Below are 55,590 nucleotides of genomic sequence, written 5' to 3' on the forward strand. Positions count from 1 at the left end.
TTCGCGGCCAGCCAGCGCATCGCGGGCAGCATAGGCCGCCTGCAGCGGTGCAAAGCCCTGGCGCGCAAAGGCCGCAATGGCGGCCACCAGCGGCGGCACCACGGCCTGCAAGGCCTGGGGCGCATCCCAGCGGCCGTCCAGCATCTGCAGGCTGCCGGGCACGGTCGACAGGCCCTGCGCATCCGGTGCGCGCACATTGATGCCAATGCCGATGACCACATAGCGCTCGGCCTGCTGCTGCCCATCGCCCGCATGGCTGCGGGCCGAGACAAAGCTGGCGGTCTCCACCAGGATGCCGGCGAGCTTGTGGTCGCCGGTGAGCCAGAGGTCATTGGGCCATTTGAGGCCAATGGCTGGGCTGCTGGAAGCGGGCAGTGGCAGCTGGGGCTGCAGGCTTTGCGCCACCGACAGGCCTACGGCCAGCGACAGGCCCGACCAGTCGGCCGGCGCCAACGGCAAGCCCAGCGACATCAGCAGCGAGTCGCCGACCTCGCTGCGCCAGGGCTTGCCCATGCGGCCGCGCCCTGCCGTCTGCTGCTCGGCCACCAGCAAGATGGGCTCTTGCCGACCCGCACGGGCGCGGCGCATCAGCTCGGTATTGGTGGAATCGATGCTGGGCAGCACCTCGATGGTGAAGCCTGGCAGCAGCGGCTCGACTGCCTCCCAAATGGCCTCTGCGGGCCAGCGAATGGGGGTATGCGGTGTATCGCTCATGCGCCCGCCTTGGCCTTGTGGCCCTTGCTCTTTTTGTCGGCCTTGGCTTTTTTGTCGCTCTTTTGCTTGTCTTTTCCCGCCTTGCCCAGGCCCTGGTCGCTCGCCTTGGTCTTTGGCTTTGCAGGCTTGTCGGCCTTGGCGGCCTTGTCGGCGGGAGCCGCCTTGGCCTTGCGCTTTTTGGGCAGCACCGGCTCGGGCAAATCCGATGCGGGCACCTTGGGCTTCCAGCCGCGCTTGGGCGCCAGCATCGTGCCCCGGCATTCGGCTGCGCCGCAGCGGCAGGCGTAGTCGGCCTTGAGCTTGGCGGTGTAGCGCTCTTCGATGATCAGGCCGTAGTCGTAGCCCAGCTCCTCACCGGCATGGATATTGCGCAGCGCGCTGATAAAGATGCGGTCGTCCACCTCTTCGGCAAAGCAGTTGGGCTCGCAGCTGTGGTTGATCCAGCGGGCCGAGTTACCGCCGTCGCCGCCGTCGATGACACGGTCGCCATCGATCTGGAAAAAGAAAGTGTGGTTCGGATGCGCCGGGTCATGCGGGTGGCGGCGCTGGCTTTCTTCGTAGCTGATGACCTTGCCCGCATATTCGACAATGACTTCGCCTTCTGCGATATCCTGCAACGCAAAAACGCCCCTGCCGTGCACGCCCGAACGCCGTACCTGGATACGACGACCTGTTGAAAAATGGGGAACATGGTTCGGCATGGGATTTTTTCTGCTACTTTAAAAAATAAGCACATGCGCATGTGCGCATGCGTACATGCAGGCGGCCGCGCACATGCGCGTAAAGCGTGCATTGTAAGAGCGTGCCCAAAGAGCCAGCAAACTACCGTGCTGGCAGACCCCAGTTTGATGAGAGTGAATCCATGTCCAAGACCCTGGTCATTGCAGAAAAGCCGTCCGTTGCACAAGACATCGTCCGTGCGCTGACGCCGGTGGCAGGCCAATTTGCCAAACACGACGACTACTTTGAAGCCGATACCTTCATCGTGACGAGCGCGGTGGGTCACCTTGTGGAGATCCAGGCGCCCGAAGAATTCGATGTCAAGCGTGGCAAGTGGAGCTTTGCGCATCTGCCGGTGATCCCGCCCTACTTTGAATTGAAGCCGGTCGACAAGACCAAGACGCGGCTGAACGCCGTCGTCAAGCTGGCCAAGCGCAAAGACGTGACCGCACTGATCAACGCCTGTGACGCGGGCCGCGAGGGCGAGCTGATCTTCCGCCTGATCGAGCAGTACGCCGGTGGCGCCAAGGGTGGCCTGGGCAAGCCGATCCAGCGCCTGTGGCTGCAGTCGATGACGCCCCAAGCCATCCGCGACGGCTTCAACAAACTGCGCTCGGATAACCAGATGCTGGGCCTGGCCGATGCCGCCCGCAGCCGCTCCGAAGCCGACTGGCTGGTGGGCATCAACGGCACGCGGGCGATGACCGCGTTCAACTCGCGCGACGGTGGCTTCTTCCTCACCACCGTGGGCCGGGTGCAGACGCCCACCCTGTCGCTGGTCGTCGAGCGCGAAGAAAAAATCCGCAAGTTCGTCAGCCGCAACTACTGGGAAATCCACGGCGAGTTCAACGCCCAGGCCGGCGCCTACCCGGCCAAGTGGTTCAACCCGGCCTGGAAGAAAAGCGAGGACGTAGAGGCCCGCGCCGACCGGGTCTGGAGCCAGCAAGAGGCCCAGGCCATTGCTGACGCCGTGCGCGGCAAAGCCGCCACCGTGACCGAAGAGTCCAGGCCCACCACCCAGGCATCGCCCCTGCTGTTTGACCTGACCAGCCTGCAGCGCGAGGCCAACAGCAAGTTCGGCTTCTCGGCCAAGACCACCTTGGCCCTGGCCCAGGCCCTGTATGAGCGCCACAAGGCGCTGACCTACCCGCGTACCGATTCGCGCGCGCTGCCCGAAGACTACCTGCCCGTGGCGCAGCAGACTTTCGAGATGCTGGCCCACAGCAATATGCAGCAGCTCGCGCCGTTTGCGCAGCAGGCCATTGGCTCCAATTACATCCGCGCCAACAAGCGCATTTTTGACAACAGCAAGGTCTCGGACCACTTTGCCATCATCCCGACCACGCAGGCGCCCGGTGCCTTGAGCGAGGCCGAGCACAAGCTCTACACCTTGGTGGTGCGCCGCTTCATGGCGGTGTTCTTCCCCAGCGCCGAGCACCAGGTCACCACGCGCGTCAGCCAGATCGACCAACACCACTTCAAGACCGAAGGCAAGGTGCTGGTCAAGCCCGGTTGGCTGGCCATCTACGGCAAGGAAGCGGCCCACGAAGTGGAAGACGCCAAGGAAGGCGACAAGGGCCAGAACCTGGTGCCGGTGCAGCCCGGCGAGAAGCCCACCGCTGACCCGGTGGACCCCAAGGGCCTGAAGACCAAGCCACCCGCCCGCTACTCGGAAGCGACCCTGCTGGGCGCGATGGAAAGTGCCGGCAAGCAGATCGACGACGAAGAGCTGCGCGAAGCCATGCAGGAAAAAGGCCTGGGCACGCCTGCCACGCGCGCGGCCATCATCGAAGGCCTGTTGACCGAAAAGTACATGCTGCGCGAAGGCCGCGAGCTGATCCCCACGGCCAAGGCCTTCCAGCTGATGACCTTGCTGCGCGGGCTGCAGGTGGAAGAACTCTCGCGCGCCGACCTGACTGGCGAGTGGGAGTACAAGCTCGCGCAGATGGAAAAGGGCCAGCTCTCGCGTGAAGCCTTCATGGCCGAGATCCAGACCATGACCGAGCGCCTGGTCAAAAAAGCCAAGGAATACGACCGCGACACCATCCCGGGTGACTACGCCACCTTGACGGCCCCCTGCCCCAACTGCGGCGGCGTGGTCAAGGAAAACTACCGCCGCTACACCTGCACGGGCGTGGGCGGCGCGGGTGAGGGCTGCGGCTTCTCGTTCACCAAATCGCCTGCGGGCCGCACCTTCGAGGCCGGCGAGGCCGACCAGCTGCTGCGCGAGCGCAAGATCGGCCCGCTCGATGGCTTCCGCTCCAAGGCCGGCTGGCCCTTTGCCGCCGAGGTGGCCATCGTGCGCGACGAGGACAACAACAACTACAAGTTCGAGTTCCTGTTCGACGACAACAAATCGGACGAGGAATCGGGCGAGCTGGTGGACTTTGGCAGCCAGAACACCCTGGGTGCCTGCCCCAAGTGCGGCGCGCCCGTGTTCGAGCACGGCGCCAACTATGTCTGCAGCAAGGCCGTGCCCACGGCCCAGCAAGCCACGCCCAGCTGCGATTTCAAGAGCGGCCAGATCATCTTGCAGCAGCCCATTGAGCGCGAGCAAATGGCCAAGTTGCTGGCCACCGGCAAGACCGACCTGCTCGACAAGTTTGTCTCCAACCGCACGCGCCGCAGCTTCAAGGCCTTCCTGGCCTGGGACAAGGAAGCCGGCAAGGTGAACTTCGAGTTCGAACCGCGCGACAGCAAGTTCCCGCCGCGCAAGGGCGCTGCGACAAAGACGGCGACCAAAACGGCTACCAAAACCGCCAGCAAGACCGGCGCCAAGGCCGTGAAGGCCACCAAGACGGCGACCAAAACCGCCACCAAAACAGCGACCAAGACGGCTGCTAAAACGCCGCGCAAAGTGGCAGCCACCTTGACCCCGAGCCCCGCGCTGGCCGCCGTGATTGGTGGCGAAGCCACCTCGCGCCCCGAGGTCATCAAAAAGCTCTGGGACTACATCAAGGCCAACGGCCTGCAAGACGCCAAGGACAAGCGCGCCATCAACGCCGATGCCAAACTGCAGCCGCTGTTTGGCAAGGACCAGATCAGCATGTTCGAGATCGCCGGCATCGTTGGCAAGCATGTGAGCTGATGCCTTGATGCGCCTCCACGCCAACGCCCTTGAGGCCTGCCAGCAGCCCTGACCATGGAAAAGGGCGAGCCACTGCAACTGCTGGCCCTGGCCTTGGGCGTGTACCTGCTGCTGGAGGCCAGCTTTCATGGCATGGCCTGGCTGCTGGCCCGCATCATTGACGGCCAGGCGCGCCGCCAGGGACGTGTGGCCGAGCCCAGCCGGGCGCATTGGCAGGCCATCTTCTACCGCTTGTTTGCGGTGCTGGCGGTGCTGATGCTGAGCCACTGGTTCAGCCTGGGGTTCCAGGCGCCCGATTGGCAGCAGTGGCTGCTGGGCGCAGTCATCATTGCCACGGTGCTGTCGGCCGTGATGCTGACGGATGCCTCCATCATCCAAAAGCTCAAAAAAGACAGCCAGCCGCATTTCAGCAATATGCAGGAGATGACCCTTTTGCACATACTGCGCCAGCTGCCGGCGCACCGGCAGTGGTACTTCAGCGCCGCCTACCTGCCGTTGGCCCGGCGCCTTAATGGGGGCATCAGTGTCTTGGCGTTCTTGCTGTTGTACCTGGATTTGCGCTTCTACCAAGGGGGCTGATACAGTGCCTGCCATGCACCACCCCCTGCTGCCATCGCCATGTACCTGCGCCCTGCCCAACGCCTGCTGATGGGGCTGGCCTTGGTGGCTGCGGCCGCTGCGGCCGTGTACGCCTGGCGCGGCCCGGCTGTCATTGGTGAGGCCGAGCAGGCCGCTACGGCGCTGTGGCGCAAGGCATCCGCCCCACCGCCGCCCAGCGCCGAAGAACAGCAGCGCAGCCAGGCGCGGCGTGCTGCACCTGAAGGTGGCACGGGCCCGGCCCGGGCAGCAGCCGCCCCGCGCAAATGCCAGCTGGGCGGCCAGACCATCTACACCGACGCGCCTTGCCCCGCAGGCAGCCAGGAGCAGATCGTGCCGGAGAACCTGTCCGTCATTCCGCGCTGAACGCGCGCCCCGCCAATACCGCAGCGCCCTGCACGCGCCTGCTATCTGCGCGATACTGCCTGCGCCAGGCACACCCGAGCTGCATGGCACCGATCAAGGACAGGCGTGCAATCAGCGGACAAGCAATGGTTTGACGAGGCGTACTACCAGCGCTTTTATTTCGACAAGAAAACCAGTGTGGTGGACCCCGCCCATGCCGCGCGCCTGGGCGCCTTTGTCTGCAGCTATCTGCAGTATGTGCGCGTGCCCGTGCAGCGCGTGCTGGATGTGGGCTGCGGCATTGGCCTGTGGCGCGATGCGATTGCGCAGCACTTTCCGCAAGCCAGCTACCACGGGGTGGAGTACAGCGAGTACCTGTGCCAGCGCTACGGCTGGGAGCAGGGCTCGGTGGTGGACTATGCGCCGGCCGATGGCCAGCCCTTTGACCTGGTGATTTGCCAGGGCGTGCTGCCGTATCTGAGCCCGTCCGACTTGAAACGGGCGCTGGCCAATCTGGGGCGGCTGAGCCGGGGTGCCCTGTACGTGGAAGCCGTGGCACGCGAAGACTATGAGCGCGACATCATCGACGACGAGTTGACCGACCCGCGCCTGTACCGCCACCGCGCCGAGCTTTACCGCCGGGGCCTGGCCCAGGGCTTTACCGAACTGGGGGGTGGCGTGTGGCTGAGCCGGCGCGCCGAGGTGCCGCTGTTTGCGCTGGAAGCGGTGCAGAACTGAGCGGCGTTAAACCTGCTCCTTGGGTTGGCGACACGGGGCGACGACAATAGCGCCCGTGTCATCCCAGCCCTCCTCCCCTGCTGCCAGCGCCGCTGGCCCCCTCGCTCCCCATGCCGTCTCGCGCCTGCGCGCCGAGCGCCTGCAACGCAGCACGCGCCCTTTTCTGGCCCGTGGCGGCCCCAAGGGCGAGCGCTGCGAGGGCTGCCGGCTGCGCCCCAGCCACTGTTTGTGCGCGCTGCGCCCCACCCAGGCCACCACGGCAGGCATGTGCCTGTTGATGCACGATGCCGAGCCGCTCAAGCCCAGCAATACCGGCTGGCTGATTGCCGATGTGGTGGCCGAGACCTTTGCGTTTGGCTGGTCCCGCACGGAGGTGGACGCAGCGCTGGAGGCGCTGCTGGCCGACCCGCAATGGCAGCCCTATGTGGTGTTTCCCCAAGAGTTTGTGCATGAGCCAGGCCGCGCCGTGCAGCAGTTGGCCCAGGCACAGGCACAGCCCAGCGCAGATACAGCACCCGCCCGCAGGCCGCTGTTCATCCTGCTCGATGCCACCTGGCCCGAGGCGCGCAAGATGTTCCGCAAAAGTCCTTACCTGGACCGCTTTCCGGTGCTCAGCCTGCGCCCCGAGCAGATCTCGCGCTACCAGCTGCGGCGCTCCAAACGCGATGACCATTTCTGCACAGCCGAGGTGGCCGCACTTTGCCTCGATCTAGCCGGCGACCTGCGCGCCGCGCAGACCTTGGAAACCTACCTCGACATCTACACCCACCACTACCTGCAGGCCAAGCACCAGCTGCCGCCCCAGTGGGACAGCGCTGCGCACCAGCAGCTCCAACGCCTGCAAAACCCTGTGTGACAGCGCTGTCACTGTCGTATAAAGCAAGCGAATCCACCGGCTATGGCCGGCCATATCTCGCGTCTACCCTGACAGGGTTAACCAAGACACACGCGGGCAAGTCCGCAGCTGCGTTTTGCCAGATTTCTCCTACGCACCGGCCTCTCCGGCGGATAGGCCCGCGATCACACGCCAGTGGGACGATCTCGCATCCCCAAAATCATTAGACCGTTTTTCAGAACAATCTATTCCGATTTAGGCTATTTATCAGCCACCCCGCACTGCATACACTAACTACATCGATCAACGAGAACCACACACGGTGCACTGCACCACCCGTTGAGCGAACCAGCCCCTCATGTTGAGTCGCTGGAGTTCTCCAGGAGTTAAAAATGAACGCACGTATTTTCTCGATCGCCGGTGTCGCTGCTTTGATGTTGGGTGCCGGTGTTGCACAAGCCAATCCCTTTGAAGGCGACCAGTCGATTGCCCCCCATACCGTCGCCACCAGCGCCGTAAGCCGCACCGAAGTGCGGGCCCAATTCATCGATGCGCAAAAGAACGGCACCCTGCTATTCAGGGGCGACCAGCTGCAAGCCAATGCCTTTGAAAAGGGCAGCAGCCTGTCGCGCGCCGAAGTGGTCAAAGCCGCCCATGACGCCCGCGTTGCCGGCACCTTGCCTGAAGGCGAAAGCTTCGGCGAATAAGCCTGCGGCCTCAACAAGCCGAGCGCTGGCGCCAGCCGCTCTCGCACCCCCTGATCAACCAATTTTGGACACCGCCGCTCTCCCCGCGCACATCAGCGATTTGCCGGGCAGCACGGGTCCGTGGAGAGAAACCATGTTTACACGCAATATGTCTGCTTTGATGATGGCCGCTGGCCTGGTGTTTGCCGGTGCTGCCAGCGCAGCCACTACCGCCCCCGTGGGCAATGGCTCGGACTACCCCGCCTACCCCGCTTCGCACAGCACCCTGACCCGCGCTGAGGTGCAGGCCCAGGTGAGCGAAGCCCAGCGCAACGGCGCCATGGCCGTGATCGGCGACCGCCTCAACACCTACGGCGCAGAAAACCGCAGCTCTGGCCTGACCCGTGCGCAAGTGCAGCAGCAAGCCCATGAAGCACTGGTGGCCGGCACCTTGCCTGAAGGCGAATCCTTCGGCGAATAAGCGATGAACCATGCGCCCTGCAGCACCACTGCGGCGGGCGCATAGCTTTCAAGACTTGAAGAAACCAGGCGGGCAACCGCACAGCACCCACAACGCCTTGAGGGCCCCTCTGCAAAACGCCCTGCTTTGACCTGAACGCAGGCTCCGATGGTCCGCGTCCATTCCACTGGGCGGGGGTTATGCAGAGGATCCCTAGTGCGTAGCCCGGCCAGACCTTGTCCCATTGCGTCTGGGCCGTGCTCTTGATAGCCACTGCTGGTCAGCCAGCAGTGGTTTTTTTACGTCTCAATCCAATGCAAAGCCGGTTTCGGTGATCTGCAGCTGCCCGTTCTCGCCCTGCTGCAACCAGCCTTGCTCGCAGGCATAGTCCAGCGCGGGCTGGTGTGCATCTGCGCTGACGCCATGGCGCTCCAGCACGTTGCCCAGGGCCTGGGCATCCAAACCATCGCCTGCCCGCAACAGCTCCTCATTCACCATCAGGTAGAGCAGATGTTTGGCGTTCTTGCGCGTTGCTTCTGTATCGGTCATCCGTGTATCACTCTATTGGCATAAAAAAAACCGCAACTCGGTTGCGGTTGGGGTAGAGGTATTTAGCGGGCTTTTTTCATCCAGTCCGACAGCTCATCGGCATGCTCTTGCTCCTGCTCCAGGATCTGCTCGATCAGGCGGCGCGTGGTGTGGTCCTTGTCACCGATCAAGTCGATCATCTGCGTGTAGGCCTCGATGGCGACACGCTCGGCCACCAGGTTGGCGCGGATCATGGCGTGCAGGTCCATGTCGTCGTTGTAGTCGGCGTGGCTGCGGCCCGTCAGGCTGTCGGGGTTGAAGTCGGGCTCGCCGCCCAGCTGCACAATGCGCGTCGCAATGCGGTCCGCATGGGCCTGCTCTTCTTGCGCATGCACCAAAAACTCCTCGGCAATTGCCGGGGATTCCAGGCCGGTGGCGGTGAAGTGGTGGCGCTTGTAGCGCAGGATGCAGACCAGCTCGGTGGCCAGCGAGTCATTGAGCAGGCGGATGATGTCCTCACGGTAAGGAGAGTCATCGGGCAGCACAGCGCCTTCTTCCAGGCTCTTTTTGGCGGCGTCGAGACGCTTGGTATCAAGCGCCAGCGGGGTGCGGGATTTATCTAGCATCGTGGCTTCCTTTGTGTGGGAGGTTGTTTTGTGAACACTACCCCTCCAAGGTAAGCCCGCAGCAGCCCCGCGTCTGTGAGACAAGGGCTACTGTACTTGCGCTAAAAGTTCAAAAACCTGCGCCGGGTTGCGCCAGGTACTCTTGCTCTTGCGCCGTGCTGCTGCGGCCCAAAATGGCGTTGCGGTGGGGAAATCGGCCAAAACGCGCAATGACGGCCTGGTGGCGCAGCGCATAGTCCCAGGTGCCCTGCAAGTAGGCCTGCAGCTCGTCGGGCGCTGGGTGGCTGTCCTTCAACTGGGCAAACAGCTGCACGCTGCGCTGCTGCAGGGCGGGGTCCTCTGCGTGCTCCAGCGGCAGGTAGACAAACACCCGAATAACGGCGGGCAGCTGCTGGTCCTGCCCGCTGTCGCACAGGCCAAGCGCCAGCTGCAGCGCCAAAGGGTCGCCAGCAAAGGAGGCGGGGGTGCCCCGGTAGATATTGCGCGTGAACTGGTCAAGCAAGAGGATGCGCGCCAGCGTCTCCCAGACGCCGTCGGCCCATCCGGCCAAGCCACCCTGGAGTGCCGCTTGCACCGCCGGCTCAAAACGCTGGCGAATGCGGGCATCCAGGTCATCCGATTTGCTGAACCACTGCTGCTTGCACTGCAGCGCCTCGCTGTTGCTGGGGCGGGCGGCACCGAGCCAAAATTGCAGGACCTCGTCGGCAGAGGCAATGGACGAAGGTGCGGAAGCAGTGGTCATGGCAGGGGCCTGTAGAGGGTCAAAAACGGTTTGTACCATGCAGAAACCACAAAGCCGGGCAAGGCCCGGCTTTGTTCTGGTTGGCAAAGGTTTAGAGTCGCTAACACAACCCTTGATACGTCGTTGCCCTGCCTTGTCGTACTACTGTACTGCCTGCGGCAGGACGCCTAGTCTCAACCGCCAACCTGCGGTTTGCTGGGTCGTGTTAGCGACTCTTAAGCGGTGCGCGAGCCCGCTGGCTGCGCCATGGGCTTGCTGCCTGCGCGGTCGCGCCAGCCCAGCGCCCAGCGCTCCACCGTGTAGAAGGACAGCGCCGCAAAGGCCGCCGAAATCGGCAAGCCCAGCAACACCACCCACTGCCAGTCGGTGTGGGCGCGCAGCAGGCGTACCACCGGGTAGTGCCAGAGGTAGATGCCATAGGACATCTTGCCCACCCACACCAGCACGGGCAGGCTCAGCATGTCGAACAACACCCCCTTTTGCTTGACCACGGCAACGATGACGGCAGCGGCCACCAGCTCCACCAACGCAAAGCCCCAGAGCAGCGCGCCTGCGTCATCCCATTGGTAGCCAATCACCGCAAAGGGCAGCACCGGAAGCAGCCACAGCAGGTATTTCTGGCGGGCATGCAAGGCATCCATCCAGGCGGGGCGGTGCACGGCTACGGCGGCCAGCGCGCTGCCCAGCAGCATGCCAGTGGCACGGGTGTCAAAGCGGAAGAAGATCTCATAGAACTGCTGGCCCTGGGCCACCCAGTAGGCGCGCCAGACAAACATCAGCGCCACCAGCAGCATGATGGGCCGCCACAGTTGCTTGCGGGCGGTGTGCGCCAGCAGCAGCACCAACAGCGGCGGCCAGACCAGGTAGAAGTGCTCTTCCACCGAAAGCGACCACATATGCAACAAGGTGTCTGGGCTGTCGAAGAAGGCAATACCGTAATCGGCCAGGTAGAGCGCGGAGACCAGCACATCCTGGTTCACATCCTCGATGCCCGGCCAGATCAGCGGGGCAAACAGCCAGTAGGCAGCCAGGAAGAGCAGCAAGGCCGGTGCCAGGCGCAAAAAGCGGCGCTGGTAAAAGCGCCAAAAGTCGAGGCGACCCGATTGCTGGTGCTCCTTGAGCAGCAGCGAGGTGATCAAAAAGCCGCTGAGCACGAAGAACAGGTCCACCCCAAAGAAGGCGCCGTCAAACATAGGCGCATGGGCGTGCGACAAGAACACCAGGACAATCGCCACTGCGCGCATGCCATCCAGCGCAGGGTTGTATTTCAAACGGAATCCAGACAAAACCAATGATCTCCCATCAACCGCAGCGGGCCATCGCCTTTGCTGCACTCCCAGACTTCATGCCATCTATGCGCTGCCGAGGCCATGGCCCGGAGGCCTTGCCAAGACAGCGCGTGCTGGGGAAATAAACATCTGTGCTTAACGCGCCAAGCGGCGCTCAAGCTGACCGGACGGGCCTGGTCAGGCCCTGTTTGTCCCTGGCTGGCAGGACGCAGCGGAGAAAAAAATCTGTGCGGCCAAGCGCGACGGATAAGAAGTGCAGCCTATCGATTTAGTTCCGGGATGGATGCTTTATTTTGTGACCAATCCCCACATATCGCTGCAGCACGCTTGCCTGTGCTTGGCGCTGGCTGACCCGGACTCTACCTGCCCTGCCGCTGCCTCGCTCCTCTATCTCCATCTCCAGCCCCTCGCCATGCCTGGGCTACCTGCAGGCCCTTCACAAGTGCAGCGCCTGCGAACCGATGATCGCCCGCAGGGCGGCACGCGCGCTGTAGGAAAAGCCCCAGCACAGCCGTCAGTACCCGGGCGGGAATTGTGCCAGCAACCCGCAGGGTGCCAACGCAAACAGCGCGGAGATGCTGACAAAAAATAACATTGCAGCGGCCAGAACTGCAGGCCAGGGCTCGGCGGCTGCGCGGCTGCGCGGCTGCGCGGCTGCTGCCAGGGTGACAGCTTGCGTGCTAACCCCCGTGCAAGCTCACGCCGCTTTGCGTACGCTCGGCACACGCATTCTCATCTGCCATGAACACCCCAGCCCTCCACCCCAAACCCCAACTTCAGCACTACCAGCAGTGGCTCAGCCAGCAACACGGCCTGCCATTTGACAGCTATGAGGCCATGCATGCCTGGTCGGTCGAGCACCTGGCTGCATTCTGGCGCAGCATCTGGGATTACTACCAGCTCGAATCACCCACCGCCATCACCGAGGTGCTGAGCGACGACCCCATGCCCCATGCGCGTTGGTTCAGCGGCGCCCAGGTCAGCCTGCCGCGCCAGCTGCTGCGCCATACGGCGGCGGCGCAACGGGCCGGCGTGCCGGCCATCATCAGCGACAACGAGCTGGGCCAGGTGCGTGAGCTGGACTGGCCCGAGCTGCAGCGCCAGGTGGCCTCCGTCGCGCTGGCGCTGCGCGGCCTGGGCATCGGCCGGGGCGACCGCGTGGCCGCCTACCTGCCCAACATCCCCGAGACGGTGGTCGCCATGCTGGCCTGTGTCAGCCTGGGTGCCATCTGGAGCGTCTGCGCACCCGACATGGGCGTGGCCGCCGTGGTCGATCGCTTCAAGCAGATCGAGCCCAAGGCCTTGATCGCCGTCGATGGCGTGTACTACGGCGGCAAACCGCTGGACCGCAGTGCCGTGGTGCAGGCGCTGCTGGCCGAGCTGCCCACGGTGCAGCACTGCATTACCGTGCGCAGCCCCTATGCCGCCGCCCAGGTCGGCAGCCACAGCTGGGACTGGGCCACCAGCGGCCAGGATGCGCAGGCCGTGGCCGCCTTCGAGCCCGAATGGCTGCCGTTTGACCACCCGATCTGGATCGTCTACTCCAGCGGCACCACGGGGCTGCCCAAGCCCATCGTGCATGGCACCGGCGGTATTTTGCTGGCCTTGCACGTGGCGGGGCTGCACAACGACCTGGGCGCCAGCTACAGCGACAGCCACGCGGGCGAGCGCTTTCTCTGGTACAGCTCCACCGGCTGGGTGATGTGGAACATCCAGGTCAGCGGCCTGCTGTTTGGCACCACCATCACCATTTTTGACGGCCACCCGGCTGGCAGCAGCAGCCAGCCCGATTGGGGCGTGCTGTGGCGCTTTGCGGCGCGGCACCACACCACCATCTTTGGCGCGGGTGCCGCTTATTTCAGCAACTGCATGAAGGCCGGGCTGGAGGTGGGCACCATCCCCGGCCTGCAGCAGGTACGCACCCTGGGCAGCACCGGCTCGCCCCTCGCCCCCGAGGTGCAGCGCTGGGGCAGCGCCCAGCTGCAGGCGGCCGGTGCGGGTGAGGTCTTCTGGTGCAATATCTCCGGCGGCACCGATTTTTGCGGCGCCTTTATCGGCGGCAACCGCCGCCTGCCCCAGGCCCCTGGCCGCATGCAGTGCCGCTGGCTGGGCCATGCGGTCGAAGCCTGGAACGAACAAGGCCAGCCCGTGCGCGACGAAGTCGGCGAGCTGGTCTGCACGCGGCCCATACCGTCGATGCCGCTGTACTTCTGGAACGACCCGGGCCAGCAGCGCTACCTGGACAGCTATTTCGACCACTGGCCCGGCATCTGGCGGCATGGCGACTGGATTCAGATCAACGGCGACGGCAGCTGCGTGATTTATGGCCGCAGCGATGCCACCATCAACCGCCAGGGCCTGCGCATGGGCACCAGCGAGATCTACAACGCCATCGAGGCCCTGCCCGAGGTGCAGGATTCGATGGTGATCGACCTGGAGTACCTGGGCCGCGACAGCTATATGCCGCTGTTTGTGGTGCTGCAAGACGGCTTGGTGCTGGATGCCGCGATCCAGGGCCGCATCGAGCAGGCGATACGCACCGCGCTGTCGCCCCGCTTTATCCCCGACACCATCGTGCAGGTGGCCGAGGTACCGCGCACCCTGACCGGCAAGAAGCTGGAGCTGCCGATCAAAAAACTGCTGCTGGGCCAGCCCGCGCAGCAGGTGCTGAACCCGCAGACCATGGCCAACCCCGGCTGCCTGCCCTGGTACGAGGCCTTTGCAACACAGCACCTGGCGCGGCACGGCCAGCCAACTGCTGGCTGAAAGCCCTGCGCTGCAGCGTTGGAAGGAGGGTGGGATAATGGAAATCTATCGAGATGCACCGGCTGTGACCGACAGCCTCGGCGCCTGAGCCCCCAGGGCCCGCGCCACAGCGCCTTCTCCCCCATCGACCCTCTTCATGAAGACACGCCGGCCACCCGCCTGCGTGTCTGCAACGTGTATGCCTTCATCCATTTCCCTGCGCCTGGTGTTCATCCTGGGCTTGTTATCCGCTATTGGCCCTTTTGCCATCGACATGTACCTGCCGGCCTTGCCGCAGATTGGCGCCAGCCTGCAAGCGCCCGTCGGGGCGGTGCAAGCCAGCCTGACGGCCTTCTTCCTGGCGCTGGGCGTGGGCCAGCCGCTGTTTGGCACCCTGGCCGACATGTGGGGCCGCAAGAAACCGCTGTACCTGGGTCTGGCCATTTTTGTGCTGGCCAGCGTCGGTTGCGCGTTGGCGCAAGACATCCACACCCTGGTGGTGCTGCGCTTTATCCAGGGCCTGGGCGCGGCAGCTGGCATGGCCATTCCGCGCGCCGTGGTGCGTGACCTGCACACCGGCCATGAGGCCGCCCGCATGATGTCGCTGCTGATGCTGGTGTTCAGCGTCTCGCCCATCCTCGCGCCCTTGGCCGGCAGCGGGGTGATTGCGCTGGGCGGCTGGCGCATGGTGTTCTGGGTGGTGGCGGTGGCCGCCCTCATCGGCATGGTGGCCATGGCCCGTGGCCTGCCCGAGACCCGCGCCACCAGCAGCGGCGTGGACAGCAGCCTGGGCGGCGTGCTCAAAGCTTATGGCCTGCTGCTGCGCGACTGGCATTACCTGGGCCTGGTGTTTATCGGCGCCTGCGCGATGGCCGGCTTTTTTGTCTACCTGGCCGGCTCGCCCTTTGTGCTGATCAACCACTATGGCCTGAGCACCACGCAGTACAGCCTGGCCTTTGCGTTCAATGCGATTGCCTTTATTGGGGCTGCGCAGTTCACCGGCATGCTGGGCAAGCGCTATGGCCTGGTGCCCGTCGTCAAGCTGGCCGCCACTGCCAGCGGCGTGGTGATGTGCTGCCTGCTGGCCTACTACCTGATGGGCGGCGACCAGCTCGCGGTGTTGATTGGCCTGTACTTTGTGGCCAGCGGCTTGATGGGCCTGGTGATCCCCACCACCTCGGTGCTGGCGCTGGAAGCCCATGGTCAGATTGCCGGCACCGCTTCGGCCTTGCTGGGTACCTTGCAGATGCTGACCGGTGCGGTGGCCATGCAAATCGTGGGCGTGTTCTCCAGCGGCAAGCCCTTGCCGATGGTAGTGGGCATGGCCACCGGCGCGCTGTGCGGCGTGCTGCTGACCTGGATCACCTTGGGCGGCAAACGCGGCGCCAAGGTGTGACACTGGCCATGACAACGCCCCGCAAGTAGCGGGGCGTTTTTACTTTGGGTTCTTAGGGCTTGGGCTGGCGGTAGGCCAGGCAGAGCTTGTTGCCATCGGGGTCGCGCAGGTAGGCCAGGTACAGGGCTGCGGGGCCTTCGCCGCGCCAGCCCGGTGGGTCTTCACAGGTCACGCCGCCGTGGGCCAGGCCCGCAGCATGGGCTGCATTGGCTTGCTCGGGGCTGCTGGCGGCAAAGCCGGTGGTGCTGCCATTGCCCAGGCAGGCAGGCTCGCCATTGATGGGGGTGCTGACACTGAAGGTGCCACCATTGCCGCGCCAGAAATAGCGGTTCTTGTTGGCGGCGCCGGCGGGCACGCCCAGCTCGGCGAGGAAGGCGTCATAGAACTGGCGTGATTTCTCCAGATCGCTGGTGCCGAGCATGATGTGGCTGAACATGGGAGTCTCCTTGCAGGGGTGGGAAAAACGGTAGTGAAAGGTCGGGCAGCTGCCACTATAGCGGCGCTTGCGGGCGGCTGAGAACGCGCGCTTGTCGCGCAGTATCCACCATCGCCCAGGCCGGTTTGCAGCCAACACGCAACAGCCACCGCCCGGACGGCGGCCGCTGCTTAGCCCCTGGCCTTGGTCACCTGTCCCCGGCCTGCCAACCACAAAGCCCACACAGTGGCTATAGTCGCCCCCGAGCCTGTGAGAGCAGGCTACATGCGCCTCGCTCGGGTGCGCCATCCAAACATGCATCTACAAAATATTCTCGGCCCGCAGGCCTCGTCACACCTGCGCTTGATGGGCATGGCTTTGCTCTGGGGCGCCTCCTGGCCCAGCGGGCGCATGGTCGCCCAGCACATGCCGCCGCTGGCTGCATCGGGCCTGCGCTTTGTGCTGGCGGCGCTGGTGCTGCTGGTATGGCTGTATGCCGTTGGCGGCATGGCCGGCCTCAAGCACTGGTCGCCCAAGCGCTGGCTGGGCATGGTGGCCGCCGCCACCACCGGGGTGTTTGGCTACGCGGCCTGTTTTTTGAGCGGCCTGCAGTACCTGCCCGCCAGCAAGGCGGCCCTGGTCATCACGCTCAACCCGGTGCTCACCTTGCTGCTGGCGGTATGGATTTTTCAGGAACGCATCAACCGCAGCATTGCTTTGGGCATGGTGCTGGCCGCTCTCGGAGCTGTGCTGGTCATCTCGCATGGCGATCCGGTCCAGCTGTTGGCCGGTGGCCTGGGCCATGGCGAGCTGCTGATCCTGGGCTGCGTGGCTTGCTGGGTCAGCTACACCTTGATAGGCCGGGCCATTCTCGCCGGGGTCGATGCACTGTCCACCACGGCCGTCACTGCCAGCATCGGCGCCGTCATGCTGATGGTCGCCAGCCTGGTGGTGGAAGGGCCGCAGGGCATGGCCAAGGCCGTGGATGCCGGCCTGCCCGCTTGGGGCGCCTTGCTGTTCCTGGCCTGGGGCTCCACCGCCTTGGCATACGCCTGGTATTTTGACGGCGTCAAGGCGCTGGGCGCCGGGGCCGCATCGGGCTATATCACCCTGGTGCCGGTGATTGGCGTGGCCTGCTCGGCCCTGTGGCTGGGGGAGCAGGTCGATGCATCGATGCTGGCCGGTGGCGCGATGGCGATCGTCGGCACCGCCGTGATGAACTGGGGCCGTCGCCCACCGCGCAAGCCTGCTGCAGCAGCAGCGCGCTAAGCTTGCCCTCGCCTCAATCTGCCAGCGGATTCTGGGCCAGGTACTCCGACAGCTCCGCCCAAGGCTCGTTCATGAACTGCTGGGCGGCATAGTCCATAAAGGCCTGCACGCGCGCGGGCCGGCTGCGGCCCGGCGGGGTGACGATGTTCAGCGACAGCACATCGGCCTCCCAGCCCGGCATGGCCGTCTGCAGGCTGCCATCGCGCAGCTCCTGCCACACCAAAAATGAGGGCTGCAGCGCCAGGCCCATGCCCGCCAGCAGCGCCGGCTGCAAGGCCTCGGCATTGTTGACCTGCATCTGTATCGGCATCACCTGCGTGTACTCGCCATGCCGCGCATGGCGAAAGCGCCAGCTGCTGCCATAGCGCGCCAGGCTGTACTGCAGTCCCTTGTGCTGCGCCAGGTCACGCGGGTGCGTGGGGTGGCCATGGCGCTCAAAGTAGGCCGGTGACCCCACCAGCAAGATGCGCACCTTGCACAGGGTGCGCGCAATCAGGCTGGAATCGCTGAGGTTGGCAATGCGCAGCGCTAGGTCAAAGCGGTCGCGGATCAGGTCCACCTGCTCGTCGGCAAAGTGCAGGTTCAGCTCCACATCCGGGTGCATCTGCATGAACTTGGGCAGGATGGGCGACAGCCGCGCAATGCCAAACGACATAGGCGCGGCAATGCGGATCTGGCCGCGCAGGCTGGTGGAGCGGTCTGTGATGTCGGCCTCCACCGCCTCGCCCTCTTGCAGGATGCGCGTGGCCCGCTCCAGCGCGCTGCTGCCAGCATCGGTCAGCGCCATGCGGCGGGATGTGCGGTGGAACAGGCTGGTCTTCATGCGGCCCTCCAGCCGTGTGATGGCCTTGGACACCGTCGCCTGCGACAGCGCCAGCTCGGCGGCGGTGCGGGCGAACGATCCCGTCTCGGCCACCTTGGCAAAAATGGCCCAGGCCTCTAGGTCAGGCAGCTTGCTCATGCTTTATCGCTTTCTTTATCACATCAAATATGGAATGAATGCTTTTCTATATTTTCTATTTTAATCATAGTCAAGGCGACCTACACTTTCTTCATCGACGACAAAACACCTGGAGAAAGACATGATTGAACGACGCAGCTTTGACAGCCTGGGCGGTGCCAACCACGGTTGGCTCGATGCCAAGCACCACTTCTCTTTTGCAGAGTACCGCGATGCCCAGCGCGTGAACTGGGGCGCGCTGCGGGTCTGGAACGATGACACCATCGCGCCGCAAACCGGCTTCCCGCCCCACGCCCATGCCGACATGGAAATCATCACCTATGTCCGTGAAGGTGCCATCACCCACGAAGACAGCCTGGGCAACCGGGGCCGCACCGAAGCCGGAGATGTGCAGGTGATGAGCGCCGGCAGCGGCGTGCGCCACTCGGAATACAACCTGGAGTCCACGACGACCCGCATCTTCCAGATCTGGATCCTCCCCGACCGCCAAGGCGACAAGCCCAGCTGGGGCGCCAAGCCCTTCCCCAAGGGCGACCGCAGCGGCAAGTTCGTCACCCTGGCCAGCGGCATGGACGGCGACGGCGACGCCCTGCCCATCCGTGCCAATGCCCGGGTGCTGGGCGCCACGATCAAGGCCGGCGAAAGCCTGGACTACGGTTTTGACCATGCCGACCGCTACGGCTACCTGGTCCTTGCCAAGGGCAGTGCCTCGGTCAACGGTGTGGCCCTGTCCAGCCGCGATGGTGCCGCCATCCATGGCGAGACCACGATCCGTATCACCGCCACGGAAGACACCGAGATCGTGCTGGTGGATGCACCGGCCCTGAACTGAGCACCTGTAGATCCTTTGTAGAAACCGTCCTTCCCGTTTTAAACCGTTCAAGAGCACGCACCATGACCAACAAATCTTTCCTCGAAGTCCTGACCCCCGCCAACAGCCAGATGATCTTTATCGACCAGCAGCCGCAGATGGCCTTTGGCGTGCAGTCCATCGACCGCCAGACCCTGAAGAACAATGTGGTGGGCCTGGCCAAGGCGGCCAAGGTGTTTGGCGTGCCGACCACCATCACGACGGTGGAGACCCACAGCTTCTCCGGCCACACCTACCCCGAGCTGCTGAATGTCTTCCCCGGCAACCCCATCCTGGAGCGGACCTCAATGAACTCCTGGGACGACCAGAATGTGCGTGATGCGCTGGCCACCAACGTTGCCAAAGGCCACAAGAAAATCATCGTCTCGGGCCTGTGGACCGAAGTCTGCAACACCACCTTTGCCTTGAGCGCCATGCACGACGCCGGTTACGAGATCTATATGGTGTCCGATGCCTCGGGCGGCACCTCGCTCGAAGCGCACAACCAGGCCATGCAGCGCATGGTGCAGGCTGGTGTGGTGCCTGTCACCTGGCAGCAGGTGCTGCTGGAATGGCAGCGCGACTGGGCCAAGCGCGAGACCTATGACGCCGTGATGGACATCGTGCGTGAACACTCCGGCGCCTATGGCATGGGCGTGGACTATGCCTACACGATGGTGCACAAGGCGCCAGAGCGTGCACAGCACGGCAACACCATCGGCCCCAAGCCCGCTGTTTAATCGCTTTTAGGTGGGGGCAGCACCCCCCAACCGCCGCCCGCCATCCCGCACCACCCGCCACCTCCCGCCACTGCCATGACCCCCTCCAGCCCCGACACCATTTTTCACAACGGCCGCTTCACCACCTTGAACAAGGCCCAGCCCACGGCCAGCGCCGTGGCCATCCGCGATGGCAAGTTTGTGGCGGTGGGCAGTGATGCCGAGGTGCTGGCGCTGGCCAGCAGCGGCACCCGCAAGATTGACTTGCAAGGCCGCAGTGCGCTGCCCGGGCTGTTTGACAACCACACCCATGTGATCCGGGGCGGTCTGAACTTCAACATGGAACTGCGCTGGGACGGGGTGCGGTCGCTGGCCGATGCGCTGGAGATGCTGCGCCAGCAGGTGGCGATCACGCCGGCGCCGCAGTGGGTGCGCGTGGTGGGCGGTTTTACCGAGCACCAGTTTGTCGAAAAGCGCCTGCCGACCCTGGCCGAGATCAATGCGATTGCGCCGGACACGCCCGTCTTCTTGCTGCACCTGTATGACCGCGCCTTGCTCAATGCCGCTGCGCTGCGCGCCGTGGGCTACCACCGCGACACGCCCCAGCCACCGGGCGGCGAGATCGTGCGCGACAGCCAGGGCAACCCGCAAGGCCTGCTGCTGGCCAAGCCCAATGCCACCATCCTCTATTCCACCTTGGCCAAGGGCCCCAAGCTGCCCTTTGAGTACCAGGTCAACTCCACGCGCCACTTCATGCGCGAGCTCAACCGCCTGGGCGTCACCGGTGTCATCGACGCCGGTGGTGGCTCGCAGAACTACCCCGATGACTACCAAGTCATCGAAGAACTGAACCAGCAAGGCCAGATCACCGTGCGCCTGGCCTACAACCTGTTCACGCAAAAGCCCAAGCAAGAGAAGGACGACTTTCTGCAATGGACCCAGTCGGTGAAATACAAGCAGGGCAACGACTACTTCCGCCACAATGGCGCCGGCGAGATGCTGGTGTACTCAGCCGCTGACTTTGAGGACTTTCGCCAGCCCCGCCCCGACATGCCCCCGCAGATGGAGACCGAGCTGGAAGATGTGGTGCGCGTGCTGGTGCAAAACCAATGGCCCTGGCGCCTGCATGCCACCTATGACGAAACCATCAGCCGCGCGCTCGATGTCTTCGAGAAGGTGCACCAGGAGACCCCCATCGACGGCCTGAACTGGTTCTTTGACCATGCCGAAACCATCTCTGACCGCTCGATCGACCGCATCGCCGCACTGGGTGGCGGCATTGCCGTGCAGCACCGCATGGCCTACCAGGGCGAGTACTTTGCCGAGCGCTATGGCCATAAGGCGATGGAAGCCACACCGCCGGTCAAGAAGATTCTGGAAAAAGGCGTCAAGGTCTCCGCAGGCACCGATGCCACCCGCGTGGCCTCGTACAACCCCTGGGTGTCGCTGTCCTGGATGGTCACCGGCAAAACCGTGGGCGGCATGCAGATGTACCCCGAGCGCAACCTGCTCGACCGCGAAACCGCCCTGCGCATGTGGACTGAAAACGTGGCCTGGTTCTCCAACGAGGAAGGTGCGCGTGGCCGCATCCAGGTGGGCCAGTTCGCCGACCTGATCGTGCCCAGCAAGGACTACTTCCAGGTGGCCGAGGACGAAATCTCCTTCCTCACCTCGGACCTGACCGTTGTCGGTGGCCGGGTGGTGTACGGCGCAGGCAGCTTTGTTCGCCATGACGACAACCCCCTGCCCCCTGCGATGCCCGACTGGTCGCCCGTGCGCCGCTTTGGTGGCTATGGCGCCTGGGGCGAGCCCGAAGGTGCCGGCAAACACTCGCTGAACCCCGCCCGCTACCGCAGCCTGGCTGCTGCCTGCGGCTGCGGCAGCCAATGCGGCATGCATGGCCATCAGCATGCCAATGCCTGGGCCTCCCAGGTGCCGGCCTCCGACATGCAAGGCTTTTTTGGCGCGCTGGGCTGCTCCTGCTGGATGTCCTGAGCGATCTCACACCCCTTTTCAAATTCTGCTGACCCGAGACCCGCCATGAACCACCCCCATCCCGACCATCCCCCGGCGCCGCCACCGGCCCCGGCCAGCACCGCAAGTGGCAGCTTTGCCCCGCTGCAGCAAAAGCTGTTTGCCGTGCTGTGGATCGCCACCGTCGTCGGCAACACCGGCAGCTTTGTGCGCGATGTGGCCAGCGCCTGGCTGATGACCGACCTCTCGCCCTCGCCCACGGCAGTCGCCCTGGTGCAGGCAGCGGCCTCGGCCCCGGCCTTTTTGCTGGCGATACCCGCAGGGGTGCTGTCCGACATCCTGGACCGCCGCAAATTCCTGATCGCCATCCAGGTGCTGCTGGCCTGCGTCAGCATCAGCTTGATGACCCTGTCGGCGATGGGCATGCAGACGGTGGGCTCGCTGGTGGCACTGACCTTTCTGGGCGGCATTGGCGCCGCGCTGATGGGCCCGACCTGGCAGGCCATCGTGCCCGAGCTGGTGGCCAAGCGTGATCTCAAATCGGCCGTGGCGCTCAACTCGCTGGGCATCAATATTGCCCGCGCCATTGGCCCGGCTTTGGGTGGTATTGTGCTGGCCGGCCTCGGGGCCTCCGTCACCTACGGGGTGGATGTCATCAGCTACGCCTTTGTGATTGCCGCGCTGCTGTGGTGGCCCCGCCCCAAGGCCGAGCAAGACGACCTGAGCGAGCGCTTTGCCGGGGCCTTCCGTGCCGGCCTGCGCTATGCCCGCTCCAGCCGCGAGCTGCATGTGGTGCTGCTGCGTGCCTTTCTGTTCTTTGCACTGGCCAGCTCGGTCTGGGCGCTACTGCCCCTAGTGGCCCGCCAGCTGCTGGGCGGTGGGGCCGGCTTCTACGGCGTGCTGCTGGGTGCCGTCGGTGTCGGCGCCATTGGCGGTGCCTTCTTGCTGCCCAAGCTGCGCAGCCGCCTGTCGTCCGATGGCCTGCTGCTGATGTCTGCCCTGGTCTCTGCGGCCGTCATGGCTTTTCTGGCCACCTCGCCGCCCCAGTGGGCTGCCGTGCTGGCACTGCTGCTGCTGGGCCAATCCTGGATCACCGCGCTCACCACCCTCAATGGCGTGGCCCAGGCCATCTTGCCCAACTGGGTGCGGGGCCGCGCACTGGCCGTCTACCTGACCGTCTTCAACGGCGCGATGACCTTCGGCAGCCTGAGCTGGGGCTTTACCGCCAAGGCCATGGGCGTCCCCAGCACCTTGCTGATCGGCGCCGTGGGCCTCGTCGTCATGGGCCTGATCGCCCACCGCATCAAGCTGCCCGAAGGCGAAGCCGACCTGGTGCCCTCCAACCACTGGCCCGAGCCGCTGACCGCCAACCCAGTCGACAAGGACCGGGGCCCGGTGATGATCCAGATCCACTACCAGGTCGCCAAGGACCAGCAGCCCGCCTTCCTCAAAGCCTTGGCCCGCCTGTCTGCCGCCCGCCGCCGCGATGGCGCCTACACCTGGGGCATCGTGCAGGACACCGCAGCCGAGGACCACTTCATGGAGTGGTTCCAGGTCGAATCCTGGGCCGAGCACCTGCGCCAGCACAAGCGGGTGACCCATAGCGATGCCGATGTGCAAAGCGAAGTGGCGCAGTACCACCAAGGCAGCGAGCCGCCTGTGGTCAAGCATTTCCTGTCGGTGAACCACCCCGCGCAGGGCCGCGTCTGATCCTTGCGCACCCCTAGCCCGCAGCCAGCGCCTGCTGCCTGCGGGTTTTGTCAGCCGCGCTCAAAAGCCTGCGCGCATTGCCAGCCCAGCACCGCCAGCGGGCCGGCCTTGGCGCCTGTGGCCGCCGCATCGGCTGCCGCAGCCGTGCCATCGGCGGCGCGCTGCGCAATGCCGTAGAGAATGGCAGCCATGCGGAACAGGTTGAAGGCCAGGTAGTACTCCCACAGGGGGCCCGGGTCGCGGCCCGTGCGCTGGGCATACAGGGCCAGGTACGCAGGCTCGTCGGGGATACCCAAGGCCGCCAGATCGCAGCCGCCCATGCCGCGCCACAGCGCAGGCGGCACGCGCCAGGCCATGCCGTGGTAGGCCAGGTCGGCCAAGGGATCGCCCAAGGTGGACAGCTCCCAGTCCAGCACGCCGATGACCTGGGGCTCGGTACGGTGCCAGACGAGGTTGTCCAGGCGGTAGTCGCCATGCACCAGGGTGGTCTCTTCCGCCTGGGGCAGATGCTGGGGCAGCCAGTCCATCAGCTGCTGCATCGCGGGCTCAATCGCCACGCTGAGTTGTTGGGTTTGCTGGCTCCAGCGCTTGGTTTGCCGTGCCACATAGCCACCCGGGCGGCCATAGCTGCCCAGGCCCAGCGCTGCAGGGTCCAGCTGGTGCAGCGCGGCAATCACGCGGTTCATCTCGCCATACAGCGCGCCGCGCTCGGCCGGCTGCATGCCGGGCAAGGCCGGGTTCACCAGCACGCGGCCATCCAAAAAATCCATCAGGTAAAACGGCGTGCCCAGCAGCTCGGCATCGTCGCAATAGGCCAGCATCTGGGGCACGGGCACCGCCGTGCCGGCCAGCGCCTGCATCACCCGGTGCTCGCGGTCTATCGCATGCGCGCCGGCCACCAGGCTGCCGGCAGGCTGCTTGCGCAGCACCATCTGCCGCGTGCCGACCTGCAGCCGGTAGGTGGGGTTGGACTGGCCGCCGGCCAGCACGCTGACGGCAACCGGCTCGCCGCCCGACAGGCCCAGGCTGTCCAGATACGGCTGCAGCAACTGCGCCAAAGCCTTCGGGCTGTGGGTGGCCGCGCTCACAGCGGGCGCGGCGCTGCGGGCACCGCCTGGATGATGGCCGGCACGCCGCGCTCGGCCTGCGCATCCTTCTCGGCCGCCTGCACCAGCTTGCGCGCCATGCTGAAGCGGTGCACTTCGCTGGGGCCGTCGTAGATGCGAAAGGCGCGCATGTCCATGAAAATGCGCATCACCGGAGTCTCCATGGTCACGCCCTGGCCGCCCAGGATCTGCACGCAGCGGTCCACCACGCGCCATTCGGCTTCGGAGCAGACGACCTTGGCGCGGCTCGATTCGTAGTTGCCCTGCTCGCCTTGGTCCAGCAGCCAGGCGGTGTGCCAGATATGCAAACGCGCGGTGTGCAGGTCCATGTCGTTGTCGGCCAGCATAAATCCCACGCCCTCGTGCGAAGCCAGCGGTTTGCCAAAGGCGGTGCGGCGGCGGGCATAGGCCAGCGCCACATCCTGCGCGCGCCGGGCCTGGCCCAGCCAGCGCATGCAGTGCGTCAGCCGCGCAGGTGCCAGCCGCACCTGGGCATAGCGAAAGCCCTTGCCGACTTCGCCCAGAATGTCGCTCGCCGGCACGCGCAGTTGGTCAAAGCGCAGCACGCCGTGGCCGCCGGTAAAGCAGGCATCCATGGCCTCCATGTGGCGCTCCAGCACAATGCCAGGCTGGTTCATGTCGCTCAAAAACATGGTGGCGCCGCCGTCTTCGGTGCGGGCCATGATGATGGCGTAGTCCGCCCCTTCGGCACCGGTAATGAACCATTTCTGCCCGCTGATCAGGTAGTCATCGCCATCGCGCACCGCTACCGTGGCCAGCGCGGCAGGGTCGGAGCCTGCGCCCGGTGCCGGCTCGGTCATCGCAAAGCAGGAGCGCAGCTGGCCCGCCACCTGCGGGCGCAGCCAGCGTTCTTGCTGCGCCGGGGTGGCCACCGCCTCCATCAGGTGGATATTGCCTTCATCGGGCGCATGGATGTTGAGCGCCGTCGGGCCCAGCCAGGAGTAGGCGGCCTCTTCAAACACCACCGCCTTCTCGACATGGGTGAGCCCCAGCCCGCCCAGTTCGCGCGATGCATGGGGCGTGAGCAGGCCCGCCGCGCGGGCACGCTCGACCAGCTCGCGGCGCAGCGCCTCGTCGGGGCCATGGCGGCTTTGCCGGGCATCGTTCTCCAGCGGAATCACCTGCTCGGCGATAAAGGCGCGGGTCTTGTCGCGCAGCGCCTGCAGTTCGGGGGACAGGGAAAAATCCATGGTGCGGTCTTAGGTATCGGTGGCGGCCCGCAGGCCCATGGACAAATGTTGCCATGCCCGGCGCAGCGTGCCGTCACGGTTGAGACAGACGGGCATCTACACCCCTACAGCGCTGGCCCAATGACACCCTGGTGTCGTGCCCCGGACTTGGAGATGGGCTATAAACAGCGGATGCTCATCCAAGTCGAATCCGCTCCCCTCGCCACCCCCCTGACCACCACTGAGGCTTATAGCCGCCACCTGCCGCTCGACGGCACCAGCAATTTCCGCGATCTGGGCGGCTACCAGGGCCTGGACGGCCGCACGGTGCGCTGGCGCAAGCTGTTCCGATCCGACCACCTGGCCTTGCTCAGCCCCGAGTCCCAACGGCAGCTGCTGCGCGAGCTGGGCGTCGCCCGCTCGGCGGATTTTCGCGGCCAGCGCGAGCAAAGCGTGGACCACTATGCGATCGACGGCCTGCAGCACCATTCGCTGGCCATTGAGCCGACCCTGGTGCAGCGCGCCTTCAGCCTGATGCAGCAAGGCGAGCGCCTGACGCCCGACCACACGGTGCTGCTGATGCAGGACACCTACCGCAGCTTTATCCACGACAACGCCGCCCCGTTTGCGCAGTTCTTTGAGATGCTGCTCGACAGCGATGCGCCCATCGTCTTCCACTGCACCGCCGGCAAGGACCGCACCGGCTGGGCCGCCACCTTGCTGCTGACCACCTTGGGCGTGCCCCAGGATGTCGTGCTGCAGGACTACCTGCTGACCAACGACTACTACCACCGCCCGGCCAAGGCCGTGGCCGCTGCCGCCCAGATCCCCGATGACGTGCTGCAGGTGCTGTGGCGCGTGCAAGAGCCGTTCTTGACCGCCGCCATCCAGCCCGTGCTGCAGGACTACGGCAGCATCCCCAACTACGTCGAAAAGGTGCTGGGCGTGGATGCAAAGGCCCAGCAAAAGCTCGCGCAGATGTATCTGGAATAATCGGTTGTTCCTTCGACCCACGGCCCCTCTGCGGGCCGCCCGCCGATGAACAATCCTCTCTCCTTCCGTCCCCCGGGCGCCTTCCGCTGGACGCCCCGCCAGATCGCACTAGCCAGCCTGCTGGTGCTGGCCGTACTGCTGTGCTGGCTACCCGCTTTCCAGTCCGTCGCTGATCGCTATGTAGACGACGGCCTGCAACGCTCCTTGCTCAGCTTTGCCACGGCCCGCGCGCTACACAGCGTTGTCTCGGTGCTGCAGGGCACCGAACTGGCGGTGCAGCCCATGGGCGTGGGCCTCACCCTCACCTTAGGCCAGGTACTGGCCCCCATCAGCGATTTGGTGGCGCAGTTTGCCGACTGGATGCTCTGGGCCAGCATTGCCTTTGGCCTGCAAAAACTGCTGCTGTCCATGGGCGGCAGCTACGGCGTTACCGGCGTGCTCACGCTCATTGCGCTGGCCTGGCTGCTGCTGCGCTGGCGCCAGCAAACGGTGCCGACTTGGCTCAGCCTCCTGCTGGTGGTGCTGCTATTCACCCGGCTGGTGATGCCCATCACCATCATCGGCAGCGAGGCGCTGTTCCAGCACTTTATGGCCGGCACCTACCAAGAAAACCAGATCGCCACCGAAGGCGCCGTCGGCCAGCTGCAGCAGTTTGATGTGCGCGGCCCGGCCAAGGCAGACCATGCGCCAAACATGCTGAACACGCCGGCAGACACTGCCCCGCCTGCAGCGGCGCAGGCAGCGCCCAACGAGAGCACCAGCCTCTGGGAGCGCTTCAAACAATGGGGGCAGCAGGCCCAGCAATCGGCCAGCCAGACGGCTTCGGGCGTGCAATCTGTGGTGCGCAACCCGGGCGATGCGCTGCGCGACAAGTTCAGCGAGCTGCAGCAACAGCTTGACCAGCAGGTCGAACGCCTCGTGACCTTGATGGTGGTGTTTGCGCTGCAGACCCTGGTGATACCGCTGGCGCTGTTCTGGGCGCTGCTGCAGCTGTGCAAGGGACTGTTGGCAGGCCCGCGCCAGGCCTTGCCGAAGTAGTCCAGGTAGTTACAGGGCCGCGTGCCATTGCGCAATGGCGGCGCCCACCTTGGCCAGCACCTCATCGCTTTGCGCCGTCGTGCGCTCGCCGCCGGTCAGGAAGGCGGTGATGATCAGGCCTTCCGACGCGGCATTGGGCCAGGCGATCAGGCAATCGTTGGCGGTGCTGTTGGCACCGGCACCGGTCTTGCCACCCACGCGCCATTCACCGGGCAGGCCCGCACGCACCCGCTTGTCGCCGGTGCGGCTGTCGCTCAGCCACTGCTGCAGCATCGCGCGGCCATAGCCCTTCAACACATCGCCTTGCAGCAGCGCTTGCAGGCTGGCCTGCATCGCACGTGGCGTGGTGGTGTCGCGGGCATCGCCCGGCTCGGCGGTGTTCAGCAAGGGCTCGATGCGGTCCAGCCGCGTGGCCTTGTCGCCCAAAGTGCGCAGCCAGGCCGTCAAGGCTTCGGGCCCGCCGCTGGCGCGCAGCAGCAGATTGGCGGCGACGTTGTCGCTCAGAACCACAATCGCCTCGCTCAGTTCCAGCAGGCTAATGCCGCCGGGCTGGTCCTTGTACTTTTCGGTCACCGGCGCATAGGGCACCATGTCGGCCGAGGTCACCAGCAGCTGCTGGCCCAGGTCCAGCGCCCCCGTCTGCCCCAGGTACAGCACATGCGCGGCCAGCAAAGTCTTGAAGGTGCTGCACATCGGAAAGCGCTCATCGCTGCGGTAGCCCGCTTCGCCGCCGGTCTCGCCATCCAAGGCGTACACGCCCAGGCGGCCACCGCTTTGGGCTTCAATCAAGGCCAGCGCCTTGTGCAAGGCGCGGTCGGCGCGGGGGTGGGCAGACTGGCGGGATGCGCATCCGGCCAGGCCAAAAACGGAGCCGCTGCCCATGACCAGGGTGGCGGCTACAAAGTGGCGTCGTTGCATAGTGTTGCTCGCTGAAAAGGGTTCCACGGACGTGGCGATCCACCGAGCATACCTTGGCCCAAAGCTTGCGCCAGGATAGGACGCAAGCTTTGCTGCGGCAGGGCAACAGACCAGAACGTGCTCAGGCCTTTTCGATCTTCAAGGCGACTTCATCGAGCAGCGCGGCAATCTTGTCGATCTGCTCGGCCGACAGCGCCGTCTCGCCGTCGCCCGCCATCTTCAGGCGCAGGGCCATCTTGAAGTTCTCGATCGCGCGCACCAGCTGCGGCGGGCGCTGGCGGGCCTCGCGGTCCTTGCCACGGGCCAGGCGGGTCAGCAGCAGCTGCAACGCATCGGCCTGCTCGGCGAGGGCCTGCTCGCCTTCAGCGGTGATGGTGTAGCGCTTGCGCCCGCCTTCGGATTCGCTGGCCGTCGCATGGCCCATGTCCACCAGGTAGCTCAAAGTCGGGTAAATGGTGCCGGGGCTGGGCTGGTAGTCGCCGCCCACCAGCTCGCCCACAGCGCGGATCACGTCGTAGCCATGGCTGGGTTGCTGGCCAATCAAATGCAGCGCCAGCAGCTTGAGGCCGCCGGCCTCAAACATGCGCTCGCGCTTGTGCGCCAGGTGGCGCGCTGCGTCTGGCCCATGGCCGTGCGGGCCGTGGCCATGACCGGGACCATCGCCATGGTGGCGCGGGCCGCGACCGGGGCCGCCCTCGTCGCCCATATGGCGGCCACGGGGGCTGCAGAGGTGGGGGTGGTGGTGAAAGTGGTGGTGGGGATGTGGCATCTGTGTTCCTTTACTAAGATGCATCTAAGATATATCTTCCATGAAGAACTTTCAAGCGGGTTTTTTGTAAAGATATATCTTATTTTCTGAAGCTGCTTTCTCCGCCTGCGGTGCAGCCGCGCTAGCGCTAAGCTATTGGCGCCTTGGGTTACATTCGTATACAACGAAATGAGGTCGAAGGAGATGGGATGGCCGTGCTGATACCTGCACTGAGCAGTTGCGCTGGAAGGATGACCACAGGAGAAAAGCGCTTGGCTGAGCGCTTGCAGCAGAAGCTGGATGCGGACTACTTGCTGTGGTGGGATGTGCCCATCGGCCCCAAGCAGACGCGGCCGGACTTTGTGCTCGTGCATCCCCACCGGGGCGCTCTGATTTTGGAGACCAAGGACTGGCATCTGGGCACCATCCGCAAGGCCACACGGGAGTATTTCGAGATTCTGGCCAATGACAGCCAGCAGCCCAAGGTGGTTATGAGCCCGTTGCAGCAAGCGAGCCACTGCGCCATCCAGGTGGTCAATGCGCTGGCGCGCGATCCCCAGCTCATTCACACCGATGGCCCCTACCAAGGAAAACTGGCTTTTCCCTGGGGCCACGGCGTTGTGCTGACACGTATCAGCAGAAGGCAGTTTGACCAGGCCGGGCTGGATGCAGCCATTCCCAGCCACCTGGTGATCTGCCAGGACGAAATGCAGGAAGACGCTGATCCAGAGGCCTTCCAGCAGCGGCTGTGGGCCATGTTTCCTTATCGTTTCAAGCAAACGATAAGCCCCTCTCAGCTGGACCGTGTCCGCTGGCAGCTGTTCCCGGAAGTGCGGGTGCCCCAGCAGCAGCATCTGTTTGGCAGCGATGCCGATGGTGATGCAGAAGACCTGCCGGACATCATGCGCGTGATGGACATCCAGCAGGAGCAGCTGGCGCGCAGCCTGGGCGATGGCCACCGCGTTATCCACGGCGTAGCGGGCTCGGGCAAGACCATGATCCTCGGCTACCGCGCCGAGCATTTGTCTCAAACCCAAGCCCCGGGCAGCAAACCTATTCTGGTGCTCTGCTACAACGAACCGCTGGGTGTCAATCTGGCCGCCAGCATCGAGGCCAAAGGCCTGCAAGACCGTGTGCATGTACGCCACTTCCACAAATGGTGTCGAGAACAACTTGTCGCCCACAACCAACTTCCGGAGGGCAGCAACCAGTGGCCCCCAGGCAAGGCCATGCGGGAGTTCGAGCAGCGTCTCATCCAGGGCGTGGACAGCAAGCTGATACCTGCCGGCCAGTACCACGCCATCCTGATCGATGAAGGCCACGACTTCGCACCCGAATGGCTCAAGCTGATCACTCAGATGGTCGACCCGAATACCAACAGCCTGCTGCTGCTCTATGACGATGCACAAAGCATTTACGACCGGGGACAACAGCGCAATTTCAGCCTGAAAAGCGTCGGCATCCAAGCCGCTGGCCGCACCACCATCCTCAAGATCAACTACCGCAATACACGGCAGATACTGCAGCTGGCGCACCGGGTGGCGGGCGATCTGCTCACCCCAGAAGAGGCCAAGGATGACGACGGCATACCGCTGCTAAAGCCCATAAGCTGTGGCCGCGAAGGTACCGAGCCTGTCGTCATCGATCTACCCAACTTGGCGCAAAGGGCCGCGCGCGTGGCAGAACTGCTGGCGGACCAGCATGCGCAGGGCATGGCCTGGGGAGAGATGGCCGTCCTCTGCCGCCACAAAGACGAGCTACTGGTCTGCGCCGACGCACTGCGCCGCAAAAATCTGCCTCACCGCGTGCGTGAGCGCTCCGGCCAATTTAAACCAGAAGAAAACGCTATCAAATTGATGACCATGCATGTCAGCAAAGGACTGGAATGGCCGGTGGTCGCGGTGGTCATCAGCGACGCGGAGCGCAAGGCCAAGGATGTTCACAAAGACAGAGCGCTGGAAGCCAGATTGGTCTATGTAGCTTCCACCCGGGCCACGCAGCACCTGATTTGTTAAGGGTCACCGGTTGCGTCAAGGGCGAAGTCCCGAGCTACGGAACGTCTCTGCAGAAAATATACGAAACATATACAATTCGTTTATGTTTTACAGAGGATAGCCATGGGCATCGTCAAAATTTCAGACCCCATGCATGAGAACCTGCGCATCGCCAGTGCGGCGCTGAGCCGTTCCATCAATGCGCAGGCAGAGCACTGGATGCGGGTCGGCATGCTCGCCGAGATGTACCCCGACCTGGACCACCGGGCTATCTGCCAGGTGCTGGTGCAGGCGGAGCTGGAGGGGGGCCTGGATATCCATTCGCTGGTCGCCAAGCAGAAGGCGGCGGCATGAAGCACAGCACCACCCCAATCCATACGGCCAGTGAGCTGGCGAGCGCGCGCCAGGCGGCGCAGTTGGCGGCCGAGGTTTTGGAGATGATTGCGCCCCATGTGGTGCCGGGGGTCAGCACGGCGGCGCTCGATGCCATCTGCCATGACTACATCGTGAATGTGCAAAAGGCGGTGCCGGCCAATCTGGGTTACCAGGACTACCCCAAGACCATCCTGACCTCGGTGAACCATGTCGTCTGCCACGGCATCCCGTCCGAGGACCGGATTTTGAAAAAGGGCGACATCGTCAACATCGACGTGGCCGTTATCAAGGATGGCTGGTTTGGCGATACCAGCCGTATGTTCTTTGTTGGCACGCCCAGCATTCTGGCCAAGCGCCTGGTGGAGACCACCTATGAGGCATTGCGCGCGGGGATTGCCCAGGTGCGGCCGGGTGCCAGCTTGGGCGATATTGGCCATGCGATTGAGACGGTGGCCAAGCGCGCGGGCTTTGGTGTGGTGCGTGAGTTTTGCGGCCATGGCATTGGCCAGATCTACCACGACACCCCCAATGTGCTGCACTACGGCAACCCGGGCGAGGGCCTGGTGCTGGAGGCGGGCATGCTGTTCACAATCGAGCCGATGCTCAATGCCGGCAAGCGCCAGGTCAAGACCCTTGCCGATGGCTGGACCGTCGTGACCCAGGACCATTCGCTGTCGGCGCAATGGGAGCACATGGTGGCGGTGACGCCCGACGGCCATGAGGTGTTGACCACCTGGCCCAATGGCACCGGCAGCTATCCGCCGGTATAAACCTCAGCGGCTCTGGCTGGCTGCCTCAGCCGGGCGCGGATCAATATCCAGCACCACACGCTCAGGCTCCACGAGCGCATCCAGGTGCTTGCAGGCCCATTTGCTGTGCCCGTCAATGCCGGCCACTGTATGGCCATCGGCAATCACATCGCCGTGCTCGACCAGGTAGACACCGGTATTGAACACAAAGCGCGAGACCTCGGCGGGGTCCAGCTCAGAGAACAGCAGCTGCACATCGGGCACGCCAAAAGCAGAGCCGCCCAGGCTGTCCATCAGCATCTCGCCGGGGCGGTTGCTGATGTTGAAAAAACGCACATTGAGCACGCCGTAGTAGACAAAACCGTCTGCATGGGCCTCTAGATAGCGCTGCGGATCGAGCAGGCAGCCCGCATTGGTCTGGCTGATCGCCGTGACTCCGCCGTTCTCGATCAGCACATGCATGACGGCTTGCAGGATCTCCAGCCGCTCGGGGGTGGATAGGCCCCGGCCCATGAATTCGCTCACCAGCACGCAGTGCTGGCACTGGGCCAAGGCGCGCTCTTTCTCGGGCCAGTCCCAGGTTTGCTCAAGCGCGCTGGCGTAGTCGCTGGCATCCAGTGGCTGGTCTGCGCGGATGATCGCGATCTCGCTGGGCACGCCCTGTTTGTCGCTGTAATCCACGCAGTAGTCGCCCAGCGCCAGCAAGATGGTGTCGCCGTCTGCCACCAGGTCTACCGCCCCCAGGCGCTCGGCCAGCGCAGCACGCAGGGTTTCACCATCCAGCAATGGGGGCTGGGCGTACAGGGCTTCAAAGGCCCACATATCGGGGGCCATGCGGGGCTCGGGATGGGGTTGTTCCATGGTGAGTTGCGGGCGGAGCTGAAAGGCCGCATCTTGCCATGGCAAGGGGAGGCCTTGTCACCCCGGCTTTACCGGAGAGGCCTAAGATGGCGCCTCTCAGTGGAGCAAACAACATGGATAACAGCGATCTGGAATTGGAATATGTCGGCTTTTGGGCGCGCGTGGGTGCGGCCTTGATCGACACCGTGGTGTTGCTGGTCATCATCACGCCGGCCTTGGTCGCCATCTATGGCTGGGAGTACTTCATGGCCGAGGGCCTGGTGCAAGGCCCGGCCGATGTGCTGATCAGCTGGGTGCTGCCCGCTGTTGCCTGCATCTGGCTGTGGCACAAGCTGCGGGCCACACCGGGCAAGATGCTGATTGGTGCGGAGATCGTGGATGCCGAGACGGGCGAGGCGATGAGCCTGGGCCAATCGGTGGTTCGCTACCTGGGCTATTTTGTCTCTATCCTGCCGCTGTGCCTGGGCCTTATCTGGGTCGCGTTTGACCCGCGCAAACAGGGCTGGCACGACAAGATAGCCGGCACGGTGGTGGTGCGCCGCAAGGGTGGGCGCACCGCGCCGGTGGCCTTCAAGGGCCAGCGGCACGGTTAAGACTGGCACCTGGTGCCAGCCTGCGCGCCTTAGTCCAGGTGGCGCAGCAGGTGCAGCCAGAAGCGGGCACGCATCTCCAGGGTAGACACCAGGATGTGCTCGTAGACCGTGTGCGCGCCGTCGCCATCGGCACCCAGGCCGTCCAGCGATGGCACGCCCATGGCCGAGGTGAAGTTGGCATCGCTGCCACCACCGGTGGGGGGCGCTTCTTCCAGTGCAAAGCCGGCTTCGCGGGCCGATTGCTGGGCCTTGGCCAGCAGCGCTTCGGCGCGGGCGTCCTTGACCATCGGCGGGCGGTTCACTTCGACATCGATATCGAGCGTCAAGCCCTCGCCCACGGGGCGCAGCGCACGCATCTTGCCCACCAGCTCATCGGCGGCCTGCAGATCGGGCAGGCGGAAATCCACCACGCATTTGCAGAAGGCCGGCACGGTGTTGGTGGTGGTGCCTCCTTCGATGGTGCCCACGCTCACGGTCACGCCCCTCTGGTAGTCGGTCATCGCTTCCAGCGCCAGAATCTGGTGCGCCATTTCGCGGATCGCGCTGCGGCCCTTGTCATGCGCCACACCGGCATGCGATGCCAGGCCTTTGACGCCCAGGCGCAGCATGCCCGTGCCCTTTCGGGCGGTGACGCAGCGGCCGCCATTGGCGCGGGCCGGCTCGGCCACCAGGCAGTAGCGGGCATTGCGGGCAAAGGCCTCGATGTGCTTGCGCGATGCATGGCTGCCGGTTTCTTCGTCGGGCACGACCAGCAGGTCCACCGGCAGCGGCGTGCTGCCGGGCGTAGCCACCGCGCTCATCGCTGTCAGCGCCAGGTAGATGCCGGCCTTCATGTCATAGCCGCCCGGGCCGTAGAGGCGGTCGCCTTCGATGCGGATCGGGTTGTCGGCCAGCATGCCGATGGGGTGCACGGTGTCCGAGTGGCCCAGGATCAGCAGGCCTTCACGGGTGTCACCCTCGGCGCGGTTCGTGATGTGCAGCACCGGCAGCACCGGGCCCAGGCCCTGCTTGCCTTCGGCCTGGGTCTCGATCACCGTGGCGCGCAGGCCAGCGGCCGCTGCCTGGGCGCGCATCATCTCGACCATGCGGGCGATCGATGCGGGGTTGTTCGATGGCGACTCGCAGTGCATCCATGCCGAGATGCCATCCACCAGTTGTTGCGTTGTTGCTTGCATCGTTGTTCCTTGGGTCTTGTCAAAAAGTTATAGCGTCTTGTGCGCGTTAAGCCGTCACGCGGCCGGCCCAGGGGGCCAGCCAGTCCGCATCGGGCATGCGGCCCTCAAACCATAAATGGGCGCAGACATGGCTCATGGCCTCGCCATCGTGGCCAATGCCCGCTACTTCATGCAGTTGCCAGGCCAGCGGAATGCCCATCCGGGCAGCAGCCTGCTGGCCTGCGGCGTAGTAGTGGTGGGCACGGGCAAAGCGGTGCGGGCCTTGGCGCAGTGCGGCAGGCTCAGCGGGCAGGTTGGGGTCTTGGGTGTCGGTATCGCGGTCGCCCGCCAAGATCACCAGCGGCGTGCGCAGCAGCTGGGCCAGCGCGTCACCCGCCAGGCCAATGCCGGCCAGGCCTTGTGGAAAATCCTGTTGGCTATCGGGCAAGGTGTACCAACCCGGGTTGCCCGCCGCCACACCGGCAAAGCCGGCTGCGCCCAGGGTGCTGACCAGGCGGTGCACAAACTGCCCGCCGGCCGAATGGCCAAACAGGTAGAGCGGCTGGCTGCGCACCACCCCGGCATCGCGCAGCTGCAGGGCCAGGTTGATCGCCGCCTGGTAGGCCCAGTAGGCGCGCGGCTGCAAGCGGCCCTCTTCGCTCCAGACGCTGCCGTTGTTATAGCTCTCCACCCCCGGCCAGTGCGCGTTGCCAAAGGTGGGCGCAATGATCTGCAGGCCATAGCGCTCGGCCGCCGGCATCCAGAAATCGCGGTAGTCGTCGCCATTGCGCAGCACACCGTGCTGCACCAGCACCAGCGGCGCATCGGCGGCCACCCCTTCGGGGCGGTAGCAGTTCAAGGTGATGGGCAGGTACAGTGCGCCGTCGCCGGCCTGCCATTCAAGGGCAAAACGGCCATGCTGCTGGGTAAAACGTTGCCAGTCCATGTGGTGGTTTCCTCCGTGCGCGTCCAAGCGATCAGTCCAACAAATGGCAGGCGGTCACATGGCCGGCTGCCGTCTCGCGCAGCTGCGGCACCTCTTGCTTGCAGCGCTCCATCGCATGCGGGCAGCGCGGGTGAAAGGTGCAGCCCGGTGGCGGGCTCAGTGGCGAGGGGATCTCGCCCTTGATGGGGGTGAACACCCGTTTGCGCCGGCCCACATCGGGCACCTCGGCCAGCAGCGCCTGGGTATAGGGGTGCTGGGCCTGGCCAAAGATCTCGGCGGTGGGCGCCATCTCCACAATCTTGCCCAGGTACATGATGGCCACCTTGTCGGAGATGTGGCGCACCACGCCCAGGTCGTGGCTGATGAACAGATAGGTCAAGCCGCGCTGGGCGCGCAGGTCCATGAACAGGTTGATCACCTGCGCCTGGATGGACACATCGAGCGCGGCCACCGGCTCGTCACAGACCAGAAAATCGGGCGTCACCATCAGCGCGCGGGCAATGCCGATGCGCTGGCGCTGGCCGCCGGATATCTGGTGCGGCAGGCGGGCGCGGTACTCGCTGGCCAGGCCCACTTCGGCCAAGGCGGCATCGACGCGGCCGGGCACCTCGGCCGCCGGTGCGAGTTTGTGCACATGCAATGCCTCGCCCAAGATCTGGTGCAGCTTTTGGCGCGGGTTGAGCGAAGCCTGCGGATCCTGGAACACCATTTGCACGCCCAGGGTGTAGGCGAGCTTGTCCTGGCTGTTCAGGCTGCGCACCTCCTGGCCCTTGTAGAGCAGCTGGCCTTCGGTGGCAGGGTGCAGACCGGCCACCACGCGGCCCAGGGTGGATTTGCCGCAACCCGATTCGCCCACCAGGCCCAGCACCTCGCCTTTGGCGATTTGCAGGTTGACGCCATTGACGGCATGCACGGTGCGCGTTTGCGCGGGCTGCCGGGCCACGGCGCCGACGATTTTTTGCAGCAGATCGGGGGAGCTGACAAAGCGCTTGTGCACATCGCGCAGCTCAATCACAGGGGTAGTCATCGCGGTCATGCGGCGGGTGCCTCCAGCGGTACAAAGCAGCGGAATGCGCGGCCGGGGATGGTGGTGACGGGCGGCTGCTCATCGACGCAGCGCGGGGTGGCGCGGCTGCAGCGCGGCGCAAAAGCGCAGCCGGGCACACGGCCCGACAGGCTGGGCGCCATGCCGTTGATCTGCGACAGGCGCGCGCCCGGCGTAGCCTGGGCGGGCAGCGAATTGAGCAGGCCCTGGGTGTAGGGGTGGCGCGGCGCATCCAGCACCTCGGCCACGGTGCCGGTCTCGACAATGCGGCCGCCATACATGACGGCCACGCGGTCGGCCAGCTCGGCAATCACGCCCAGGTCGTGGGTGATCCAGATCAGCGCCGTGCCCTGGGCCTGGCAGATCTGCTGCATGCGGTACAGAATCTGGCCCTGGATGGTGACATCCAGCGCCGTCGTCGGCTCGTCGCAGATGATCAGATCGGGGTGGTTGAGCATCGCAATCGCAATCGCCACACGCTGGCGCATGCCGCCCGAGAACTCATGCGGGTAGCTGCGCAACCGCTTTTCGGGCGCGGGGATGCCGACCATCTCCAGCGCCTCCACGCAGCGCTTGATCGCCTGCGACTTGGGCAGCTTTTGGTGGGCGTCGATGGCTTCGAGCATCTGCTCCTCGATGCGCAGCACCGGGTTGAGCGTCATCAGCGGATCCTGGAAGATCATCGCGATGCGGTCGCCGCGCAGCTTGCGCATGGACTCGGCCGACAGCTCGCGCAGGTCCTGGCCTTTGAAGAGCACCCGGCCCTGGGTGACTTCACCAGGCGCATCGATCATGCCAAAAATGGAGAAACCGGTGACCGATTTGCCCGAGCCGGATTCACCGACCAGGCCCAGAATCTCGCCCGCCTCCAGGCGGATATCGATGTCGCTGACGGCGGGCCAGGCGCCCTCTTCGGTGTGGAACACCGTCTGCAGATCTTGTACTTCAAGCAAAGGGATAGTCATTACTTCCTCGGGTCCAGAGCTTCACGCAGGCGGTCGCCGATCAGGTTGATCGACAGGATCAGGGCCAGCAGCGCCAGGCCGGGGAACATGCTGATCCAGTAGTCACCCGACATCAGGTACTGAAAGCCATTGGCAATCAGCAGGCCCAGGGAGGGTTCGGTAATCGGCACACCCACGCCCAGGAAGGACAGGGTGGCTTCGAGCACGATGGCATTGGCGATCTGGATGGTGGCAAACACCATCACCGGGCCCATGCAGTTGGGCAGCAGGTGGCGCGTCATGATGCGCCAGCCCGGGAAGCCCAGGTTCTTGGCCGCCTCGATGTATTCCTTCTTGCGCTCTTGCAAGGCGCGGCCACGCATGATGCGCGCGTAATGCGCCCACTGCACCAGCACGATGGCGATCACCACCTTGTCCACGCCCCGGCCCAAAATGGCCAGCAACACCAGCGCCACCAAGATGGTGGGAAAGCCGAGGATGAAGTCGACGATGCGCATCAGCACCGTATCGACCCAGCCACCAAAGTAGGCGGCTACCAGGCCCACCAGGCTGCCGATGATGGTGGCCAGCACCACGGCGCTCAGGCCCACCATCAGGCTGATGCGCAGGCCGTGCAGGATGGCCGAGAGCATGTCGCGGCCCTGGTCGTCGGTGCCCAGCCAGTAGGTCATGCCCGAAGCCGCTTCGGACAGGGGCTTGAGGCGCCCATCCATCAGGTCGAGCGCGCCCAGGTCATAAGGGTTTTGCGGCGACAGAAAGGGCGAGAGCAGCACCACGGCCAGCAGCACGATGAGTGCAATCACCGCGCCTTTGACCGAAGGCTTGCTGCGCAGCTTTTTGAGGATGGCACGCCGCTGGGGCGTGTCTTGCAGGGGCTGGGCCCGCTTGCTGGGGTCGATGGTCATCAGGGATTTGTCGGGCTGCATTATTGGGCCTCCTGCAGCTGTACGCGCGGATCGAGCACGGCATAGGCCAGATCCACCAAGAGGTTGATCATCACAAAGATGAAGGTGACCAGCATCACATAGGCCACGACCACCGGGCGGTCGAGCTTGTAGATGCTGTCAATCAAAAGCTTGCCCATGCCGGGCCAGGCAAACACGGTCTCGGTGATGGTCGAGTAGGCAATCAGGGTGCCGAACTCCATGCCGATCACGGTGACCACGGGGATGAGGATGTTGCGCAGAATGTGGCGGGTCAGGATGCGGCGCTCGCTGATGCCCTTGGCGCGCGCGAACTTCACATACTCCTGGGTCTTGGCCTCCATCACGCCGGTGGCGGTGAGCCGCAGCACCAGCGCGATATTGCCCAGCGCCAGGTTGATGGCCGGCAGCATCACATGGCTCCAGCCATCGGCCGTCAGCAGCGACAGCGGCACGCCCAGCACATTGACCGTGTCACCCCGGCCCGACGACGGCAGCCACTGCAGCCAGACGGCGAACATCAGGATCAGCATCATGCCCTGCCAGAAGTTGGGCAGCGAAAAGCCCAGCACCGAGCCCCCCATCAGGCTGCGGCCCAGCGGCTTGTCGTTGAACAGGCCAGCAATCAGGCCCAGCGGAATGCCGAGCAGGCAGGTCAGGCCAATGGCGACCACCACCAGCTCAAAGGTGGCCGGAAAGCGCTGCACGATCAGCTCGATCGCGGGGATGCCGTGCACAAAGGAGGTGCCCAGATCGCCCTGGAAGGCGCGGGTCAGAAAGCTCCAGTACTGCAGCCAGACCGGCAGGTCCAGCCCCAGGCGCTTGATCATGACCTGGCGGTCGGCATCGCTGGCCTCGGCGCTCACCAGCAGCTCAATGGGGTCTCCCACCGCGTATACCGCCATGAACACCACCAGCGAGACCGCCAGCAGCACCAGAAAACTTTGCACCATGCGGCGCAGGATATAGACGATCACATTACGTCCTCAAAATTAGAATGCCATGCGCTGTCACCTGCATGGTTGCCGCCCTCTGTGGAGTCTGTTCATCGTGGGGCGTACAAAATCACAAAGCCCGCATGGCCCCACCACTGGAGCTGGATGCGGGCCATGCCAGGGACCGGGCCTGTGTTGCGCCCGGTGTGGCATCAGCTTTCTACTTCGGCTTGACCGACATGGCCAGCGTGTACTGGTCGCGTCGGCCTTCGTAGCTCAACCCTTTCTTGAATGCCCAGATGCTGCTCTCAAAGTGCAGCGGAATCAGCGGTACGTTGGCCAGCGCAATCTGCGTGGCCTGCTGGTAGGCGGCCTTGCGCGCGTTCGCGTCCATCTGCCCCATGGCGGGCACAAACACCTGGTCAAACGCCGGCAGGCTAAAAGCCCCGTAATTGCTGGTGCCCAGGCCCTTGTCCTTGTCGGTGGTGGCCACCCAGTACTGGAACAGGCCCGAGGCCTCGCCGTTCTCCGATGGCCAGCCGCCCATCGCAAAGCTGAACTCGCGCTTGGCGCGCTTGGGGAAATAGATGGCAGCCGCCTGCGCATCCACCGTGGTCTTGATCCCTATGCGCGTCAGGTACTGGGCCACCGCCTGCGCGATCTGGCCGTCGTTGATGTAGCGGTCATTGGTGGTGGTCAAGGTCAGCTCAAAGCCCTGGGCATAACCGGCCTCGGCCAGCAGCTTCTTGGCGCCTTCGGGGTCAAACTTGATCTCGGTGGGCTTGTCGAGGCTGCCGAACATGCCCGTGGGCATGTACTGGTTGGCCACAGTCGCCATGCCATCCATCAGCCGCTGCACGATGGCCTTGCGGTCAATCGCCATGTTGATGGCCTGGCGTACGCGCAGGTCCTGCAGCGGGTTCTTGCCATCGGCGGCCTTGGCAAACGGGCTTTGCGCGCGGCCGGCATCCGGTTGGAAGAAGATCAGGCGGGTGGACGGCGTCGCCACAAAGTCGAGCTTGTTGTTCTCCTTGATGCGCGGCAGGTCGCGCGCAGCCGGGCTTTCGATGACGTCGTAGTCGCCCGACATCAGCCCGGTCAGGCGCGGGCCGGCATTGGGCACGGGCACCATCTTGACGGTCTTCCAGTGCGGCTTGGTACCCCAGTAGGCTTCGTTGCGCTCCATCTCGATGCCGGTGCCCTTGACATAGGACTTGAGCTTGTAAGGGCCCGTGCCAATCGACAGCTTGCCGGTGTTGAAATCAGCGACCGTGGGCCAGGGCGAGGTGACACCGCAGCCCTCTTTGGGTGCAAAGCGCAGCTTGTCGAACTTGGCGATGCCGCTCCAGATGATGGGCAGCGAACGCGCCAGCTCGTTGGGCATCGTGGGGATGGGCCGTTCGCTCTTGATGATGACGGTGTAGTCATCGGGCGTTTGCACATCGCTGAAGCTCTGGGCCGGCTCCATGTAGGAGCGCGAGACATTGGTCTCGTTGTTCAGCACCCGGCACAGGGTGAACAGCACATCCTTGGAGGTGAAGGGCTCGCCATTGGAGAACTTCACGCCCTGGCGCAGTTTCAGCTCCCAGGTGTTGTCATCGACGGCACGCCAGGACTGGGCCAGGCCCGGTACCAGCTCCATCTGCGCATTGCGGTTGATCAGCGACTCAAAGACATGGGCCGAGAACGCGTCGTTGGTGGTGACCTTGTGGTAATGCGGGTCAGCGGCGGTGGGCTCGGAGGCCAGGCCAATGGTCAGCGATTGCGCAGCAGCCATGCCCGCAGGCAGTGCCAGCGCAGCAAAGCTGGCCAGCGACAAAGGTGTGCGGCGCGAGATCTTCTTGGTAGACACAGGTCGTTCCTCCTTGGTTAAAAGCCTCTGCTGTCAGGCAATGCAAATGCCGTGCCACAGCAACCCATCCCATCCGCAGGCCGGGGACAGCGCCCCGGCTGCTTCAAGCGCCGCGCTTACTTGGCGGGCTTGACCGACGTGGCCAGCGTGTACTGGTCGCGGCGGCCTTCGTAGCGCAGCTCTTTCTTGAAAGCCCAGATGCTGCTTTCAAAGTGCAGCGGGATCAGCGGCACGTTGTCCAGCGCGATCTGCGTGGCCTGCTCCAGCATGGCCTTGCGCTTGACCGGGTCCACTGTCTTGGCCGCAGGGATGTAGACCTTGTCGAAATCGGTATTGCTGAAAGCGCCGTAGTTGCTGGTGCCCAGGCCCTTGGGCGAGTCGGTGGTGGCCACCCACAGCTGGAACAGGCCCGAGGCTTCGCCGTTCTCCGAAGGCCAGCCGCCGATGGGAAAGCTGAACTCACGCTTGGCGCGCTTGGGAAAGTAGATCGACGCGGTCAGCGCATCGACCTTGGTCTTGATGCCGATACGGGTCAGGTACTGCGCAACCGCTTGCGAGATCTGCGTGTCGTTCATGTAGCGGTCGTTGGTCGAAGACAAGGTCATCTCGAAACCATTCGGGTATCCGGCTTCGGCCAGCAGCTTCTTGGCGCCTTCGGGGTCGAACTTGATCTCGGGGGCCTTGGCCAGGCCGCCAAACATGCCATCGGGCATGTACTGGTAGGCGGGGGTGGCCATGCCGTCCATCAGGCGCTGCACGATGGCCTTGCGGTCGATGGCCATGTTGATGGCCTTGCGCACGCGCAGGTCCTGCAGCGGGTTCTTGCCATCGGGGGCGGTCACAAAGGGCGACTTGTCGCGGCCGATATCCGGCTGGAAGAACACCAGGCGGGTCGAAGGCGTGGCCACAAAGGCCAGCTTCTTGTCTTCCTTGATGCGGGCCAGGTCGCGGGCGGCCGGGTTCTCGATCAGGTCGTAGTCACCCGACATCAGGCCCGTCAGGCGCGGGCCGGCATTGGGCACGGCCACCATCTTGACGGTCTGCCAGGCCGGCTTGGGGCCCCAGTAGCTGTCATTGCGCTCCAAGGTGATGGCATTGCCCTTCACATAGGACTTGAGCTTGAACGGGCCGGTGCCAATCGCCATCTTGCCGCTGTTGAAATCCGCCACCGTGGGCCAGGGGCCCTTGTAGCCGCAGCCTTCCTTGGGCGCAAACTTGAGCGCGCCGTGCTGGATGATGCTGCTGGAGATGATGGGCAGATTGCGCGCAAACTCGGCCGGGATCAGCGGCACCGGCTCGGCGGTCTTGACGATGACGGTCAAGGCATCGGGGGTCTGCACATCGGTGATCAGCTTGGTCGTATCCATGTACGACTGCGAGACATTGGTCTCGTTGTTCAAGGTGCGGCAGATGGTGAACAGCACATCTTGCGAGGTGAACGGCGCGCCGTTGGAGAACTTCACATCCTTGCGCAGCTTGAACTCCCAGGTCAGGTCGTCCAGGTTCTTCCACGAGGTGGCCAGCGCGGGCACCAGCTCCATGCTGGCGGTACGGCCCACCAGCGAGTCATAGACATGCGCCGAGAACGAGTCGTTCGTCGTCATCTTGTGGTAGTGGGGATCGGCCGCTGTTGGCTCGGAGGCCAGGGCAATGGTCAGGTGTTGGGCGTGGGCCGTGCCGATGAGCGAGGCGCCCACCAGCGCCAGGGCGCGCTTGTTCAATGCGAAAGTCATGTCTGTCCTAGGGATCTGGGCAGGCGTTGCCGGGAAGCAGCGCCTTCGAGCCGGGAGGCAGAACGGTGGTGCACCAGCGTGCGCCATCGTCCGCAGCCGGAAAGCCTGCGAATTCTCACACGAAAATTACATCGACTAACGCCCGCCCCGTCTGCGAAAAGTGGGCATTTACCCCAATAAAACAAGGAGATGGGCCATCTTTACCTGACATTGTTCGTGCAGCACACAATGTTATGCAAGCTGCGCAACAATGCGATCCCTGTGGGTGGGAAAATCCAGCGCTTATCTTGACCTTGAATGGGTACGATGCGCATCCACCCGCCATCTGCTCTTACGCCTTCCATTCCCTATGCGCCGCCGCCTTTTATTGGCCTCCAGCCTGTTCGCCGCCAGCATGCTGGCCGCCTGTTCCTTGCTAGCCCCTCCGAGCTACACCCTGTCTGCCGCCGATCTGCAGGCCATCGTGGCCAAGTCCTTCCCCCGCTCCTATCCCTTGCTGGGCCTCTTGCAGCTCGATGTGCAGGCGCCCAGCCTGCAGCTGCTGCCCGAGACCAACCGCATCCAGGCGACGATGCGCGCCGACCTGTCCGGCAAGGTGCTGCCCCACCGGCTGGACGGCACCATGGTGCTGGACTTTGCGCTGCGCTACTCCCCCAGCGACCACAGCCTGCGCGCCACCCAGGTGCAGGTGCGCTCGCTGCAGATGAACGGCCTGCCCGAGTCCATGGCGGTGATGCTGCAGGCCTATGCGCCCCGCGCAGCCGAGCATGCGATGGAGGATGTGGTCGTACACACCCTGCGCCAGGAAGACCTGGACCGACTGGACAAGGCCGCCGAGCTGCCTGCCACCTTCCAGGTGACGGCCGAGGGCCTGCGCATCGAATTTGTGAAGCCCCAGGACGCGAAGTAGGCCGACAGGCCCGCGCACAATCTGCTTTATGCTGCTGGCAGGGCGCACACCTGCAAGCCGCCTGCATATCGTCTGGAGATCCCCTAATGAGCACCCTCGCCGATTTCAGTATCACCCGCAAATGGCCGGCCACCCGGCCCGATCTGCTGCAGCTGTACTCGCTGCCCACGCCCAATGGCGTCAAGGTCTCCATCCTGCTCGAAGAGCTGGGCATGCCCTATGAAGTGCACAAGATCAGCTTCGAGAGCAATGACCAGACCTCGCCCGAGTTTGTTGGCACCTTCCCGAACAACAAGATCCCGGCCATCATCGACCCCAATGGCCCGGGCGGCCAGGCGATTGCACTGTTCGAGTCCGGCGCCATCATGGTCTACCTGGCCGAGAAAACCGGCATGTTCCTGCCGCAGGACCCTGCGCTGCGCTACGAAACCCTGCAGTGGCTGATGTTCCAGATGGGCGGCATCGGCCCGATGTTTGGCCAGGTGGGTTTCTTCAATATCTTTGCCGGCAAGGATTTTGAGGACAAGCGCCCCTTGACCCGCTATGTGGACGAATCCAAGCGCCTGCTGACCGTCCTGAACAAGCACCTGGCCGGCAAGGAATGGGTGGCCGGCGATACCTACACGATTGCCGATATCGCCATCTTCCCCTGGATCCGCAACATGATCGTGCGCTACAACGCCGAAGCGCTGATCGGCTGGGGCCAGTACCCGGAAGTCAGCCGTGTGCTCAGCCACTGGCTGCAGCGCCCAGCGGTGCAGCGCGGTTTGTTGATCCCCTGATCGGCTTCGTTTTTAAGCGAGAAATGCCAGCCCGAGGGCTGGCATTTTGCTATGCGGGCAGATGCTTAGACAGCTGCGCTGACAATGATTTCGACCAGCAGTTCGGGGCGCGCCAGCTTGGCTTCGCAGGTTGCGCGGGTCGGCATATGGGCCTTGTCTGCCCATTCGCCCCAAACCTGGTTCATGCCGGCGAAGTCCTTGTCGATGTCCTTGAGCCAGATCTGCACCGTCAGCAGGCGCGACTTGCTGGTGCCGGCTGTTTTCAAGTAGCCGTCGATCTTGGCCAGCACGTCGCGGGTCTGGGCTCCAATGTCGCCCGAGATATCACCAGCGGTCACGCCAGCCACATAGACCACGCCGCCATGCACGACGATGCGGCTGAGGCGTTCATTGCTGTCGATACGTTGGATGTCGTTGCTCATCATTTACTCCCTGAGATAAAAATACGACCGCTGCAGCTAAGCATTAGCAAAGCGGTCCACACGAAACGCCGAAATCGGCAAGCTGCTGGTGCCCTGGGTCACCAGCTCGGCCACAATGCAGCCGGTAATCGGACTGAGCTCAAAGCCATGGGCTGAGAAGCCAAAGGCATGCACGAGGTTATCAGCACTGGCACTCATACTGATGACCGGAATCTCATCGGGCATAAAGCCCTCGATACCGGTCCAGGCCCTTGCAATGCTCACATCGCGCAGATGCGGAAACAGGTCGATCACCGTCTGCGCGCTCTTGGGCATGCGGTTGAGATCGACCATCGCATGGCGCTGGCTGGCATCGGCCTCGCAGCGCAGGCCGCCACCAATCACCACCGTGCCGTTGTCGAACTGCTTGAACGACAGCGGCCGGCCCATGGCACCCAGCACCGGTTTGACAAAGGGCGCCACGCGCTGGGTCACCATCAGCATCAGGCCACCGGCCACCATCGGCACCGGGTCGCCCACCTGCGCGGCAAAATCTGCCGCCCAGGCGCCTGCGGTGTTGACCAGCCAGGGCGCATGGAACCTGCCCTGCGCGGTGCTCGCCTGCCACATGCCGGCCTGGTGGTCCACCCGCAGCACCGGTGCCTGCTCGGTGATCTGCACGCCCAGCCTTTCTGCTGCTAGCCGGTAGGCCGTGGCCACCTTGTAGGGCAGCGCATAGCCATCGCGGTCGGCCCAGAGGCCGCCCACCACATGAGGTGAGATGCTGGGCACCAGTTCGCGCACCTGCTGCTGGTCCACCCATTGCTCATGGAAAAAACCCAGGCCGTTGAGCAGGGCCACACGCGCCTTGGCCTTGGTCTCGTCGGCCTCGTTCTCTGCTACCTGCAATTGGCCCGAGGGCACAAAGCCACCATCGCTGCCGATGATGTCGGCCAGGCCATGCCAGAGCTGCTCACGCGCGGCCAAGGCCAGCGGAATCTCGGCCACATGGCGGCCCAAGGTGCGCACGCCGCCGGCATTAACGCCGGAGGCATGGCGGCCGCAGTACTCGGCCTCCAGCAGGCGTACGCGCAGGCCTGCCTTGGCGAGCTGGAAGGCGCTGGAGAGGCCTTGCAGGCCGCCCCCGATCACCAGCACATCGCTGCTGCCGGATGCCCGGCTGGCTATGCCGGCCATGTCACACGCCTGCGGCCAGCTGGGCCAAGGACAGCGATTTGAGCGGCGGCCGGATGCGGTAGTAACCGACCTCCTGCGGCGGCAGCTTGGCCTCCTTGGCGATGATCTCGGTCACCGTCAAACCGCATTGGCGGCCCTGGCAGGGGCCCATGCCACAGCGGCTGAAGGACTTGGTCTGGTTGGGGCCCACGCAGCCCAGCTGCACCTGCTCGCGGATCGCGCCAGCCGTCACCTCTTCGCAGCGGCAGACCACCACCTCGTCGGCCGGAATGCGGAACTCGTCCTTGGGCCGGTACTGCTGGTTCAGAAAGGGGCGGATACGCAGATGCTGGGCGATATGGGCGCGCTGCTGCGCACCGTCTTCGCTCGTGCCAAAGCCCAGGCTGTTGGCCACGGCTATGCCGGTCAAAGCACCCTGCATCTCGGCCACCAGCGCACCGCCAATGCCCGCGCCGTCCCCGGCGATATAGATGCCCGGCAGGCTGGTCTGGCCCCAATCGTCGAGCACGGGCAGCCAGCACAGCTGCTCGTCGTCCCACTGGTGCGCAGCCCGCAAGGACCAGGACACCTGGGTGTTGGGCACCACGCCCTGGTGCAGCATCACCAGCTCACAGTCGATCTGCTGGGCCCGGCCCGCGCTGCTAAAGCGCACTTGCCGCACGGCATCTTCGCCCTCGATGCGCAAGCCGCCCACGTCCTTGAAGAAGGGAATGCCAGCCGACTTGATCTCGCGCAGCAGGCCCAGGCCTTTGCGCACATAGCCCCAGCCGGCCAGCAGCGACGAGGCATGGCGGATCGCCAGGCGCCAGTCGGTGCCCGCAGACGTATCGAGCACCGCGCGGATCTCCACCCCGGCGCGCAGGTACTGCGCCGCCAGCAGGTAGAGCAAGGGGCCGCAGCCGGCCAGCACCACCGGCACCTGGGGCACCACGGCGGCGTTCTTCAGCAAAATCTGGCCGGCGCCGGCGGTCATCACACCGGGGAGGGTCCAGCCCGGCACGGGAAAGGGCCGCTCCATCGCGCCGGTGGCAATCACCAGCGACTTGGTCTCGATGCGGCTGGTGCGGTCATTGCGCAGCACATGCACGGTCTTGTCCGGGTCGATCTGCCAGACGGCGGCGCCCGCCCAGTGGGTCAGGCCACTGGCGCGGATCTGCTCGGCCAGCGATTTGCCGTAGACATAGTCCGCGCCCAAAATGCGCTCGCGCTGGGCATCGGTCTGGGTAACGCTGCGGTAGATCTGGCCGCCGACTTGGGGTTGCTCGTCGAGTAGCAGCACATCCAGGCCGCGCCGCTGGGCCGCCAGGGCCGCTGCCATGCCGGCCGGGCCGGCGCCAATCACCACCAGGTCGCGCAGCTGGTGGGGCGCATCGTTCAAAGGAATGCTGGGCTTAGACATGCTTGGCCTCCTGCTGGGGCAGTGCACAGGGCGCCGCTTGCATGGTGGTCACTTCCATGCCGTCTTGCGGGGTGATCAGGCAGGCCTGCTGGTTGGGCCGGCCATTGATGTCGACCAGGCACTCAAAGCACACGCCCATCATGCAGTAAGGCGCGCGGGCGCCCTGGCCCACCGGGGAGACGCGCACGGCGGTAATGCCGGCGGCCAACAGGCCGGCAGCCAGGCTGGCGGCGGGCGACATGCGCACCACCGCGCCATTGACCAGCACCGACACGGAGGCCGAGGCCCCGGCCTGGTGGCCGGGGAGGTATTTGAAAAGGGCTTTAGATGCCATAAGGTTTCACTTCCGTTTCTGGCGTAAATCGGGTCGCCGGGAATGCCTCGATAGCGGCCGGGCGCAGGCCGGTGGCCACCCAGGGGGCGATGCAATAGACGTGCTGGGCCGCCAGGGTGACGCCGCTGTGGCAGGTCACCGCAAAGGCGCCGGGATGGCTCTCGGATTCCTGGTACATCGGAAAGCCATCGGGCGACATCACCCGCAGCGCCGCCCAGGTTCGCACCACCCTTGCATTGGCCAGCAGCGGGAAGCACTGGACCGCACGCGCCGCGATCTTGGCGTTCTCCGGCACGCGCACCATGTCGTCAAAGCCCAGCTCCTGCATCGAGTCGCCGATCTGCACCGTGCCCTCATCGGTCTGGCGCACATAGTTGGTGGGATGGGGCAAAAAGGGCTGTACCCGCTCGGTGATGAAGACCTGGCCCTTGTTGGGCCGCACCGGCACAAACATGCCCACCATGGCCGACAGCTGCTGCGTGGCATGGCCGGCGGCAATCACGATACGCGGGGCCTGCCAGGCCTGCGCGCCCGCGCGGACGTGGAAGATGCCGCCCTCTTTGCGGATCGCATCGACCTGCATGCGGTTGTGGATGCGCGCGCCCTTGGCGATATTGGCGCTGTAGAGCGCGCGCAGCAGCTTCAAGGGGTTGCAGTGGCCGTCCATCGCCGAGTAGGTGGCACCCACCACCTCGGGGCCCAGGCCCGGCAGGTGCTGGGCGGCCTCGTCGCGGCTCAGCACGGTGCTGTGGTAGGCCGGGTCGCCCACCTCGGACTCCAGCCAGCGCAGCTTGTCCACGCGCTGGGCCAGCTCGTCTTCGCTCAGGCAGATGTGCAGGCCGCCGGGCTGCATCAGCTCGACGTCGATGCCGGTCTGCGCCTGCAGCTCATCGCGCAGCGCAGGCCACTGGCGGGCCGAGCCAAAGCTCCAGCGGGCGTAGTCCGCCATGCCGTAGCCCTTGCCCTGCACCCAGACCAGGCCAAAGTTGCCGCGTGAGGGGCGCAGCGTGTCGTCCGCGCCATCGATGATGGTGACCGACAGGCCCTGGCGCAGCAGCCCGTAAGCCACGGAACTGCCCACCAAGCCGCCCCCGATCACGATGACATCGCTGGAATATGTGTTGTTGTTCATTTTTCTCTCTCTCAACCTTTGCCAATCAGTACCTTCTCCAGCCCGACCAGCTTGTCCAGGATGACCATCAGCACCAGGGTGCCGACGATCAGCACGGTGGAAACCGAGGTCACCAGCGGGTCAATGGTCTGGGCAATGTGGTTGTACATGGCGACCGGCAGGGTCATGGTGCCGGGGGTGGCCACAAACACCGTCATCGTCAGCTCGTCAAAGCTCTGGATAAAGGACAGCATCCAGCCGCCTGCGATGCCGGCCATCAGCATGGGCACGGTGATGCGCAGAAAGACGGTGCCGCGCGATGCGCCCAGCGACAGGCCGGCATGCTCGATCTCGCGGTTCATGCCGGTGGCAGCCGACAGCACCATGCGCAAGGCATAGGGCATGATGCAGATCACGTGGGTGAACATCAGCCAGAAGAACGAGCCCGAGAGCCCCGCGATGTTGAAAAAGCGCAGAAACGCAGCGCCCAGCACCACATGCGGAATCATCAAGGGCGACATGAAAAAGGCCATCAGCACCTCGCGACCGGCAAAGCGGTGGCGGGTAATGGCCAGCGCCGCGGGCACCGCCAGCACAATGGCGATCGAGGCGGCAGCCAGGCCCAGCTTGGCCGAGAACCAGAAGGCCGACTTGATCTCGGTCGCATCGAGGATGGCGCGGAACCAGCGCAAGGACAGGCCATCGGTGGGGAAGGAGATAAAGCCCTTGTCGGTAAAGGCCACCGCCACCACCACGGCCAGCGGCGCCAGGATGAAGGTAATGAACAGCGCGTGGTAGACCAGCGCCAGAGGACTGTTTTTTTGCATGGCTCAACCCTCGAAAACGGATTTGAAGCGGCGCTCTATCCAGCGATTGCAGCCCACGATGATGATGATGTTGGCCACCAGCAGCACCACGGCAATGGCAGCGCCCAGCGGCCAGTTCAGGGTGTTGAGGAACTCGTCATAGGCGGCGGTAGCGACGACCTTGAGGCGGCGTCCCCCCAGCAGCGCCGGCGTGGCAAAGGCCGATGCCGACAGCGCAAACACGATGATGCTGCCCGAGAGGATGCCCGGTAGCAGCTGGGGCAGCACCACGCGGCGGAAGACGGTGCGCTGGCTGGCACCCAGCGACAGGCCGGCGTTCTCGACCTGGGGATCGAGCTTTTGCAGCGAGGCCCAGACGGAGATCACCATGAAGGGCACCATCACATGCACCATGGCAATGGTCACGCCGGTCATCGTGAAGGCCAGGCGCAGTGGCTCATCGATGATGTGGAACAGCATCAGGCCCTTGTTGATCAGGCCGTTGTTGCCCATCAGGATGGACCAGCCCAGGGTACGCACCACCACCGAGATCAGCAGCGGCGCCAGAATGATCAGCAAGAACACACCGCGCCAGCGGCCCCGCATGCGGGAGATGATGAGGGTCTCGGGCACCCCCAGCACCACGCAGAGCACGGTGACGATGGCCGACATCAGCGCGGTGCGGCCAAAAATTTCCAGGTAGTAGCTGTCGCTGAAGATCTCCAGGTAGTTCTTCAGCGAATAGACGTTCTGGATGCCTTCCATGCCATTGAAAACATTCAGCGACAGGATGGCGGTCAGGGCCAAAGGCGCCAGCAGCATGGTCACAAAGACCAGCAGGCCGGGGCCCGACATGAGCCAGGGTTTCCAGCGGTTCTTGCTATCCACGGCTGGCCTCCTGCTGGGTCAGCACGCGCACATCCTCGGGCGCCCAGTTCAGGCTCACTTCTGCGCCCTCATGCAGCGCAGCGCGGCGCGCATTGGGCAGGCTGATGTGGATGTCGCCCAGCGCGGTGCTCACATTCACCACCCACTGGCTGCCCAGGAACAGCAAGGTCTTGATGGTGCCGGGCAGGCCGCCATCGCCCGCCGCACCCACTGCAATGCGCTCGGGCCGCAGGTAGACCACCACCGGGCCGCTGTCCACCGGGCTGGGTGCCCCCAGCAGCATGTCGCCAATCTTGACGGCCTCGCGGCTGTGGGCCTGGCCTTCAAAGCGGTTGGTCTTGCCCAGGAACACCGAGGCAAAGTCGCAGCTGGGCTTGTCGTAAATCTGCTGGGGCGTATCGACCTGGGCGATCTGGCCGTTGTGCATCACCGCAATGCGGTCGCTCATGGTCATCGCCTCAACCTGGTCGTGCGTCACCAAGATGGTGGTGATGCCCAGCTGGCGCTGGATGGCACGCATCTCGACGTGCATTTCCTGGCGCAGCTTGGCGTCCAGGTTGGACATGGGTTCGTCCAGCAGCAGCACCTCCGGCTGGATTGCCAGTGCCCGGGCAATGGCTACGCGCTGGCGCTGGCCGCCGGAGAGTTCACGCGGGTAGCGGGCACCGAGACCATGGAGGCGGACGAGGGCAATCGCATCCTGGATGCGCTTTTGCACCAGCTCGCGGCTGAGCTTGCGCATCTCCAGGCCAAAGGCGATGTTCTGCTCCACCGTCATGTGGGGGAACAGCGCATAGCTCTGGAACACCACCCCCATGCCGCGCTGCTCGGGGCGCAGCTGGGTGATGTCTTTGCCGTCCAGCACAATGCGGCCCTGGCTGGGGTCCAGAAAGCCGGCAATCATCTGCAAGGTGGTTGTCTTGCCGCAGCCCGAAGGGCCGAGCAGCGACACAAACTCACCGCGCTCTACCTCCAGGTGGAAGTCCTTGACGGCAACAAAATCCCCGAACCTCTTGGCGAGGCCCTCGATACGTAGAAAACTCATATGAAACTCCGGGGCCTGCGGCCCGCGTGGGGCGGCGCGGCAAGCCTGTGTGGTAGTGCTGGCGGCGCTTAGCACCTATCCCAGGGATAGATGTCGAGGCGCTCTTAGCGCTCGACCGTGCGGTTCCAGCGGTTGGTCCATTCGGAGCGCTTGACGTTGACGATCTTGTAGTCCACGGTCTTCAACTGGGCGATCTGCTCGGGGCCATAAGGCACTTGCTTGGCGACCTTCTCGTCGAGCTTGACCTTGCTGTTCATGGGCCCCCAGGCCTGGGTCTCGGCCAGCGCGGTTTGCGACTCAGGCGTGTAGAGGAACTGCACAAACTTTTGCGCACCGGCCTTGGGCTGCTTTTTGGCGACCGGGCAGACGGAGGTGAACAGCGCAAACGCACCTTCCTTGGGGTAGACGAACTTCACCGGAAAGCCGGTATCGGCCAGCGCCTTGACGCGGCCGCTGCCCCAGACACCGATGACCGCATCGCCGTTTTGGAACAGCTCGGTCATCTTGCCGGGCGAGGGCTCCCAGGCCAGCACGTTGGGGCCGACTTCCTTGATCAGCGCCTGGAAACCGGGGTCGATATTGTTGGCGCCGCCGCCGTTGATTTCGGCAAACATCAGCAGGGTCTGCAGACCGTAGCCGTTGTTGATCGGCGGGATCACGGCCTTGCTCTTGAACTTCTTGTCCTTGAGGTCGTTCCACGAGGTGGGAGCGGCCCAGCCGGCCTTTTTGAAGGCTTCTTCGTTGTAGAACAGCCCGGTGGCGATGACGCCCAGGTTCAGCGACTTGTTGCCCGCCGTCTTGGCCATGGGGTAGAGGTCGTTGTAGACCGGTGCGGCTTCGATATCGCCGCAAAAGCCGAACTGCACCGCCTGCTCCATGGGGCCGTCGTCCATCAGCGCCACGTCGTACTGCGGGTTGTTCTTTTCGGCCTGGAGCTTGGCCAAGGTGTCGGTGGAGTTGCCCGGCACATAGATCACCTTGTTGCCCGTCAGCTTCTCATAGGCCGGAATGATCTTTTGCTTGAAAGCGGTCTCGGTAGAGCCGCCATAGCCACCGACATAAATGTCTTCAGCATGGGCGATGCCGGTGGTGGCAGCAAAGGCTGCGGCCAGAGAAAGAGCCAGACGGGATGCGGTCATCGAAATTACCTCCAAAAAGTACGTGGGGCTAAAGTGAAATTGAATCTGTCTGGTTCCCAATGATAGGCATCTGGAGCCAAAATTGAATTGGTGAATGCCTGCTTCAATGCCTTTATGGGATGGAAAATCGACTATCGATAAGGCATTGAAATTTATGAATAAATATTAATTCAGTACACTATTGGATTGCATTAGGCCATCAACTCATGTCTTTACAACATGGATAAGAAGATCACACTGCGGCACCTGGAAGCGTTTCGGGCGCTGATGCTGCGCCGCTCGGTCACGGCGGCCGCCCAGTCGCTGGAGGTGACCCAGCCGGTGGTCACGCGGCTGATCGCCGAATTCGAAGCGCGCATCGGTGTGCCGCTGTTCGAGCGGGTCAAAAGCCGGCTGCAGCCGACGTCGGCAGCGACCTTGTTGCTGGAAGACGTGCACCAGGCGCTGATGGGCATAGAGCGCATCCGGAACATCTCCGAGAACGTGCGTTTTCGGCGCCTGCAGCGGCTGGAGGTGACGGCTGCGCCGGCCATGGCGACCTCGTTTCTGCCCAGCGCCATTGCCAAGTTCAGCGCCCAGTTCCCTGAGACCCTGGTCACCTTGCACATGCAGGCCTCGCCGGCCGCCCTGGACATGGTGCAGGCCGAACGCTGCGATATCGGCTTTGTGATGCTCTCACCCGACCACACGCGCTTCAAGGGGCTGGAGACCTTGGTGATTGGCAAGTTGGTGGTCGCGGTGCCGGCCGGCCACAAGCTGGCGCGCAAGACCAGCCTGTCACCCATCGATTTTGTCGACGAGCCGCTGGTGTCGCTGCCCACGATGATGGAGACCCGCACCAAGCTCGACAGCCTGTTCCTCGTCAACCGCGTGCAGCGCCGTGTGAACATCGAGACCCAGATCTCGTATGCCGCCATCAAGCTGGTCGAGGCCGGCGCCGGCCTGGCGATCATCGACCCGCTCACGGCCTGCAGCTACCACGGCCCGGATGTGAAGTTTGTGCTGTTCGAGCCCGCCGTCCCCTGCGAGTACTCGATGGTGGTCTCCAACCGCCATGCCTCCACCTTGGTGCTCAAGCCGTTTATTGACCTGGCCAAGGCGGAGATCAAGCGCATGCTGCCCAAGCGCTGGATTCTCTAACCAGTATTTGGGCAGTGCATGCGGATGGGAGCCGGTTTATTCCGGCGTAATACCCGCCGCCTTGATCACCTGCCCCCACTTGGTGGTCTCGGCCGCCTGGAACTGCGCCAGCTCGGCCTGGCTCGTCGTCCAGGGCTCGGAGCCGGACATCTCGAAGAAGGACTTGGCCGCCGCGCTGCCGACGGCCTGGCCCAGCAGCTGGTGCAGTTTGGCACTGACGGCAGGGGGCACATGGGCAGGGGCATAGGCGGCAAACCAGTAGCCCATGTCGTAGCCCTTCACACCGGCCTCGGCAATGGTCGGCACATCGGGCAGCTGGGCGCTGCGCTTTTGGGTGGAATAGCCCAAAGCGCGCAGCTTGCCCGCCTTGATCTGCGGCACGCCGGTGGAGACGTCGGTGATCATCAGGTTGATCTGGCCACCCAGCAGGTCGGTGATGGCCAAGGGGTTGCTCTTGTAGGGGACATGCAGGATGTCCACATGGGCCAGCTGCTTGAGCATCTCGCCCGCGACGCGGCTGGACGAGCTGCCGCTGCCAAAGCTGAGCTTGCCCGGGTTGGCCTTGGCGTAGGCCAGCAGATCGCCCACCGACTGGTACGGCGCATTGGCCGGCACCACCAGCACCTGACCACCCTTGCCCAGGCCGGTGATGGGCGTGAAGTCCTTCACCGGGTCATAGGACAGCTTGCGGTAGAGGTGGATATTGGCCGCATGCGTGGTGTTGGTGGTGATCAGCACCGTGTAGCCATCGGCCGGGGCCTTGGCCACCGCCTGCGCGGCAATCATGCCGCTGGCACCGGCCTTGTTCTCCACGATCACCGGCTGGCGGGTCTGCTCGGTCACCGCCTGGCCCAGCGCGCGCGCCAGCTGGTCGGTGGCGCTGCCTGCGGCAAAGGGCACAACAAAGGTGATG

At 64.4% G+C, this 55,590-nt stretch carries 54 protein-coding genes (2 of these 54 only partly in view); 23 read left to right on the forward strand and 31 right to left on the reverse strand.

The window, feature by feature from the left end:
• Both M2375_RS13435 and M2375_RS13440 read right to left on the reverse strand, forming a co-directional pair.
• Window positions 1-714, reverse strand: partial view of a biotin--[acetyl-CoA-carboxylase] ligase gene (locus M2375_RS13435; RefSeq protein ID WP_259167942.1) — the 5' portion only. Its footprint begins 138 nt before the window's first position; 714 of the gene's 852 nt are visible here — the first part of the coding sequence; its start codon is at window positions 712-714; the stop codon falls past the left edge of the window.
• Entirely contained in the window at window positions 711-1,415 is a 705-nt protein-coding gene (locus tag M2375_RS13440) for an SET domain-containing protein (protein ID WP_259167944.1), read from the reverse strand. Before M2375_RS13440 ends, M2375_RS13435 begins: the two co-directional genes overlap by 4 nt.
• 161 nt (window positions 1,416-1,576) lie before the next feature.
• Between M2375_RS13440 and M2375_RS13445 the strand changes: the two genes are divergently transcribed.
• From M2375_RS13445 to M2375_RS13475, 7 genes are all read left to right on the forward strand, one after another.
• On the forward strand, window positions 1,577-4,522 hold the full coding sequence (locus tag M2375_RS13445) for a DNA topoisomerase III (protein ID WP_259167947.1): 2,946 nt from the start codon (window positions 1,577-1,579) through the stop codon (window positions 4,520-4,522).
• A 54-nt stretch (window positions 4,523-4,576) separates the two neighbouring features.
• Complete coding sequence (locus tag M2375_RS13450; RefSeq protein ID WP_259167951.1) at window positions 4,577-5,101, forward strand: hypothetical protein; 525 nt, start codon at window positions 4,577-4,579, stop codon at window positions 5,099-5,101.
• A gap of 39 nt (window positions 5,102-5,140) precedes the next feature.
• Window positions 5,141-5,485 carry a hypothetical protein gene (locus M2375_RS13455; protein ID WP_259167953.1) on the forward strand — a complete coding sequence of 115 codons (345 nt, stop codon included), beginning with the start codon at window positions 5,141-5,143 and terminating at the stop codon, window positions 5,483-5,485.
• Between the two features lie 105 nt (window positions 5,486-5,590).
• Entirely contained in the window at window positions 5,591-6,202 is a 612-nt protein-coding gene (locus M2375_RS13460) for a class I SAM-dependent methyltransferase (RefSeq protein WP_259167955.1), read from the forward strand.
• Between the two features lie 55 nt (window positions 6,203-6,257).
• Entirely contained in the window at window positions 6,258-7,058 is an 801-nt protein-coding gene (locus tag M2375_RS13465) for a tRNA-uridine aminocarboxypropyltransferase (RefSeq protein ID WP_259167958.1), read from the forward strand.
• Window positions 7,059-7,429: 371 nt separating this feature from the next.
• On the forward strand, window positions 7,430-7,744 hold the full coding sequence (locus tag M2375_RS13470; protein WP_259167960.1) for a hypothetical protein: 315 nt from the start codon (window positions 7,430-7,432) through the stop codon (window positions 7,742-7,744).
• Between the two features lie 133 nt (window positions 7,745-7,877).
• A complete protein-coding gene (locus M2375_RS13475) occupies window positions 7,878-8,204 on the forward strand; it encodes a DUF4148 domain-containing protein (protein ID WP_259167962.1) in 327 nt (108 codons plus the stop codon).
• 285 nt (window positions 8,205-8,489) lie between these two features.
• Here the strand turns inward: M2375_RS13475 and M2375_RS13480 are convergent, their stop codons facing one another.
• The 4 genes from M2375_RS13480 to M2375_RS13495 form a co-directional block, all read right to left on the reverse strand.
• Window positions 8,490-8,732 (reverse strand): hypothetical protein, encoded by a 243-nt coding sequence (locus M2375_RS13480; RefSeq protein ID WP_259167963.1) that lies wholly within the window; start codon window positions 8,730-8,732, stop codon window positions 8,490-8,492.
• A 62-nt stretch (window positions 8,733-8,794) separates the two neighbouring features.
• Complete coding sequence (locus tag M2375_RS13485; protein WP_259167965.1) at window positions 8,795-9,337, reverse strand: bacterioferritin; 543 nt, start codon at window positions 9,335-9,337, stop codon at window positions 8,795-8,797.
• A gap of 109 nt (window positions 9,338-9,446) precedes the next feature.
• A complete protein-coding gene (locus tag M2375_RS13490) occupies window positions 9,447-10,079 on the reverse strand; it encodes a DUF924 family protein (protein ID WP_259167969.1) in 633 nt (210 codons plus the stop codon).
• A 215-nt stretch (window positions 10,080-10,294) separates the two neighbouring features.
• Complete coding sequence (locus tag M2375_RS13495) at window positions 10,295-11,371, reverse strand: acyltransferase (protein ID WP_259167971.1); 1,077 nt, start codon at window positions 11,369-11,371, stop codon at window positions 10,295-10,297.
• Between the two features lie 738 nt (window positions 11,372-12,109).
• On the opposite strand from M2375_RS13495, the gene M2375_RS13500 reads away from it, so the two are divergent.
• Both M2375_RS13500 and M2375_RS13505 read left to right on the forward strand, forming a co-directional pair.
• Entirely contained in the window at window positions 12,110-14,134 is a 2,025-nt protein-coding gene (locus M2375_RS13500; protein ID WP_259167974.1) for an acetoacetate--CoA ligase, read from the forward strand.
• Window positions 14,135-14,312: 178 nt separating this feature from the next.
• On the forward strand, window positions 14,313-15,509 hold the full coding sequence (locus M2375_RS13505; protein ID WP_259167977.1) for a multidrug effflux MFS transporter: 1,197 nt from the start codon (window positions 14,313-14,315) through the stop codon (window positions 15,507-15,509).
• 52 nt (window positions 15,510-15,561) lie between these two features.
• Here M2375_RS13505 and M2375_RS13510 read toward each other — a convergent pair whose 3' ends face one another.
• Window positions 15,562-15,945: a VOC family protein gene (locus tag M2375_RS13510; RefSeq protein ID WP_259167980.1), complete on the reverse strand. Its 384-nt coding sequence runs from the start codon at window positions 15,943-15,945 to the stop codon at window positions 15,562-15,564.
• Between the two features lie 294 nt (window positions 15,946-16,239).
• Between M2375_RS13510 and M2375_RS13515 the strand changes: the two genes are divergently transcribed.
• The gene (locus M2375_RS13515; RefSeq protein ID WP_259167983.1) at window positions 16,240-17,193 is read left to right on the forward strand and encodes a DMT family transporter; all 954 of its coding nucleotides are present in this window, start codon (window positions 16,240-16,242) and stop codon (window positions 17,191-17,193) included.
• A gap of 13 nt (window positions 17,194-17,206) precedes the next feature.
• On the opposite strand, the gene M2375_RS13520 is transcribed toward M2375_RS13515, so the two are convergent.
• A complete protein-coding gene (locus M2375_RS13520; RefSeq protein ID WP_259167987.1) occupies window positions 17,207-18,154 on the reverse strand; it encodes a LysR family transcriptional regulator in 948 nt (315 codons plus the stop codon).
• A gap of 121 nt (window positions 18,155-18,275) precedes the next feature.
• Between M2375_RS13520 and M2375_RS13525 the strand changes: the two genes are divergently transcribed.
• From M2375_RS13525 to M2375_RS13540, 4 genes are all read left to right on the forward strand, one after another.
• Window positions 18,276-18,986 (forward strand): pirin family protein, encoded by a 711-nt coding sequence (locus M2375_RS13525; protein ID WP_259167990.1) that lies wholly within the window; start codon window positions 18,276-18,278, stop codon window positions 18,984-18,986.
• Between the two features lie 62 nt (window positions 18,987-19,048).
• Entirely contained in the window at window positions 19,049-19,744 is a 696-nt protein-coding gene (locus M2375_RS13530; RefSeq protein WP_259167992.1) for a hydrolase, read from the forward strand.
• A gap of 75 nt (window positions 19,745-19,819) precedes the next feature.
• Complete coding sequence (locus M2375_RS13535) at window positions 19,820-21,718, forward strand: amidohydrolase (RefSeq protein WP_259167995.1); 1,899 nt, start codon at window positions 19,820-19,822, stop codon at window positions 21,716-21,718.
• 45 nt (window positions 21,719-21,763) lie between these two features.
• On the forward strand, window positions 21,764-23,407 hold the full coding sequence (locus tag M2375_RS13540; protein WP_259167998.1) for an MFS transporter: 1,644 nt from the start codon (window positions 21,764-21,766) through the stop codon (window positions 23,405-23,407).
• A 50-nt stretch (window positions 23,408-23,457) separates the two neighbouring features.
• On the opposite strand, the gene M2375_RS13545 is transcribed toward M2375_RS13540, so the two are convergent.
• Together M2375_RS13545 and M2375_RS13550 are read right to left on the reverse strand one after the other, a co-directional pair.
• Window positions 23,458-24,495 carry a phosphotransferase family protein gene (locus tag M2375_RS13545; RefSeq protein ID WP_259168000.1) on the reverse strand — a complete coding sequence of 346 codons (1,038 nt, stop codon included), beginning with the start codon at window positions 24,493-24,495 and terminating at the stop codon, window positions 23,458-23,460.
• Window positions 24,492-25,724 carry an acyl-CoA dehydrogenase family protein gene (locus tag M2375_RS13550; RefSeq protein ID WP_259168002.1) on the reverse strand — a complete coding sequence of 411 codons (1,233 nt, stop codon included), beginning with the start codon at window positions 25,722-25,724 and terminating at the stop codon, window positions 24,492-24,494. Before M2375_RS13550 ends, M2375_RS13545 begins: the two co-directional genes overlap by 4 nt.
• Window positions 25,725-25,895: 171 nt before the next feature.
• On the opposite strand from M2375_RS13550, the gene M2375_RS13555 reads away from it, so the two are divergent.
• A complete protein-coding gene (locus tag M2375_RS13555) occupies window positions 25,896-26,696 on the forward strand; it encodes a tyrosine-protein phosphatase (RefSeq protein ID WP_259168005.1) in 801 nt (266 codons plus the stop codon).
• Window positions 26,697-26,741: 45 nt separating this feature from the next.
• Window positions 26,742-27,734 carry a hypothetical protein gene (locus M2375_RS13560; RefSeq protein ID WP_259168007.1) on the forward strand — a complete coding sequence of 331 codons (993 nt, stop codon included), beginning with the start codon at window positions 26,742-26,744 and terminating at the stop codon, window positions 27,732-27,734.
• A gap of 9 nt (window positions 27,735-27,743) precedes the next feature.
• On the opposite strand, the gene bla is transcribed toward M2375_RS13560, so the two are convergent.
• Together bla and M2375_RS13570 are read right to left on the reverse strand one after the other, a co-directional pair.
• Window positions 27,744-28,652 carry a class A beta-lactamase gene (gene bla / locus M2375_RS13565; protein ID WP_259168010.1) on the reverse strand — a complete coding sequence of 303 codons (909 nt, stop codon included), beginning with the start codon at window positions 28,650-28,652 and terminating at the stop codon, window positions 27,744-27,746.
• A gap of 121 nt (window positions 28,653-28,773) precedes the next feature.
• Window positions 28,774-29,421, reverse strand: coding sequence for a PadR family transcriptional regulator (locus tag M2375_RS13570; protein WP_259168011.1), 648 nt, complete (start codon window positions 29,419-29,421; stop codon window positions 28,774-28,776).
• Between the two features lie 188 nt (window positions 29,422-29,609).
• On the opposite strand from M2375_RS13570, the gene M2375_RS13575 reads away from it, so the two are divergent.
• From M2375_RS13575 to map, 3 genes are all read left to right on the forward strand, one after another.
• Window positions 29,610-31,415 carry a DEAD/DEAH box helicase gene (locus M2375_RS13575; RefSeq protein WP_259168013.1) on the forward strand — a complete coding sequence of 602 codons (1,806 nt, stop codon included), beginning with the start codon at window positions 29,610-29,612 and terminating at the stop codon, window positions 31,413-31,415.
• Window positions 31,416-31,517: 102 nt separating this feature from the next.
• Window positions 31,518-31,748, forward strand: a complete 231-nt coding sequence (locus M2375_RS13580; protein WP_259168016.1) for a ParD-like family protein — start codon at window positions 31,518-31,520, stop codon at window positions 31,746-31,748.
• Window positions 31,745-32,539, forward strand: a complete 795-nt coding sequence (gene map, locus M2375_RS13585; RefSeq protein ID WP_259168019.1) for a type I methionyl aminopeptidase — start codon at window positions 31,745-31,747, stop codon at window positions 32,537-32,539. Before M2375_RS13580 ends, map begins: the two co-directional genes overlap by 4 nt.
• Before the next feature lie 3 nt (window positions 32,540-32,542).
• On the opposite strand, the gene M2375_RS13590 is transcribed toward map, so the two are convergent.
• Window positions 32,543-33,379, reverse strand: coding sequence for a DUF4261 domain-containing protein (locus tag M2375_RS13590; protein ID WP_259168020.1), 837 nt, complete (start codon window positions 33,377-33,379; stop codon window positions 32,543-32,545).
• Window positions 33,380-33,492: 113 nt separating this feature from the next.
• On the opposite strand from M2375_RS13590, the gene M2375_RS13595 reads away from it, so the two are divergent.
• Window positions 33,493-33,972 (forward strand): RDD family protein, encoded by a 480-nt coding sequence (locus M2375_RS13595; RefSeq protein WP_259168021.1) that lies wholly within the window; start codon window positions 33,493-33,495, stop codon window positions 33,970-33,972.
• 29 nt (window positions 33,973-34,001) lie between these two features.
• On the opposite strand, the gene M2375_RS13600 is transcribed toward M2375_RS13595, so the two are convergent.
• From M2375_RS13600 to M2375_RS13635, 8 genes are all read right to left on the reverse strand, one after another.
• A complete protein-coding gene (locus M2375_RS13600) occupies window positions 34,002-35,147 on the reverse strand; it encodes a M20 family metallopeptidase (protein ID WP_259168022.1) in 1,146 nt (381 codons plus the stop codon).
• A gap of 46 nt (window positions 35,148-35,193) precedes the next feature.
• Window positions 35,194-36,072, reverse strand: a complete 879-nt coding sequence (locus M2375_RS13605) for an alpha/beta hydrolase (protein ID WP_259168024.1) — start codon at window positions 36,070-36,072, stop codon at window positions 35,194-35,196.
• 31 nt (window positions 36,073-36,103) lie between these two features.
• Window positions 36,104-37,108, reverse strand: coding sequence for an ABC transporter ATP-binding protein (locus M2375_RS13610; RefSeq protein WP_259168028.1), 1,005 nt, complete (start codon window positions 37,106-37,108; stop codon window positions 36,104-36,106).
• Window positions 37,105-38,082 (reverse strand): ABC transporter ATP-binding protein, encoded by a 978-nt coding sequence (locus M2375_RS13615; protein WP_259168031.1) that lies wholly within the window; start codon window positions 38,080-38,082, stop codon window positions 37,105-37,107. The genes M2375_RS13610 and M2375_RS13615 overlap by 4 nt, the downstream gene beginning before the upstream one ends.
• Window positions 38,082-39,008 carry an ABC transporter permease gene (locus M2375_RS13620; protein ID WP_259168033.1) on the reverse strand — a complete coding sequence of 309 codons (927 nt, stop codon included), beginning with the start codon at window positions 39,006-39,008 and terminating at the stop codon, window positions 38,082-38,084. Before M2375_RS13620 ends, M2375_RS13615 begins: the two co-directional genes overlap by 1 nt.
• Window positions 39,008-39,982 carry an ABC transporter permease gene (locus M2375_RS13625; protein ID WP_259168035.1) on the reverse strand — a complete coding sequence of 325 codons (975 nt, stop codon included), beginning with the start codon at window positions 39,980-39,982 and terminating at the stop codon, window positions 39,008-39,010. Before M2375_RS13625 ends, M2375_RS13620 begins: the two co-directional genes overlap by 1 nt.
• A gap of 178 nt (window positions 39,983-40,160) precedes the next feature.
• Window positions 40,161-41,777: an ABC transporter substrate-binding protein gene (locus tag M2375_RS13630; RefSeq protein ID WP_259168311.1), complete on the reverse strand. Its 1,617-nt coding sequence runs from the start codon at window positions 41,775-41,777 to the stop codon at window positions 40,161-40,163.
• A gap of 131 nt (window positions 41,778-41,908) precedes the next feature.
• A complete protein-coding gene (locus M2375_RS13635; protein ID WP_259168039.1) occupies window positions 41,909-43,525 on the reverse strand; it encodes an ABC transporter substrate-binding protein in 1,617 nt (538 codons plus the stop codon).
• A gap of 349 nt (window positions 43,526-43,874) precedes the next feature.
• On the opposite strand from M2375_RS13635, the gene M2375_RS13640 reads away from it, so the two are divergent.
• Both M2375_RS13640 and M2375_RS13645 read left to right on the forward strand, forming a co-directional pair.
• Entirely contained in the window at window positions 43,875-44,435 is a 561-nt protein-coding gene (locus tag M2375_RS13640; RefSeq protein WP_259168041.1) for a DUF1439 domain-containing protein, read from the forward strand.
• Between the two features lie 86 nt (window positions 44,436-44,521).
• A complete protein-coding gene (locus M2375_RS13645; RefSeq protein ID WP_259168043.1) occupies window positions 44,522-45,217 on the forward strand; it encodes a glutathione binding-like protein in 696 nt (231 codons plus the stop codon).
• 65 nt (window positions 45,218-45,282) lie between these two features.
• Here M2375_RS13645 and M2375_RS13650 read toward each other — a convergent pair whose 3' ends face one another.
• From M2375_RS13650 to M2375_RS13690, 9 genes are all read right to left on the reverse strand, one after another.
• Entirely contained in the window at window positions 45,283-45,639 is a 357-nt protein-coding gene (locus M2375_RS13650) for a RidA family protein (protein WP_259168045.1), read from the reverse strand.
• Between the two features lie 36 nt (window positions 45,640-45,675).
• Entirely contained in the window at window positions 45,676-46,815 is a 1,140-nt protein-coding gene (locus tag M2375_RS13655) for an FAD-binding oxidoreductase (protein ID WP_259168046.1), read from the reverse strand.
• A gap of 1 nt (window position 46,816) precedes the next feature.
• Window positions 46,817-48,214, reverse strand: a complete 1,398-nt coding sequence (locus M2375_RS13660; RefSeq protein ID WP_259168048.1) for an NAD(P)/FAD-dependent oxidoreductase — start codon at window positions 48,212-48,214, stop codon at window positions 46,817-46,819.
• On the reverse strand, window positions 48,207-48,548 hold the full coding sequence (locus tag M2375_RS13665; RefSeq protein WP_259168049.1) for a (2Fe-2S)-binding protein: 342 nt from the start codon (window positions 48,546-48,548) through the stop codon (window positions 48,207-48,209). The genes M2375_RS13660 and M2375_RS13665 overlap by 8 nt, the downstream gene beginning before the upstream one ends.
• Complete coding sequence (locus tag M2375_RS13670) at window positions 48,538-49,680, reverse strand: FAD-binding oxidoreductase (RefSeq protein WP_259168052.1); 1,143 nt, start codon at window positions 49,678-49,680, stop codon at window positions 48,538-48,540. Before M2375_RS13670 ends, M2375_RS13665 begins: the two co-directional genes overlap by 11 nt.
• 11 nt (window positions 49,681-49,691) lie before the next feature.
• Complete coding sequence (locus M2375_RS13675) at window positions 49,692-50,486, reverse strand: ABC transporter permease (protein ID WP_259168053.1); 795 nt, start codon at window positions 50,484-50,486, stop codon at window positions 49,692-49,694.
• Window positions 50,487-50,489: 3 nt separating this feature from the next.
• Complete coding sequence (locus M2375_RS13680; protein WP_259168313.1) at window positions 50,490-51,320, reverse strand: ABC transporter permease; 831 nt, start codon at window positions 51,318-51,320, stop codon at window positions 50,490-50,492.
• A gap of 25 nt (window positions 51,321-51,345) precedes the next feature.
• Window positions 51,346-52,398: an ABC transporter ATP-binding protein gene (locus M2375_RS13685; RefSeq protein ID WP_259168056.1), complete on the reverse strand. Its 1,053-nt coding sequence runs from the start codon at window positions 52,396-52,398 to the stop codon at window positions 51,346-51,348.
• Between the two features lie 104 nt (window positions 52,399-52,502).
• A complete protein-coding gene (locus M2375_RS13690; RefSeq protein ID WP_259168058.1) occupies window positions 52,503-53,537 on the reverse strand; it encodes an ABC transporter substrate-binding protein in 1,035 nt (344 codons plus the stop codon).
• Between the two features lie 219 nt (window positions 53,538-53,756).
• Between M2375_RS13690 and M2375_RS13695 the strand changes: the two genes are divergently transcribed.
• The gene (locus M2375_RS13695; RefSeq protein WP_259168060.1) at window positions 53,757-54,677 is read left to right on the forward strand and encodes a LysR substrate-binding domain-containing protein; all 921 of its coding nucleotides are present in this window, start codon (window positions 53,757-53,759) and stop codon (window positions 54,675-54,677) included.
• A 36-nt stretch (window positions 54,678-54,713) separates the two neighbouring features.
• Here the strand turns inward: M2375_RS13695 and M2375_RS13700 are convergent, their stop codons facing one another.
• Window positions 54,714-55,590, reverse strand: partial view of a tripartite tricarboxylate transporter substrate binding protein gene (locus tag M2375_RS13700; protein WP_259168062.1) — the 3' portion only. Its footprint extends 95 nt past the window's final position; the window shows 877 of its 972 coding nt (coding positions 96-972); the start codon falls outside the window, past its right edge; the stop codon is at window positions 54,714-54,716.

Source organism: Comamonas sp. BIGb0152, assembly GCF_024809975.1.
Classification (GTDB): Bacteria; Pseudomonadota; Gammaproteobacteria; order Burkholderiales; family Burkholderiaceae_C; genus Comamonas.

Excerpts from the sequence above, each read along its gene's own strand:
- M2375_RS13580 (WP_259168016.1), top strand. The coding sequence starts at position 31,518 with ATGGGCATCGTCAAAATTTCAGACCCCATGCATGAGAACCTGCGCATC.
- M2375_RS13645 (WP_259168043.1), top strand. The coding sequence starts at position 44,522 with ATGAGCACCCTCGCCGATTTCAGTATCACCCGCAAATGGCCGGCCACC.
- M2375_RS13650 (WP_259168045.1), bottom strand. The coding sequence starts at position 45,639 with ATGAGCAACGACATCCAACGTATCGACAGCAATGAACGCCTCAGCCGC.
- M2375_RS13570 (WP_259168011.1), bottom strand. The coding sequence starts at position 29,421 with ATGCCACATCCCCACCACCACTTTCACCACCACCCCCACCTCTGCAGC.
- M2375_RS13455 (WP_259167953.1), top strand. The coding sequence starts at position 5,141 with ATGTACCTGCGCCCTGCCCAACGCCTGCTGATGGGGCTGGCCTTGGTG.
- M2375_RS13530 (WP_259167992.1), top strand. The coding sequence starts at position 19,049 with ATGACCAACAAATCTTTCCTCGAAGTCCTGACCCCCGCCAACAGCCAG.
- M2375_RS13600 (WP_259168022.1), bottom strand. The coding sequence starts at position 35,147 with ATGCAAGCAACAACGCAACAACTGGTGGATGGCATCTCGGCATGGATG.
- M2375_RS13550 (WP_259168002.1), bottom strand. The coding sequence starts at position 25,724 with ATGGATTTTTCCCTGTCCCCCGAACTGCAGGCGCTGCGCGACAAGACC.
- M2375_RS13490 (WP_259167969.1), bottom strand. The coding sequence starts at position 10,079 with ATGACCACTGCTTCCGCACCTTCGTCCATTGCCTCTGCCGACGAGGTC.
- M2375_RS13485 (WP_259167965.1), bottom strand. The coding sequence starts at position 9,337 with ATGCTAGATAAATCCCGCACCCCGCTGGCGCTTGATACCAAGCGTCTC.
- M2375_RS13525 (WP_259167990.1), top strand. The coding sequence starts at position 18,276 with ATGATTGAACGACGCAGCTTTGACAGCCTGGGCGGTGCCAACCACGGT.
- bla (WP_259168010.1), bottom strand. The coding sequence starts at position 28,652 with ATGCAACGACGCCACTTTGTAGCCGCCACCCTGGTCATGGGCAGCGGC.
- M2375_RS13500 (WP_259167974.1), top strand. The coding sequence starts at position 12,110 with ATGAACACCCCAGCCCTCCACCCCAAACCCCAACTTCAGCACTACCAG.
- M2375_RS13560 (WP_259168007.1), top strand. The coding sequence starts at position 26,742 with ATGAACAATCCTCTCTCCTTCCGTCCCCCGGGCGCCTTCCGCTGGACG.
- M2375_RS13620 (WP_259168033.1), bottom strand. The coding sequence starts at position 39,008 with ATGCAGCCCGACAAATCCCTGATGACCATCGACCCCAGCAAGCGGGCC.
- M2375_RS13540 (WP_259167998.1), top strand. The coding sequence starts at position 21,764 with ATGAACCACCCCCATCCCGACCATCCCCCGGCGCCGCCACCGGCCCCG.
- M2375_RS13445 (WP_259167947.1), top strand. The coding sequence starts at position 1,577 with ATGTCCAAGACCCTGGTCATTGCAGAAAAGCCGTCCGTTGCACAAGAC.
- M2375_RS13675 (WP_259168053.1), bottom strand. The coding sequence starts at position 50,486 with ATGCAAAAAAACAGTCCTCTGGCGCTGGTCTACCACGCGCTGTTCATT.
- M2375_RS13440 (WP_259167944.1), bottom strand. The coding sequence starts at position 1,415 with ATGCCGAACCATGTTCCCCATTTTTCAACAGGTCGTCGTATCCAGGTA.
- M2375_RS13685 (WP_259168056.1), bottom strand. The coding sequence starts at position 52,398 with ATGAGTTTTCTACGTATCGAGGGCCTCGCCAAGAGGTTCGGGGATTTT.
- M2375_RS13450 (WP_259167951.1), top strand. The coding sequence starts at position 4,577 with ATGGAAAAGGGCGAGCCACTGCAACTGCTGGCCCTGGCCTTGGGCGTG.
- M2375_RS13505 (WP_259167977.1), top strand. The coding sequence starts at position 14,313 with ATGCCTTCATCCATTTCCCTGCGCCTGGTGTTCATCCTGGGCTTGTTA.
- M2375_RS13690 (WP_259168058.1), bottom strand. The coding sequence starts at position 53,537 with ATGACCGCATCCCGTCTGGCTCTTTCTCTGGCCGCAGCCTTTGCTGCC.
- M2375_RS13520 (WP_259167987.1), bottom strand. The coding sequence starts at position 18,154 with ATGAGCAAGCTGCCTGACCTAGAGGCCTGGGCCATTTTTGCCAAGGTG.
- M2375_RS13635 (WP_259168039.1), bottom strand. The coding sequence starts at position 43,525 with ATGACTTTCGCATTGAACAAGCGCGCCCTGGCGCTGGTGGGCGCCTCG.
- M2375_RS13660 (WP_259168048.1), bottom strand. The coding sequence starts at position 48,214 with ATGTCTAAGCCCAGCATTCCTTTGAACGATGCGCCCCACCAGCTGCGC.
- M2375_RS13535 (WP_259167995.1), top strand. The coding sequence starts at position 19,820 with ATGACCCCCTCCAGCCCCGACACCATTTTTCACAACGGCCGCTTCACC.
- M2375_RS13640 (WP_259168041.1), top strand. The coding sequence starts at position 43,875 with ATGCGCCGCCGCCTTTTATTGGCCTCCAGCCTGTTCGCCGCCAGCATG.
- M2375_RS13695 (WP_259168060.1), top strand. The coding sequence starts at position 53,757 with ATGGATAAGAAGATCACACTGCGGCACCTGGAAGCGTTTCGGGCGCTG.
- M2375_RS13670 (WP_259168052.1), bottom strand. The coding sequence starts at position 49,680 with ATGAACAACAACACATATTCCAGCGATGTCATCGTGATCGGGGGCGGC.
- M2375_RS13590 (WP_259168020.1), bottom strand. The coding sequence starts at position 33,379 with ATGGAACAACCCCATCCCGAGCCCCGCATGGCCCCCGATATGTGGGCC.
- M2375_RS13510 (WP_259167980.1), bottom strand. The coding sequence starts at position 15,945 with ATGTTCAGCCACATCATGCTCGGCACCAGCGATCTGGAGAAATCACGC.
- M2375_RS13575 (WP_259168013.1), top strand. The coding sequence starts at position 29,610 with ATGGCCGTGCTGATACCTGCACTGAGCAGTTGCGCTGGAAGGATGACC.
- M2375_RS13470 (WP_259167960.1), top strand. The coding sequence starts at position 7,430 with ATGAACGCACGTATTTTCTCGATCGCCGGTGTCGCTGCTTTGATGTTG.
- M2375_RS13480 (WP_259167963.1), bottom strand. The coding sequence starts at position 8,732 with ATGACCGATACAGAAGCAACGCGCAAGAACGCCAAACATCTGCTCTAC.
- M2375_RS13475 (WP_259167962.1), top strand. The coding sequence starts at position 7,878 with ATGTTTACACGCAATATGTCTGCTTTGATGATGGCCGCTGGCCTGGTG.
- M2375_RS13610 (WP_259168028.1), bottom strand. The coding sequence starts at position 37,108 with ATGACCGCGATGACTACCCCTGTGATTGAGCTGCGCGATGTGCACAAG.
- M2375_RS13615 (WP_259168031.1), bottom strand. The coding sequence starts at position 38,082 with ATGACTATCCCTTTGCTTGAAGTACAAGATCTGCAGACGGTGTTCCAC.
- map (WP_259168019.1), top strand. The coding sequence starts at position 31,745 with ATGAAGCACAGCACCACCCCAATCCATACGGCCAGTGAGCTGGCGAGC.
- M2375_RS13555 (WP_259168005.1), top strand. The coding sequence starts at position 25,896 with ATGCTCATCCAAGTCGAATCCGCTCCCCTCGCCACCCCCCTGACCACC.
- M2375_RS13665 (WP_259168049.1), bottom strand. The coding sequence starts at position 48,548 with ATGGCATCTAAAGCCCTTTTCAAATACCTCCCCGGCCACCAGGCCGGG.
- M2375_RS13655 (WP_259168046.1), bottom strand. The coding sequence starts at position 46,815 with ATGGCCGGCATAGCCAGCCGGGCATCCGGCAGCAGCGATGTGCTGGTG.
- M2375_RS13680 (WP_259168313.1), bottom strand. The coding sequence starts at position 51,320 with ATGTCGGGCCCCGGCCTGCTGGTCTTTGTGACCATGCTGCTGGCGCCT.
- M2375_RS13595 (WP_259168021.1), top strand. The coding sequence starts at position 33,493 with ATGGATAACAGCGATCTGGAATTGGAATATGTCGGCTTTTGGGCGCGC.
- M2375_RS13605 (WP_259168024.1), bottom strand. The coding sequence starts at position 36,072 with ATGGACTGGCAACGTTTTACCCAGCAGCATGGCCGTTTTGCCCTTGAA.
- M2375_RS13515 (WP_259167983.1), top strand. The coding sequence starts at position 16,240 with ATGCATCTACAAAATATTCTCGGCCCGCAGGCCTCGTCACACCTGCGC.